Source organism: Actinomadura sp. 21ATH, assembly GCF_041951345.1.
Lineage (GTDB): Bacteria > Actinomycetota > Actinomycetes > Streptosporangiales > Streptosporangiaceae > Spirillospora.
In genome coordinates this window covers 1-57,671 of the sequence record NZ_JBGNUR010000009.1, presented here as the reverse complement: position 1 = coordinate 57,671, position 57,671 = coordinate 1, and the positions used below count along the sequence as shown (strand labels likewise).

Annotated in this window: 47 protein-coding genes, 1 tRNA gene, 1 pseudogene and 1 riboswitch; of the genes and pseudogenes, 23 read left to right on the top strand and 26 right to left on the bottom strand. The window is 74.1% G+C overall.

Annotated features, from left to right (window positions below):
* Positions 1-15: 15 nt before the first annotated feature.
* A pseudogene (locus ACA361_RS25020) lies at positions 16-492 on the bottom strand (SDR family NAD(P)-dependent oxidoreductase); the annotation flags it as partial.
* A gap of 28 nt (positions 493-520) precedes the next feature.
* Complete coding sequence (locus ACA361_RS25015) at positions 521-1,012, bottom strand: ricin-type beta-trefoil lectin domain protein (protein WP_375015601.1); 492 nt, start codon at positions 1,010-1,012, stop codon at positions 521-523.
* A gap of 318 nt (positions 1,013-1,330) precedes the next feature.
* On the opposite strand from ACA361_RS25015, the gene ACA361_RS25010 reads away from it, so the two are divergent.
* From ACA361_RS25010 to ACA361_RS24995, 4 genes are all read left to right on the top strand, one after another.
* Entirely contained in the window at positions 1,331-1,828 is a 498-nt protein-coding gene (locus tag ACA361_RS25010; protein WP_375015599.1) for a peptidoglycan-binding protein, read from the top strand.
* A 6-nt stretch (positions 1,829-1,834) separates the two neighbouring features.
* Positions 1,835-3,721 (top strand): peroxidase family protein, encoded by a 1,887-nt coding sequence (locus tag ACA361_RS25005; RefSeq protein WP_375015597.1) that lies wholly within the window; start codon positions 1,835-1,837, stop codon positions 3,719-3,721.
* Between the two features lie 294 nt (positions 3,722-4,015).
* On the top strand, positions 4,016-6,160 hold the full coding sequence (locus ACA361_RS25000) for an FkbM family methyltransferase (RefSeq protein WP_375015595.1): 2,145 nt from the start codon (positions 4,016-4,018) through the stop codon (positions 6,158-6,160).
* Positions 6,161-6,169: 9 nt separating this feature from the next.
* The gene (locus ACA361_RS24995; protein ID WP_375015593.1) at positions 6,170-10,216 is read left to right on the top strand and encodes a DUF4157 domain-containing protein; all 4,047 of its coding nucleotides are present in this window, start codon (positions 6,170-6,172) and stop codon (positions 10,214-10,216) included.
* A gap of 33 nt (positions 10,217-10,249) precedes the next feature.
* Here the strand turns inward: ACA361_RS24995 and ACA361_RS24990 are convergent, their stop codons facing one another.
* The 16 genes from ACA361_RS24990 to ACA361_RS24915 form a co-directional block, all read right to left on the bottom strand.
* On the bottom strand, positions 10,250-12,382 hold the full coding sequence (locus ACA361_RS24990) for a glycosyltransferase (RefSeq protein ID WP_375015591.1): 2,133 nt from the start codon (positions 12,380-12,382) through the stop codon (positions 10,250-10,252).
* 3 nt (positions 12,383-12,385) lie between these two features.
* Positions 12,386-15,181 (bottom strand): DUF6519 domain-containing protein, encoded by a 2,796-nt coding sequence (locus ACA361_RS24985; protein ID WP_375015589.1) that lies wholly within the window; start codon positions 15,179-15,181, stop codon positions 12,386-12,388.
* Between the two features lie 9 nt (positions 15,182-15,190).
* Entirely contained in the window at positions 15,191-18,604 is a 3,414-nt protein-coding gene (locus ACA361_RS24980) for a phage tail protein (RefSeq protein WP_375015587.1), read from the bottom strand.
* Positions 18,601-21,111, bottom strand: coding sequence for a putative baseplate assembly protein (locus ACA361_RS24975; RefSeq protein WP_375015585.1), 2,511 nt, complete (start codon positions 21,109-21,111; stop codon positions 18,601-18,603). Before ACA361_RS24975 ends, ACA361_RS24980 begins: the two co-directional genes overlap by 4 nt.
* Positions 21,108-23,498 carry a hypothetical protein gene (locus tag ACA361_RS24970; RefSeq protein ID WP_375015583.1) on the bottom strand — a complete coding sequence of 797 codons (2,391 nt, stop codon included), beginning with the start codon at positions 23,496-23,498 and terminating at the stop codon, positions 21,108-21,110. Before ACA361_RS24970 ends, ACA361_RS24975 begins: the two co-directional genes overlap by 4 nt.
* On the bottom strand, positions 23,495-23,860 hold the full coding sequence (locus ACA361_RS24965) for a GPW/gp25 family protein (RefSeq protein WP_375015580.1): 366 nt from the start codon (positions 23,858-23,860) through the stop codon (positions 23,495-23,497). The genes ACA361_RS24970 and ACA361_RS24965 overlap by 4 nt, the downstream gene beginning before the upstream one ends.
* The gene (locus ACA361_RS24960) at positions 23,860-24,336 is read right to left on the bottom strand and encodes a hypothetical protein (RefSeq protein ID WP_375015578.1); all 477 of its coding nucleotides are present in this window, start codon (positions 24,334-24,336) and stop codon (positions 23,860-23,862) included. The genes ACA361_RS24965 and ACA361_RS24960 overlap by 1 nt, the downstream gene beginning before the upstream one ends.
* Before the next feature lie 26 nt (positions 24,337-24,362).
* Complete coding sequence (locus tag ACA361_RS24955) at positions 24,363-25,076, bottom strand: phage baseplate assembly protein V (RefSeq protein ID WP_375015575.1); 714 nt, start codon at positions 25,074-25,076, stop codon at positions 24,363-24,365.
* Positions 25,073-26,218, bottom strand: coding sequence for a hypothetical protein (locus ACA361_RS24950; protein ID WP_375015573.1), 1,146 nt, complete (start codon positions 26,216-26,218; stop codon positions 25,073-25,075). The genes ACA361_RS24955 and ACA361_RS24950 overlap by 4 nt, the downstream gene beginning before the upstream one ends.
* 6 nt (positions 26,219-26,224) lie before the next feature.
* A complete protein-coding gene (locus ACA361_RS24945) occupies positions 26,225-26,536 on the bottom strand; it encodes a hypothetical protein (RefSeq protein ID WP_375015571.1) in 312 nt (103 codons plus the stop codon).
* On the bottom strand, positions 26,533-27,207 hold the full coding sequence (locus ACA361_RS24940; protein ID WP_375015569.1) for a hypothetical protein: 675 nt from the start codon (positions 27,205-27,207) through the stop codon (positions 26,533-26,535). Before ACA361_RS24940 ends, ACA361_RS24945 begins: the two co-directional genes overlap by 4 nt.
* A complete protein-coding gene (locus ACA361_RS24935) occupies positions 27,197-27,511 on the bottom strand; it encodes a hypothetical protein (protein WP_375015567.1) in 315 nt (104 codons plus the stop codon). Before ACA361_RS24935 ends, ACA361_RS24940 begins: the two co-directional genes overlap by 11 nt.
* Positions 27,508-29,646, bottom strand: coding sequence for an ATP-binding protein (locus ACA361_RS24930; protein WP_375015565.1), 2,139 nt, complete (start codon positions 29,644-29,646; stop codon positions 27,508-27,510). The genes ACA361_RS24935 and ACA361_RS24930 overlap by 4 nt, the downstream gene beginning before the upstream one ends.
* Positions 29,643-30,812 carry a Pvc16 family protein gene (locus ACA361_RS24925; RefSeq protein WP_375015563.1) on the bottom strand — a complete coding sequence of 390 codons (1,170 nt, stop codon included), beginning with the start codon at positions 30,810-30,812 and terminating at the stop codon, positions 29,643-29,645. The genes ACA361_RS24930 and ACA361_RS24925 overlap by 4 nt, the downstream gene beginning before the upstream one ends.
* 3 nt (positions 30,813-30,815) lie before the next feature.
* Positions 30,816-31,043, bottom strand: a complete 228-nt coding sequence (locus ACA361_RS24920; RefSeq protein WP_375015561.1) for a hypothetical protein — start codon at positions 31,041-31,043, stop codon at positions 30,816-30,818.
* A 1,153-nt stretch (positions 31,044-32,196) separates the two neighbouring features.
* On the bottom strand, positions 32,197-32,385 hold the full coding sequence (locus ACA361_RS24915) for a hypothetical protein (protein ID WP_375015559.1): 189 nt from the start codon (positions 32,383-32,385) through the stop codon (positions 32,197-32,199).
* A 52-nt stretch (positions 32,386-32,437) separates the two neighbouring features.
* Between ACA361_RS24915 and ACA361_RS24910 the strand changes: the two genes are divergently transcribed.
* Positions 32,438-33,115: a hypothetical protein gene (locus ACA361_RS24910; protein WP_375015558.1), complete on the top strand. Its 678-nt coding sequence runs from the start codon at positions 32,438-32,440 to the stop codon at positions 33,113-33,115.
* 33 nt (positions 33,116-33,148) lie between these two features.
* On the opposite strand, the gene ACA361_RS24905 is transcribed toward ACA361_RS24910, so the two are convergent.
* The gene (locus ACA361_RS24905) at positions 33,149-33,649 is read right to left on the bottom strand and encodes a phage tail protein (protein WP_375015557.1); all 501 of its coding nucleotides are present in this window, start codon (positions 33,647-33,649) and stop codon (positions 33,149-33,151) included.
* A 10-nt stretch (positions 33,650-33,659) separates the two neighbouring features.
* The gene (locus tag ACA361_RS24900) at positions 33,660-35,009 is read right to left on the bottom strand and encodes a phage tail sheath family protein (RefSeq protein ID WP_375015555.1); all 1,350 of its coding nucleotides are present in this window, start codon (positions 35,007-35,009) and stop codon (positions 33,660-33,662) included.
* 293 nt (positions 35,010-35,302) lie between these two features.
* Here ACA361_RS24900 and ACA361_RS24895 point away from each other — a divergent pair, with 293 nt between their 5' ends.
* Positions 35,303-36,097, top strand: coding sequence for a glycosyltransferase family 2 protein (locus tag ACA361_RS24895; RefSeq protein WP_375015553.1), 795 nt, complete (start codon positions 35,303-35,305; stop codon positions 36,095-36,097).
* Here the strand turns inward: ACA361_RS24895 and ACA361_RS24890 are convergent.
* Together ACA361_RS24890 and ACA361_RS24885 are read right to left on the bottom strand one after the other, a co-directional pair.
* Positions 36,094-36,504: a hypothetical protein gene (locus ACA361_RS24890; RefSeq protein WP_375015551.1), complete on the bottom strand. Its 411-nt coding sequence runs from the start codon at positions 36,502-36,504 to the stop codon at positions 36,094-36,096. The two genes, ACA361_RS24895 and ACA361_RS24890, sit on opposite strands and share 4 nt — an antisense overlap.
* 49 nt (positions 36,505-36,553) lie before the next feature.
* Positions 36,554-36,627 (bottom strand) — tRNA-Thr (locus ACA361_RS24885).
* Positions 36,628-36,902: 275 nt separating this feature from the next.
* Here ACA361_RS24885 and ACA361_RS24880 point away from each other — a divergent pair.
* Together ACA361_RS24880 and ACA361_RS24875 are read left to right on the top strand one after the other, a co-directional pair.
* A complete protein-coding gene (locus ACA361_RS24880; RefSeq protein WP_375015549.1) occupies positions 36,903-38,921 on the top strand; it encodes a S8 family serine peptidase in 2,019 nt (672 codons plus the stop codon).
* Positions 38,922-39,031: 110 nt separating this feature from the next.
* Positions 39,032-39,334 carry an SHOCT domain-containing protein gene (locus tag ACA361_RS24875; RefSeq protein ID WP_375015547.1) on the top strand — a complete coding sequence of 101 codons (303 nt, stop codon included), beginning with the start codon at positions 39,032-39,034 and terminating at the stop codon, positions 39,332-39,334.
* 53 nt (positions 39,335-39,387) lie between these two features.
* On the opposite strand, the gene ACA361_RS24870 is transcribed toward ACA361_RS24875, so the two are convergent.
* Positions 39,388-40,011, bottom strand: coding sequence for a MarR family winged helix-turn-helix transcriptional regulator (locus ACA361_RS24870; RefSeq protein WP_375015545.1), 624 nt, complete (start codon positions 40,009-40,011; stop codon positions 39,388-39,390).
* Between the two features lie 326 nt (positions 40,012-40,337).
* Here ACA361_RS24870 and ACA361_RS24865 point away from each other — a divergent pair, with 326 nt between their 5' ends.
* From ACA361_RS24865 to ACA361_RS24855, 3 genes are all read left to right on the top strand, one after another.
* A complete protein-coding gene (locus tag ACA361_RS24865) occupies positions 40,338-40,658 on the top strand; it encodes a DUF3263 domain-containing protein (protein ID WP_375015543.1) in 321 nt (106 codons plus the stop codon).
* Between the two features lie 19 nt (positions 40,659-40,677).
* Positions 40,678-41,502 (top strand): trehalose-phosphatase, encoded by an 825-nt coding sequence (otsB, locus tag ACA361_RS24860; RefSeq protein ID WP_375015541.1) that lies wholly within the window; start codon positions 40,678-40,680, stop codon positions 41,500-41,502.
* 168 nt (positions 41,503-41,670) lie between these two features.
* A complete protein-coding gene (locus tag ACA361_RS24855; RefSeq protein WP_375015539.1) occupies positions 41,671-42,576 on the top strand; it encodes a hypothetical protein in 906 nt (301 codons plus the stop codon).
* Positions 42,577-42,651: 75 nt separating this feature from the next.
* On the opposite strand, the gene ACA361_RS24850 is transcribed toward ACA361_RS24855, so the two are convergent.
* Together ACA361_RS24850 and ACA361_RS24845 are read right to left on the bottom strand one after the other, a co-directional pair.
* Positions 42,652-43,236: a PadR family transcriptional regulator gene (locus ACA361_RS24850; RefSeq protein WP_375015537.1), complete on the bottom strand. Its 585-nt coding sequence runs from the start codon at positions 43,234-43,236 to the stop codon at positions 42,652-42,654.
* Positions 43,237-43,362: 126 nt separating this feature from the next.
* Complete coding sequence (locus tag ACA361_RS24845) at positions 43,363-45,507, bottom strand: serine/threonine-protein kinase (protein WP_375015535.1); 2,145 nt, start codon at positions 45,505-45,507, stop codon at positions 43,363-43,365.
* A gap of 56 nt (positions 45,508-45,563) precedes the next feature.
* Here ACA361_RS24845 and ACA361_RS24840 point away from each other — a divergent pair, with 56 nt between their 5' ends.
* Positions 45,564-46,115 (top strand): RNA polymerase sigma factor, encoded by a 552-nt coding sequence (locus tag ACA361_RS24840; RefSeq protein WP_197015461.1) that lies wholly within the window; start codon positions 45,564-45,566, stop codon positions 46,113-46,115.
* 136 nt (positions 46,116-46,251) lie between these two features.
* Positions 46,252-47,289: a sulfotransferase gene (locus tag ACA361_RS24835; protein ID WP_375015532.1), complete on the top strand. Its 1,038-nt coding sequence runs from the start codon at positions 46,252-46,254 to the stop codon at positions 47,287-47,289.
* Between the two features lie 107 nt (positions 47,290-47,396).
* On the opposite strand, the gene ACA361_RS24830 is transcribed toward ACA361_RS24835, so the two are convergent.
* A complete protein-coding gene (locus ACA361_RS24830; protein WP_375015530.1) occupies positions 47,397-48,905 on the bottom strand; it encodes a trehalose-6-phosphate synthase in 1,509 nt (502 codons plus the stop codon).
* Positions 48,906-49,040: 135 nt separating this feature from the next.
* Here ACA361_RS24830 and ACA361_RS24825 point away from each other — a divergent pair, with 135 nt between their 5' ends.
* From ACA361_RS24825 to ACA361_RS24780, 10 genes are all read left to right on the top strand, one after another.
* Positions 49,041-50,039 carry a cation diffusion facilitator family transporter gene (locus ACA361_RS24825; RefSeq protein ID WP_375015529.1) on the top strand — a complete coding sequence of 333 codons (999 nt, stop codon included), beginning with the start codon at positions 49,041-49,043 and terminating at the stop codon, positions 50,037-50,039.
* Positions 50,040-50,267: 228 nt separating this feature from the next.
* Positions 50,268-50,407: riboswitch (SAM riboswitch) on the top strand.
* Between the two features lie 15 nt (positions 50,408-50,422).
* Positions 50,423-51,691: a threonine synthase gene (gene thrC / locus ACA361_RS24820; RefSeq protein ID WP_375015528.1), complete on the top strand. Its 1,269-nt coding sequence runs from the start codon at positions 50,423-50,425 to the stop codon at positions 51,689-51,691.
* A gap of 47 nt (positions 51,692-51,738) precedes the next feature.
* Complete coding sequence (locus ACA361_RS24815) at positions 51,739-52,017, top strand: MoaD/ThiS family protein (protein WP_366625685.1); 279 nt, start codon at positions 51,739-51,741, stop codon at positions 52,015-52,017.
* 83 nt (positions 52,018-52,100) lie between these two features.
* Positions 52,101-52,724: a nucleotidyltransferase domain-containing protein gene (locus ACA361_RS24810; protein WP_375015526.1), complete on the top strand. Its 624-nt coding sequence runs from the start codon at positions 52,101-52,103 to the stop codon at positions 52,722-52,724.
* Positions 52,725-52,899: 175 nt separating this feature from the next.
* Positions 52,900-53,100 (top strand): cold-shock protein, encoded by a 201-nt coding sequence (locus tag ACA361_RS24805; protein ID WP_375015525.1) that lies wholly within the window; start codon positions 52,900-52,902, stop codon positions 53,098-53,100.
* A gap of 28 nt (positions 53,101-53,128) precedes the next feature.
* Positions 53,129-53,401: a hypothetical protein gene (locus ACA361_RS24800; RefSeq protein WP_375015523.1), complete on the top strand. Its 273-nt coding sequence runs from the start codon at positions 53,129-53,131 to the stop codon at positions 53,399-53,401.
* A 302-nt stretch (positions 53,402-53,703) separates the two neighbouring features.
* Positions 53,704-55,335 carry a chaperonin GroEL gene (gene groL, locus ACA361_RS24795; protein WP_366625671.1) on the top strand — a complete coding sequence of 544 codons (1,632 nt, stop codon included), beginning with the start codon at positions 53,704-53,706 and terminating at the stop codon, positions 55,333-55,335.
* A gap of 92 nt (positions 55,336-55,427) precedes the next feature.
* Positions 55,428-56,015: a phospholipid scramblase-related protein gene (locus ACA361_RS24790; RefSeq protein WP_375015520.1), complete on the top strand. Its 588-nt coding sequence runs from the start codon at positions 55,428-55,430 to the stop codon at positions 56,013-56,015.
* Positions 56,016-56,095: 80 nt separating this feature from the next.
* Positions 56,096-56,689, top strand: a complete 594-nt coding sequence (locus ACA361_RS24785) for a phospholipid scramblase-related protein (protein ID WP_375015518.1) — start codon at positions 56,096-56,098, stop codon at positions 56,687-56,689.
* A gap of 48 nt (positions 56,690-56,737) precedes the next feature.
* Positions 56,738-57,097 (top strand): hypothetical protein, encoded by a 360-nt coding sequence (locus ACA361_RS24780; protein WP_375015517.1) that lies wholly within the window; start codon positions 56,738-56,740, stop codon positions 57,095-57,097.
* Positions 57,098-57,671 lie beyond the last annotated feature (574 nt).

Here is a 57,671-nt window from a genome sequence, read left to right as displayed (position 1 = left end):
GCGGAACGTTCAGCGCTAGTGAGACGAACGCCCCGCCGCTAGCGGAGCGCCCTCGTCACAGCGGCGGCGGCAGCGGCGGCCGCGGAGGAGGCACCGGACACGAACGCGATCGTACCCGCGGCAATGGCCCGGACGCGCCCCGGGACGCGGAGCCGGGCTCGCCGAACGACAGGGCGCCACCACCCCCGCCCTTCGTACGCCGGCTTCACCTGCGTGTGCACGAACGCGATCCGGGTGGGCCTGCGCAGGTCCCCGGCCCGCCGGACCAAGGTCCCGTCCCGCCGCGGACCGCATCGCGGGGTCGGTGATGTGGCCGGCCGGCTCGGTGTCGACGAAGCCGGGCTCGACGACCACGACGCGCACACCCTGCGCGGTGACCTCCTGCCGCAGCGCCTCGGAGAACGCCGTCACGCCGAACTTCGTCGCGGAGTGGACGCCGTTGCCCGCCGACGCGATCCGGCCCGAGGCCGAGGAGACCTGGACGACGGCGCCCGGCGCCGATCGGCGCCGGCGGGGCGCGTCAGTTGTGGGTGCCGGTCCACTCCAGGTAGGTGCCCCAGCCGTGGCAGCCGGTGTAGTAGCAGGTGTAGACGGCGGACGCGGAGCCGGTGGTGGTCCGCAGGGCGAAGTTGGAGCCGTTGCCCTCGTTGTAGAACATGTTCGTGTTGCCGAAGTAGCGCCAGCGCTGGCCCCGGACCGACTTGCAGGTGCCCGTCCAGACCGCGTTCACGTTGGTCTTGTAGTCGGTCACCAGGCAGCGGCCGGTGGCCCGGTTCTTCACCTGCTTGTAGAAGGTGCTGCCGACCCAGTCCCACTGCTGGTAGGTGCTGCCGGAGCAGTTGGCCATGTACGCCTTGGTGCCGGTCCCGGCGGTCAGGCACTTGCCGGTCGCGTGGTTCCTGAACTTCCAGTACGTGGGGGCCGCCTGGGCGCTGGTGGCGGTGGCGCCGGTGACCACGGCGCCCAGCGCCGCGACGACGGCGAGCCGGGTGGGGAGTTCGCGGATTCTCATGGACCGGAAGGGTTCCGGGCGCGCGGTAATGCCCGGGGGCAAGATCATGTCGGGACGCTTACATGATCTTGAACGTCCGTGGCGAGCCCCCGGCCGGGCACGCAGCAGATAGGGAGCACAGCGTCCCCTACTCAACGGACGGCCGCGTAACGATCACGACTGGACATGGAAAGCCTGGTCCAGCGCTGAGGACTTTTTGAAACTGTTGCGTTGGTGGCCGAACGAATCCATGACTTGCCCCGGGTTTGGCTGCCCTCGACCGTTCCCCTGCTTGGCTTGGAAGAGACCGTGAGAGGTGTCAGAGCAGAAGGAGGAGACATGCATGCTCCACCGTTCCAGCCGCCGTTGATGAAACATCCGCCCGGCACCAGTGGCGCGGCCGTCAGGGAATGGCAGCTGAAGATGAGGGAACGCGGGTGGAATATCGTCGCGGACGGCCACTACGGCCCGGCCAGCAAGCGGATCTGCATGAACTTCCAGCGAGAGCACCAGCTGGCGGTCGATGGGATCGTCGGCCCGATCACCTGGAAGGCCGCCTGGGAGGCGGCCGGCACGACCCCGCCGTACGGCCCCGGTGTGATCCTGCACTACGGCTCCGTCGGCGAGCACGTCCTCGCCTGGGAGCGCCAGGTCGACAGCAGGGGCTGGCGGATCCAGGCCATCGACGGCGCCTTCGACGCCGAGACCGAGAGCGCATGCAAGGCGCTGCAGTCCTTCAAGGGCCTGTACCCGACCGGGCAGATCGACCATAAGACATGGAACGCCGCCTGGCAGGAGAAGGTGCCGGTGGCCGCAGAGCCGACGTTCCCGAGGTGAGCTGCCATGACGGGAACGGCCCAGCGCGCGCGGCCCGTACCGGACCTCGGACGGCCGCGTCCGCGAACGCGTCAGGCCGGACGTGCACGTGCCGGACCGGCCCTGGCGCGCCTGTACCAGCGGACCGCGCTGCTGCTGGACCGCACGGTCGGGTGGCACCGCCTGCCTACGCCGCTCGGCCTGCTGGTCCTGGTGGGGCTACGCGACGTCCTGCGCCGGGAGAACCTCTTCGACACCGAGGCACTGCCCGCCACCGGCCGCCCCCCGGTTCGCCCGGCCACGCCCGCGGACCGCACCGCCCGGAGCGCGGACGGCTCGCACAACCACCCCGCCGACCCCCGGATGGGCATGGCCGGCGCGCGGTTCGGGCGCAACCTGCCGCCCGCGGCGACCTTTCCCGATCCGCCGTCCGCGATCATGTCGCCGAGCCCCCGCGAGATCAGCCGCAGGCTGCTGACCCGGACCGAACTGATCCCGGCCACGTCGGTGAACGCGCTGGTCGCCGCCTGGCTGCAGTTCATGATCCGGGACTGGTTCAGCCACGGCACCGGCCCGGCCGAGGACCCCTGGACCATCCCGCTCGCCGTCGGCGACCCGTGGCCGGCCCCGCCGATGACGGTGCCGCGGACCCGTCCGGACCCGACCGGGCGTCCCGGCGACGGCCCGCCGACGTGGGTGAATACCGAGACCCACTGGTGGGACGCCTCGCAGCTCTACGGCTCGGGGATCGAGGCCCAGCGGCGGGTCAGGTCCGGGCAGGACGGCAGGCTCCGCGTCACGCCGGACGGGCTGCCATGGCGGCCCACCGAGCCCGAATCCGACCCGGCCAGGGTCCCCGGCTTCTGGGCGGGGACGCTGCTGATGCAGACGCTGTTCGTCCTGGAGCACAACGCGATCTGCGCCCGGCTCCGCGCCGAACACCCCACCTGGGGCGATGAGGAGCTGTTCCAGCGGGCCCGGCTGATCAACGCGGCGCTGATCGCGAAGATCCACACCACCGAGTGGACGCCCGCGGTCATCAGCCATCCCACGACCCGGCTCGGCATGCGCGCCAACTGGTGGGGCCTGGCGGGAGAACGGGCGCACCGGCTGTTCGGCCGGATCGGGGACGGTGAGCTCATCAGCGGCATCCCGGGCTCGCGGACCCGGCTCGACGGCGTCCCGTTCTCGCTCACCGAGGAGTTCGTCGCGGTCTACCGCATGCACCCGCTGGTCCCCGACGACTTCCCGCTGCGCTCCCTCGACGGCGCGGGCCCGGCGCCCGCGACCCTGACCCTGCGCGACCTGTCCGGCCCGGCCGCCGTGGACGTGGCGCGCGGGCACGGCGTCGCGGACCTGCTGTACTCGTTCGGGACGATCCACCCGGGCCTGGTCACGCTGCACAACTTCCCGCGCTTCCTGCAGGAGTTCGCCCGGCCGGACGGGCTCCTGCAAGACCTGGCCGCCACGGACATCCTGCGCGGCCGGGAGCTGGGCGTACCGCGCTACAACGCGTTCCGGAGACTGCTGCGGCTCCCGCCCGCCCGGAGCTTCCGCCACCTCACCGGCGACGACGCCGCCGCCCGTGAGATCGAGGCGGTCTACGGCGGCGACATCGAAAGCGTCGACCTCATGATCGGTATGTACGCCGAGCGGCGGCCCCGGGGGTTCGCCTTCAGCGACACCGCGTTCCGCGTCTTCCTGCTGATGGCCACCCGCCGCCTCAGCGCCGACCGGTTCTTCACCGAGGCATACCGGCCCGAGGTCTACACCCCCGAGGGGCTGGCCTGGATCGCCGACAACACCATGCTGTCGGTGCTCCTGCGCCACTACCCCGAACTGCGGCCCGCACTGGCCGGCTCGGCCAACGCCTTCACGCCGTGGGCCCGCGGGACGAGGCGGGCGGAGCCATGACGGCGACCGCCGTGTTCCTTCCCGGCCGATCCCGACATGCCGGGCCCGCTGCACCCGTACCTGCCCGCATCACGGGCGACCGGCCGAGCCTTTGCCTCCCGGGCCGCTCACGTGAACCCGCCCGAGCGCCCACATCCCCGCGGCGGTCCGGATACCCGCACCTCAGCGGCCTCCTTAGTACCTTGAGCCGATGGGGTTCGGCTCATTGCGCGTTGTGGTCACGGCCTACGATCGGCCGGAGGGCTGGCGCGCCTCATCGACGATCTCGAGCGCGAGGGCCTGGCCGGACCGCGGGTGCACATCTACGACGACGCCTCGCCGCGGCCGGACCCGGCGCTGGCCCGGCGGCTCGCGGCGCTCGGGTGCCGGCTGCGCCGAGCACCGGCCAACCATGGCAAGCGCCGCTGGTGGCAGTGGTGGAACACGATTCTCGCCGACCTCAGGAGCGACCTTGAGACGGCCCGGGACGACGGCCCAATCCTCGTGCTTCAGGACGACGTCCGGCTCTGCCACGGCTTCGCCGAACGGGCGCTGCGCCTGTTCGCGGGGATCGACGACCCGGCGAAGGCGACGCTGCACCTGCACCTGACGGCCGAGCGGTCCGCCCTCGGCGCCTCCGGCTGGACGGCGGTGCGGGCCGTGGAGTTCGGCGACGTCGTCCGCAGCGGATGGGTCGACATGAGCGCGTTCCTCGCCCACCCGAGGCTCTTCGCGGCGCTGGGCTGGCGGCTCGACCCCGTTCCCGCGGCCCGCTGGGATCGCGACGACCTGCTCAGCAGCGGCGTGGGGGAGCAGATCAGCCGGCGGGCGCACGCCGTGGGCCTGGGCATGTACCAGGTGCGCCGCTCGCTCGCCGTGCACGACGAGAGCCGTTCGCGGATGAACCCGTCCGCCCGGGTCCGCCAGCCGATGCGCACGACGGCGTTCGTCGAGGGCGACGCGGCGGCGGCGCGGCTGGCCGCGTCCCGTCCCGCCGTGCTCGCCTCGCTCGCGTCGATCCCCGCACGCGCCGACGGGCTGCGCCAGGTCGTCGAGCGGCTGCGCCCCCAGGTCGACGAGCTCGTGGTCTACCTCAACGGGTATGACCGCGTCCCAGGCTTCCTCGACGGTGTCACGACCGTGCGCAGCCAGGACCACGGGGACCGGGGCGACGCCGGGAAGTTCTTCCCGGCGGGCCGGCACACCGGGGTCCACGTCGTCTGCGACGACGACATCGCCTATCCGCCGGACTACGTCGACGCCCTTCTGGACGGCATCCGGCGGCACGGACGCCGGGCGGTGGTCGGCTTTCACGCGAGCACGTTCCGGGAACCGTTCACGAGCTACCACCGCTCGCGCTCGATCAGCCACATGTCCCGGGCGGTCCCCGAGGACGTCGCCGTCCACGTCCTCGGGACGGCGACCGCCGCGTACCACACGAGCACGATCATCGTGCGGGACCGGGACTTTCCCGTGCCGAACCTCGCCGACGTCTGGTTCGCGCTGCTCGGCCAGCGCCAGCGGGTCCCCTTCGTGCAGCTGCGCCGGGAGGCGGGATGGCTCACCGAGCTGCCGGGACCGGACGGCGCGCCGTACGAGGGCCTTTACGCCCGTGGCCGCCGCGGTTCCGTGGAGGGTGATCGGACGAGCCCGGAGACCCGCGCCGTCCTCTCTCATCAGCCGTGGACCCTGTCCTCCCGCACGGCGGTCCACCCCGCCGCGGCCGGGCCCCCGGCGATCGGCGAACCGCCCGGGCGACTGGTGCGGGTGCGCGTCCGCGGTCCCGCGCACGACGCCGTCCTCCTGCTGCCCGAGGACGACCACATCACCTTGGCCGTCCAGCGGACCGGCTCGTACTACGAACGCGATCTGCTCGACGCCGTGTCCGCGACCGGCGCGCGCGGGGTCTTCGTCGACGTGGGCGCCCACTACGGCAACCACACGGCGTTCTTCGCGATCGAGTGCGGCGAGCGGGTCATCGCCGTCGAGCCCGCCCGCGACGCCGTGGCCGGGCTGCGGGCGACGCTGGCGGAGAACGGAATCCAGGACCGGGTCGAGGTCCGCCCGGTCGGGGTGCACCCGAGCGCGCGGCGGCTGGCCCCGCTCCCGATCGGCTGGCGCCCGGACGGGCGGCCGGGCACCGCCCGCACGAACACCGGCGCCCGCCGGTTCGGGCCCGACGACGACGGCGACGTCGAGGCGCTTCCGCTCGACGACGTCCTCGCCGGGACCGACGGTGTCGGCCTGATCAAGGTGGACGCGGGCGGGCTCAGCGGCGAGATCCTCGGCTCGGGACGCCGGATGCTGCGCCGGGACCGTCCGGTGGTGGTCGCCGCGGCGGGGACCGACGACGAGCGGACCGCCGTGCGCGGCGTCCTCGAACCGCTGGGCTACGCCTGCGCCGGCCGTTACGGCTGGACCCCGACCTGGCTTTGGTCGCCGCGCCGCACGCCTGGGTAGAGTGGATCTGTGAGCCCGGTCACGGCAGCCGCGCCGACCGTACGCTCCGCCGCGGCCCGCACGGCCGAACCCGCGGCGGCCCGGCCGGCGCGTGCCGCGGCGGCGCCGCCCCGGCGCCATCCGGCCCCCGCGCCGGCCACCCGCGAACGGCTTGCGGCGCGGCTGCTCGACGGACGCGCACCGTCCGGCCGGAACGCCGTGCCGGACCACGACACGCTGCCGGACGACGACGTGCGGGCGACGCCGACCACCAGGGATCGCGTCGCGGCGGCCCTTCGGACGCCGGAGCCGCACGACCGGCGCGGCCGGAAGCCGCCCGCCGGCGCGGCGGACCGGCGAGTCGCTCACGCTCCCGCACCGCGCCGGCCCGCCCATGACACCGTGTCGTCCGGGCGGCGCCTCCTCTCCCAGGGGCCGGCCGAGCCCGATCCAACGACCGCGCCCCTGACCGGGCGGACCGGGCACGAGCCCGCTCAGGCCCGGGCGCCGCCCAGGGTACTGACGAAACTCCACGTCACCGGCTCGGCCGACCCCTGGGAGGTCGAGGCCGAGGCCGTCGCGGCGCTCGTGCTGCGCGGTGCCGCGCTCCACGAGGGCGGCCCCCGCCATGGTGGCCACGGCGGAACCGCCGGCCGGGTCGGACACCTTCCGGCGGCGGCCGGCACGCACTGGCACCAGGCCCTCGACACGCGGACGGCGGACACCGTGACCGCCGCGATCTCGTCCGGGGCCGGCAGCCCCCTGCCCGGCTCGGTCCGCGCCCGGATCGAGGCCGTCCTCGGTGCCGACCTCTCGCCGGTCCGGGTCCGCCAGGACGCCGACTGCGCCGTCGCGGCGCGCGTCCTCGGTGCGCGCGCCTTCACGGCCGGCGACACGATCCACCTCGCCGCCGGGGCGTCCGTCCACGACATCCGGCTCATCGCGCACGAGGCGACGCACGTCGTCCAGCAGGGATCGATGCGGCGGTCGCCGGCCGCACCGCGCCCGCCGCCGCTCGTGCTGCGCGACGTCTCGGACCATCTGCCCGACGTCTCGGTGACCGACGTCGTCCCGGACTGGATCCTCGACGGCGTCCGGTCGGCGGTGCGGGCCATCCCCGGGTACGCCGCCCTGGCGTACGTCCTCGGCCAGGACCCGCTCACCGGCGCACCGGTGAGCGCCGACACCGCCGCGCTGCTCGACGCCGTCCTCACCTACGGCCCGTTCGGCCCGGCGGTCAGCACGGTGCTGAGCGCCCTCTCCATCGGCGCGGAGATCTACCAGGCCGTCATGGGCGGGCTCGCCGCGCACAACCTCACCCTCGCCCGGATCGGCCGCGACATCGCCGCGGCGTGGGACGACGTCTCGGTCCTCAACGGGATCGACGGCAACGTCGCCGTCCTCCGGCGGTACGTCGACGCGTTCCTGCGCGACCTGCGGGCCCTGGCCGAGGAGCTGGTCGACCGGGTCCTCACGCTGGTGCGGGAGGCCGTGGTGGCGGTCGCCGAGCCCTTCCTCGAAAGTCCGGCCATCAGGCCGGTCTGGAACCTCGCCAAGGAGGTCCTGCGCTACGACCCGCTGCGCGGCGTCGAGGTGAGCGTTCCGACGGCGCAGATCATCGCCGACTTCCTGACCCTCATCGGGCAGGAGCAGCGGCTGGAGCAGATGCGCGAGCGCGGCACCCTCCAGGAGACCGCGGACTGGCTCGACCTCCGGCTGCTCGAATTCGCGGGCATCATCGCCGAGCTCTCCGCGCTCTTCACCGAGGCCTGGGCCGCGATCCAGCCGCAGAACCTGCCGAACCTCCTCGACACCCTGCCGGGCCTGGCCGACCGCGCGTTCGGGACGGTGCGGCGGATCGCGGACTTCGCGCTGGTCCTCATCGCGAAGGTCCTCGAGCTGGTCAAGAAGGCGCTGCTGGGGTGGCTCAGCGAGCACGCCCACAAGGTCCCCGGATTCCATCTGCTCACCGTCATCATCGGACAGAACCCGTTCACCGGCGAGGTCGTGCTCCGGACGCCCGGCAACCTCATCCGCGGGTTCATCACCCTGATGCCGGACGGCGAGGCGACCTACCAGGAGCTGGAGAAGTCCGGTGTCGTCACCGACGCGGCGGCCACGATCGAGGGCGCGATGGCCCGCCTCGGTATCTCGCTGGAGATGGTCACCGCGACGTTCGCCGGCGTCTGGAACGCGCTCGGGCTCGACGACCTCCTGCAACCGGTCGCGGCCTTCGAACGGGTGGTGGCGCGGTTCGGTGAGCCGCTGGCCCGGATCATCGAGTTCGCCGGTGTGGTCATCGAGGTCGTCGTCACGCTGATCCTGCGGCTCATGAACTTCCCGACCGAGCTGCTCGGGCGCGTCATCGCCAACGCCATGCAGGCGATCGCCGACATCCGGCGCGACCCGGTCGCCTTCCTGCGCAACATGCTCGCCGCGATCAGGCTCGGCTTCGGCAACTTCTTCGACCATATCGGCGGCTACCTGCTCGACGGCCTGGCGGCGTGGCTGTTCCGCGGTCTGGGGCAACTCGGTATCAAACTGCCCGCGGACCTCTCGCCGGGGTCGATCCTCACGCTCGTGCTCGACGTGCTGGGCCTGTCCGCCGAGCTCCTGTGGACCAAGCTCGGCAAGCACATCGGCGAGGACAAGGTCCGGCTCATCCGGGGCGGCATCGGCGTTCTCGGCGGCGCCTGGCAGTTCCTTCAGGACGTCCAGAACGAAGGGCTGCCCGCGGTCTGGCGGTTCGCCGCCGACCAGCTGTCGAACCTCTGGCAGACGCTGCTCGACACGGCCCTCGACTGGATCAAGAAGGTGGTCGTCGAACGGGCGGTCGTCAAGGTGCTCAGCTTCCTGGACCCCACCGGGATCATGGCGGTCATCAACAGCGCGATCGCCATCTTCAAGGCGGTCCAGTCAGCGATCGAGTACCTGCGCGACCTCCTCGAGGTGCTCGACAGGTATGTCGGCACCCTCGCCGCGGTCGCGGCCGGCAACATCGTCCCGGGCGCGGAGAAGCTCGAACAGGGACTGGCGTCGATCATCCCGATCGCCATCGGGTTCCTGGCGAACCAGATCGGCCTGGGCAATATCCCCGACAAGATCGTCGAGATCATCGGCCGGTTGCGCGCGCTGGTGGACAAGGCGATCGACTGGCTCATCGAGCGGGCGCTGCGCCTCGGCCGCGCCATGCTCGACGCCCTCGGCCTGGGCGAGAAGAGGGCCGCCCCTCAGCAGGCCGGTCCGGAGGGGCAACTGCCCGAGGCGATCGACGAGCCGCTGCAGATCGGCGGGGTGGTGCACCATCTGAAGGACGACGGCCCTGGTGGGGGGCTCGTGCTGCATTCGGGCGCGGTGCTGGTCAACGCCATCGCCGATCCCGCATTGCAGGCGCTTGTCGCCGGGTTCAACGCGGCGAAGACGAAGAAGGACAGGCATGCCGCGGCCATCAGAGTGGCGGAGTGGATCGCGGAGAACATGCCGCCTTCCGGGCCTGGAGGCAGCGCGCCGGGCATCGGCAGGTTCGAGCGGCACGGCTCGCAGCCGCCGCGGCTGGAAAACGCGGGGGTCCCGCTGTGGTCGTTGCGGTCGGAGCACGTCGTGCCGTTCGCCGTCGTCCGCGGCCTGTGGACGGCACTCGGCGTCGAGGCCGAGGCCCAGCGCAAGGAACTCAGCCTCGAAGACGCCTCGCTGACCACGATCATGATCTACAAGGGGGCCGGCGTGGCCAAGGACGCCGACGAGGCGGGCCGCCGCAGCAGCGCGGCCGCCCGGCTCGAAACGATGACCCACGCCTACACGCAGCAGCCCGACGCCGACACGCCCGCGGCCGACGCCGTCTTCCGCCTGCGCGTCATGACCTTCCTGCATGGCGAGAAGGCCTGGTTCACCGACCTCACCGCGCAGAAGGTGCGGGACGAGCATGCCGCGCTGCAGGGCGCGCGAACCCATGGCGTCCTCCGGGCGGAGGTCGACCCGCTGCCCGGGCCCGGCGACATCGGCACGGCCGCCGAACGCGAACTCGCCGACGCCGAGCGGATCCTCGACAAGGCCCTCGCCGAACTGGAGCGGCCCTGAACGTGCACCCGAAGCACGCGAAGCGGTGAGGGTTCAGCCGTGCAGGTCCCGGTAGAAGGCGAGGTCGTCGGCGGGCAGGAACTCCGGTGGCGGCATCTCGGTCCAGCCCGACGGTCCGCGCCGGCCGTCGTAGTAGAGCCGCCACGAGTTCGCCTGATGCCGCACGCAGATGTACATGCCGTCGTTGACGATCGGGGCGACCCGGCCGCCCCGCTCCAGGACGGCGCGCAGCAGCGCGACCTCCTCGCCGATGGAGCGGTCCGGATAGCCGCCGGTGCTGCGCCAGGCGGACCGCGTGAACGCCAGCGTGCCGGCGACGATCGAGGCGTGCAGGTCGCCCTCGTGCAGCGGGGGTCCGCCTTTGAAGAACCGGAAGGTCGGCACGTCCATGAGGTAGCCCTTGAGGATCCCCGCGATGTCGGCCGTCCCGGCGGCGAGCGGGGCCACCTGGCGGCTGAGCCGGGTGGCGCCGTACCAGTCGTCGTCGTCCCACTGCACCAGGACGTCGCCGTCCGCCGCCTCGCAGGCGAGCTGGCGCTTGCGCCCGATCGTGGCCCGCCCGTCGAGCCGCATGTAGCGGATCGAGGAGTCGTCCCGCGGGACGAGGTCCGCCACGGCGTCCTCGCCGTCGTCGAGGATGACGAGCTCGCGGTTCGCGTAGTCCTGCCGGGCGAAGTAGCGGATGGCCCGGGCGACGAACCCGCGGCGGTTGTAGGTGGGCATGAGGCACGACACCGCCGGCAGCCAGCGGGCCGGCGCCGACGCCGTCATCACCGCGGTCGCGTAGGTCCCGAGCTCGCTGCCGAGCAGCGCGGCGACGTCCGCCGGCGCGGCGGGCTCGGCGCCGTCCGCGGAAACCGGTCCCACCCGGACGGCGATGTCGCCGCGTTCACCGCGAAGCGCGGCGGTGCCGAACTGGTCCCACGCGTGCCGGCGGGCGCAGAGGCTGACGTCCTCGAGCGTGGCCAGGTCGCGGAGGGTGCGGACCTGCCGGTTCCGCGGGTCGTACCCCAGCACGGACGGCGCGACGACCCGCTGCGCGCTGGCCGCCAGCAGCTCGGTCACCTGCTGCCTGAGCCGGTCGGGCGCGTACCAGGTGGCGGCGTCCCAGGTGGCCACGATCGGCCCCGCGGCCTCCTGCAGCGCGTACCCGGCCCATTCCGCGGACTCGTGCGGCGGCAGGACGACCGTGCGGACCCGCTCGTCGCCGGCCAGCGCCTCCGCGGCGGCGCCGAACGACGGCGCCAGCACGAGAAGCTCGCGCTGGGGCCAGCACTGCCGGCCGAAGTGCCTGACCGCCAGGGCCAGCAGCTCCGGCTGGTCGGGCGCGCGCAGCACGCAGCTGACCAGCGGGGGATCGTCGACGATCGTGATCCGCGGCTTCGCCTCGACGGCCGGGACGCCGCGCGGGGCGGCGGTATCGGCCCGGGCCTCGAGGCGGGCGAGCACGGGCTCGACGAACGCGCCGACGCGCCGCGGGTCCATGGCCGGGCCATGGCCGGTCTCATGCCAGGTGAGCGCGTCGTCGAGGAGCGCCTCGTCCCGCACGCGGCCGCGGGCCCAACCGGCGCCGGCCGACCGGTCGCACAACCGGCCGGTGTCGAGGTAGTGCAGGGTGCGGCACGCGTTGAGCACCCGGTACCAGCCGGCCGGGCCGGACATCCGCAGGTCGACCCGCATCGCGTCGACGACCCATGACGGGTCGACGTCGGCGAACAGGGTGCCCGGCGGCGGGCCCGTGAGGGCGATCGCGTGCTGTCGGCACATCGCGAACAGCAGGACCAGCCGGGCGTCCCCGGGCCGGTCCGGTCCGCCGACCAGCTCGCTGTCGATCGCCGTCAGCGCCCATCCGACGTACCGCGGGTCGGGCCGGGGCCGGCGGGCCTCGGCCCGCGGGAGTACCCACAGATCCAGCCCCTTGACCGACCGGGGCCGACGCACCGCGGTCGCCTCGGCGAGCAGGTCGCGGCCGCGGTCGGGCCCGACGAAGTCCCGCAGGACCACCGCGAGGTCGACATCGCTGCGGCCGGGCACGAAGCGGCCGGTCGCGCCGGACCCGTAGAGGTAGGTCCCGACGACGTCGTCGGGGGCGGCAGACGCGACCGCGGCCGCCACCGCCCGGGCGTACCGGGCGGCGGCGTCGTCCAGTGCGCCGAGCGGCTCCATCGGCTACTGCACCTCCCTCTCGACGATGAAATGGGACACGAACTCGGACGGCTCGCCGATCCCCGCGCCGTCCAGTGCCCTGCCCTCCGCGTCGAGCACGGGATCGTCGCCGGTGCCTACGAGTTGCAGCGTGAACACCATCGGGCTGCTGTGGGCGCCCGGTTCGGGCTGCAGCAGAGCGGGATCGTCGGGTGCGAAGCTCACTCGAGAGACCAGGTGCGGGTCGGGCTCGAAGGGGTAGGGCCGGATCGTGCCCGGCACCGGCTCGCCGACGCCGTCCTCCTCCTCCCGCCGCATGTAGAGCCCCATGGATAGCGGGGTCAGCGTGTCGAACCGCACCGCCCCGCTGAACGTCACCAGGACGGCGCCCAGCCGGGCGGCCCCGGTGATCCTCTCGGCGTCGGCCGGGAACACCGACTCGACCCGTACCAGGGCGGGCGGACCGTCGATGAAGAACCAGCTGTGGAAGTCCCTGCCGGGGCCGCCGCCGCCGGACGGCAGCCGCAGGTCGACGTAGGTCTCGTAGCCGTCGTCACGGACCGTCCCGGCCGCCGCGCCGTCCAGCGGGCGGGTCCCGCCGCGGTCGAGGATCACGTCGGCGGCGAGCCGGACCCGGCACCGGACACCGCCGCCGAGCGAGGCCACCCACTCGCCGACCTGCTGCGGGCTCACGCCCGTCGGCGTGAACGTCCAGGTGCGGCCGGTGGCGCTCACCGCGCCGTCCACGATGAGCGGGTACGTGACCTGCTCGTTCTCCCAATGCGGGACTTCCAGGGTCACGACGAAGGACGATGTGCTCGCGGTCCCCGGATGCATCTCCTCGGAGAACTCCACCCGCAGGCCCTCGGTGAACTGCGACATCGGCAGCGGGCGGTCGTTGCGCCAGTTCAGCTCGGTCACGGTCGGCCAGGTGAGCGCCGGCGGCAGCCGCTCGTAGAGCTCCTCCAAGGCCTCCTGCACGGTATCGCCGCGACCGCCGACCCGGTCGCCGTCGAAGCCGACGCCGTCGGCGTTGAGGCCGCACAGCCGGTCGAACCGCTCGTCGAGCCAGGCGACGAGCTCCCACGGGCGTTCCGGGCGGGTGCCCGGACCCGGCGGCTCCGGTGCCCGCAGCAGGGCCAGCGGGACGAAGCGGCGGGCCGGTCCGTGCGGGCGGCGCCGCCAGGGTTCCGGCGACGCGGTGCCGGCGCGGGCCTGGTACTGCCAGTAGTCGCCCGGGCGATAGGTGCCGCCGCTGGGCAGGGTGACGGTGACGCCGTCCTCGAGCACGTACGGGCCGCCCGTCGGCGTGCCGCCGCCGGCGAGCTCCCGCGGGTCGAGCACGCCGTGCCAGCGGCGCAGCTTGAGCCGGGCGCGGGCCGGGACGCCGTACCGGCCGTCGAGCGCCACCGGCACGCTGGCGTCCCGGGCCTCGGCGAGCCGGAAGCGCAGGGTGTCGCCGTCCTGGACCGGTACCTCGACGAGCTGGCCGAGCTGGCCGACCGCCCGCCGGGCCGGCACGAACGCGGCGGGCGTCACCTTCGCGTGGACGTCGTCGCCGAGGTCGATGACGCCGCTCAGCACCTCGACGAGGTCCCCGGCGGCGAGCGGGGTCGCGGCGTCGAGCACCAGATCGCCGCCGGACGACAGGGTGGCCGGGAACAGCTCGCCGCCGTTGTCCCGTGACCACTTGAACCTGACCTGCGCCGGCGGCCCGCCGCGGTGCACCTCGATCCGGTAGAGCCGGTTGTCGTCGCCGGAGTAGCCGTCGGCCTCCGGCAGCGCGCACGGGTCCGTGGCCGCCCCGCCCCGCGGCACCGTCACCTCGAGCTCGCCACCGGACGGCTCGACCGCGCCGAACGCCTCCAGGATCGTCCCGGCCTGGCCGGGCACCGGGATCGAGGGGGACACCTCGGCGAGCTTCACCTGGCCGATGAGCTCGGTGCGCACGCAGGTGTCGGTCGGCCCGAGCGCGACCTCGCGGATGCCGGGGTCCTCGACCGGGGTGACGAGCCGCTCCCATACCTCCAGGTAGGCGACCGCGCGCTCGTTCGCCTCCGGTGCCCAGGTGAGTCCCTGCAGCGGCGGCGGCGCCGGGGAGCCGCCCTGCCAGTCGAACCCCTCGGCCGCCGGGAAGGTCACCTCGGGGAAGTCGCCGCCGCGGGTACGCACGACGAGGCCGTCGACCTGGTAGGTGCCGCCGGCGACCGCGAAGCCGCCGTTCGCCCCGAACGGCTGGGACCGCTCCAGCAGGAACAGCCACACCTCGCCGGAGGCCAGGCCCAGCTCGATGGAACCGTGCGCCGTGCCGGCCGCCGTGAACGTGACCGGCACCGGGCCGTCCGCCGCCGGCGAGACAGGCACGGAGACGCCGTTGACGGTGACCGTCACCGGCGCCTCCGCCCGCGCCCACAGCGTGAGGCGGACCTCGCCGGCCCCCTCGGTGAGCGGCTCGACGGCCGGGATCCGCACCCGGACCGGCCCGGACGGCGCCGCCAGGCGCAGCGCGGGATAGCGCTCGGCGAACCGGTGCCTGAAGTCGACCCGCGCGTCCGGGCCGCCCTCCAGCACCCGCATGTCCCGGCGGCCCCGGGCGAACACCGTGACGAGCCGGCCGGGGGTGACCAGATGGCCGAGGTCGGAGCTGCCGGCGCCGCAGCCGAGCGCCTCGGTCGAGGCCCTGATCTCGTGCAGGAGCGCGTCGGCCCCGGCCGCCATGTCGCTGTCGAGCACCGGGCGGCCCTGTTGGAGCAGGACCCGCCGGTAGCCGCGTCCGCGCGCCCGGTCCGGTTCGTGGCCCCGCGAGAAATCCCCGTACACGCCGCCTCCTCAGCCGATCCTTACGATGCCGGTCACCAGGCCGGCCGGGGTGAACTCCGCCAGACGCCGCCGGAAGCCCGCGAGGCGGGCGGTCAGCTTGGCCGACGCGAAGGCGCCCAGCTCACCGCCGTCCTCGGCGCCCGCGCTGATCGCGGGGTCGCAGTCCTCGCCCAGCCGCCACCAAGCCGGGTCGCGGCGGTCGCGCGAGACGATCCGCAGCGGGACGTCGAAGACGACCCGGTGCGTCCGCGGCAGCGTCGAGGCGCTCGTCGCGCGGCTGTACCGGACGCAGCCGTGGAACCGGTCCTGCACGGCGACGTCGCCGTCGAAGATCGTCGTGTCCGCGTCCAGCTCCCGGACCGCGACGGTGCCGCCGACCGACACCCGGGTGAGCCGGGCCCGGCCCGCCGGGACGTCGACCGCGAGTCCCCGCGCGGCGTCCACGACGCTGTCCTCGACGTCGAGCACGCCGGGCCCGGCGAGCCGCAGCCCGGCGGCCCGGCTGAGCCGCACGGTGACGGCGCCGCCGTCGCCGGGAGCCGTGCAGGCGATGGTGTTCTCGGCGTGCAGCACGGTCGTCAGCTCCAGCAGGAACTCGCGGCACGGCGGTACCCTCAGGCCGGTCCAGTCCGCGCCGCCGAGCGCGATCCCGCAGAGCGCGACCCGGTCGTACGCCACGGGCGCCTCCGGGTCGGCCCAGCCGGCGACCGGGTCGACGAGCACGGTCGGGCGCTGCCGCTCCGCCGCCTGCACGGTCAGCCGCAGGGACGAGGTCGCGTGCGCCACCGGGTCGGCCGGACCGCGCGGCCAGCGCGGGGCCTCGCCGCTGTAGGTGGCGTCGTCCTCGAACTGGACGACCTCCTCGTGCACGGCGCCGTGCCGGTCCCCGGTGAGGGCCGCCCAGGTGGCGGAGACGGCCTCCAGCGCCGCGGTGAGCGTGGGGTAGCGGGGGATGCCGTGCCAGTCCGGCGGGGCGTCGCGATGCAGCACGCCGCCGCCGCAGACGAGCCGGGTGGGCCGGGCGAGGCGGCGGTCGAGGACCGGCTCGCGGGCGGCGGGCAGGGCACCGAGATGCATCGTGGCGCCGTCCTCGAAACCGACCGTGATGGGCCCCGGGGCCGGCGGGCCGCCGGCCGGGCCCTGCGGCCACGGCCGCGGCGCCTCGGTGGCGTTCAGCGCGAACAGCCCGCGGGCGACATCGACGTCCAGGTGGCCGGGGGCGACCGGCGCGAGCAGCAGCGGCGGCGACGCCGCGGGGTCCTCGGCGTCCCAGCCGCACAGCACCCGCCGCCGTACCCGGCGCCGGCGCAGCGCGACCGGTCCCGCGATCGGCGCGATGTCGTGGAGGGACATCCGCTTCAGCACGGTCGACCCGCCCGCCCACGTGGATCCGTCCGCGCCGACCCGGACGGGCTCGGCCGCCTGGGTGTAGGCCGGGTCGGTGGGCCAGGGGTCCCCGGCCGCGATGGCTGCGGTGTCGAACTGCGGCAGGTGCACGAGCACGGTGCGGCCGTCGTCGGTCGTCCAGGCCACCTCGGCCGGCCAGGACGAGGCACCCGGCGAGGACGACTCGAACCGCACCGCGAGCGCGCTCCGGCCGGCCTCGTCGCGCGCCAGCCGGGCGATCTCTTCCGCCCGGGCCGCGATCCGGGCGGCGGGCAGGTCCAGGCCCGCGTCGTCCAGTGCCGTCCAGGTGGCGCCGGCCGGGTCGGGCCCGGTCCAGGCCAGGCGCTGGAACGGCCGGAATTCCGCGCCGCCGGGACGCTCCAGCCGCAGCGCGAAGGCCAGCGCGCACCGCGCGGACGCCGCGGCGTCGGTATAGCCGCCGGCCCGGCGGACCGCCCGGAGGCCGTGCAGCACCGCGGGGCCGCGCCCCGGCGCGGGGGCCCGGTTCAGCATGGCCGGCTCCGCGCGCGGGGGCGTCGGCGGCCACGCGGCCCCGGGCCCGGTCGCGGCGACCGCGGACGGCGCGAGACGGTACTCACCGTCCCGGACGGGATGGTCGATCGGCCCGCCGTCATCGGCGATCCGGTACAGGCTGCCGTCGAGGGCGATCGCCGCGTACCACTCGCCGTGCACCTGGACCGGCGGCACCCGCACATGCAGCGCCCCGGTGAGGAACCCCTCCTGGGCCAGGCCGGTGTCGGTGCTGGCGGTGCCCGCCGCGGCGCCGCCCCCCTCGATCGCCACGGTGGCGCCGGGGAAGAAGCGGCCGGCCCCGTCGGGCGTGGACAGCCGCAGCAGCACGACGCGGACACCGCCCGGGTCGGGGTCGGCGGTGCTGGCGGACTGCACGACGCCGGAGGCGTCGAGGTCGAGGAACGCCCGCTGGGCGAACGAGTTCGCCGGCGTCACGCGCCACGCCGCCGGGTCCGCCCGGTCCGCCGATACGGTCGACAGGCCCAGCTCCACCCGGAGCGGCCCGCGCCACCCGCGGGTCGGCCGGTCCAGCAGCGTCAGCGTCGCGGCGCCCTGCGCGAGGGCGCGCGCCGCCGGCCAGGTCGAGGCCGTCCGGTCCGCGCCGGGCACCGGGCCGGGCGGGACGGCCACGGCCGCCGCGACGCCGCACAGGTACACCGTGAACCCGCCGTCGGCACCGAACCAGCGGCCGGGGTCGGCGGCGAAGTGCCGCTCGGGGATCCGGTCGGTGAACGGGCGCCGGTCGCCGGTCGGGCGGCGCGCCCGGATCGCGTGCCGCGCGCCGAGCGGGTCGGCGGCGAACCGCGGCTCGCCGTTCGGCGCGGTCAGCTCCAGCGGGGTGGCCGCGGCGAGCGGGAAGGTCAGCGTCGGGAACAGCCAGTGCGCCACGTGCCGCGGGTGCCGCCGCCCGGTCCGCGCGCCGACCGCCCGGACGTCGGCGGTGTGCGCGAGCGCGTCGAGCGGTCCGGAGCTCCGCTCCGCGACGACCGCCGGGCGCACGTCCACGCTGATGCGCTCCGGCCGGAGCAGGTTGAGGTCCTGGGCGACCTGCACCCGCTTCCAGCCCTCCTGGAGGACCACGGCGTGCCCGGTCAGCTCGCCGGCCATCTCCTCCAGCGCCGCGGGCGTCCCCTTGCGCCGCCGCCAGCCCACCGTGCCGCGCACGTCACGGCGGTTCGAGGCCGCGTCCGGGAAGGCCAGCGCCGTACCGACCATCTGCGCGAGGTAGGGCACCATCGCGTCGTCGGCGGTGTCGACGAAGAGGTCGGCGTGCAGCTCCTGCACGCTCTGCCGCACGGCCGCCAGCGGCGCGGCCAGCACCGCGAGCATGCGCAGCAGCTCGCCGCGCCCCTGCGGCGGCAGGTCCGGCACCTGGTACATCGCCGGGAGCGCGCGGAAGAGCCGGGACGCGAGGTCCGCGGCGACGTCCGGGTCGTACGGGTGGTCGGCCAGCGCCTCGGCGAGCAGGCCGGCGGGGAAGGGCAGGTCGGGACCGTTCGTCACCGTGGCCTCCCGGTGATGGTGACGGCGAGGTTGCGCGGCAGCAGCCGCAGCCAGCCTTCGGGGGCCGGCCGGACCGCGTCGGCCGCCCCCGTGCGGCCGAGCGTCGCGAATCGGCTCACCTGGGCCGCGACGACGCCCGGCAGGGCGTCGAGCAGAGCGTGCACCTCGCTGATGAAGCCGGGCGCGCCGAGCTGCTGCGCGGGGAACGAGAAGCGGCCGGTGAGGGCCGCGCGGACGGCCGCGGTGACCGCCTCGGGAAGCCACTCGGGCGCCGCCTCGACGTGGACGGCGATGGCCAGGTCGTGCGGCCGCGGGCCGCGCAGGGTCAGCCGGACCCCGGTGTCCCGGCGGGCGTCGAGGAACGCCCGCACCGCGGGCATCGGGTTCGGCGGGTCGCCCTGCGCGGTCGCGACGACGAGGACGGCGCCGAGCCGCTGGTCCCATCGGGCGGCGGCGCGCGCGATGCCGGGCATCGTCAGGGCGAGGTCGGCGAGGTCGGCCACCGAGACCGCGCGGTCGAACGTGCGGATCCGGCGGGTGGCCTGCGCGCGCACGTCGTCCGGCGCGGCCGGCTCGGTACCGCCGGTCACCGGCGTCAGGTTGACGACGTGGTCGAGCAGCGGGTGCGCGCGCTTGATCCGGCCGAGCCGGCCGGCGGCCACGTTGCCGGCGACGCCGCGGCCCACGCGGTAGGTCGCCTCGATGCCCGCTCCCGCGGGCGGGACGGCGCCGGTGCGCCCGTCGCCGAACACGACCGTGGTCACCCCCTCCGCGTCGCTGCCGACGCGGTAGTGCCGGTCGTCCGGGCCGCTGCCGGCGAAGTCGGGGACCGCCGTCCAGCGCACCCCGGCGACCCGGACCTCCAGCTGGGGCAGCGCTCCCGCGGCGCCGGGCAGGTGGGTCAGTGGAGACTCCCGCAGCGCCGTCCGCTGGAACGGGGTGACCCCGTCGGAGTCCGCCAGCCGCTCGCGCACCGTGCGCCCGTGCGAGACGGGCGCGACGTTGCCGTGCACCACGAGCCGGTCGAGCGTCCACGGCCGCGAAGGCTCGGGGGTGAGCGGGTCCCACTCGACCCTGGTCGTGCCGCCGGCCTCGTCGAGCTCCACCCGCCGCAGCCGGACGACCTGGGCGTCCCCGGTCAGCGGGTCGCCGAAGACCACCAGGCGGCCGGGGGTGAGCGCGCCGAGCAGCCCGGGAAGCACCAGCGGCCGGGTGAGGGGTTCGGGGTTGGGGACGGCGACCGCGAGCGGTGCCCGCACCTGCCAGCCGGTCAGCCACGTCGTCTCCAGCGGCTGCGCGGCCCGGGCGAGGAGGCGTCCCCCCTGTTCGGCGAGGCGGAGGACGGTGACGGTGTCCGACACGTGCCCGGTCGACGGGACGAACCGCCTGGTCTCCGCGGGACCGACGCTGGTGACGAAGCCGCCGTCCCTGGGCGTGACCGTCACGACCTGGGGTGTGACGTCGACCTGCTCGAACCGGTTGAGGACGACGGTCGCCAGGCCCTCGTCGGCGACCCGGAACACCGTGCGCCCGGCACCGGTGGACCGCAGCACCCAGTCCGCGCCGAGCGGCCGCCGGAGCCGGTCGGCGAGGTAGACGTCATCGTCGCGGTAGGCCGCCTGGTCGGTGCGCGAGACGGTGAACCACCAGCGCGGCTCGGTGGTGCCCTCGACATCGGTGGAGGTGCGGACGGCGTTCGGCGGGTAGAAAACCGGATCGGCACCCGCGCCGAAGGAGCGGGTGCGGACCGACGGCCGGGCGGCGACCAGCGGACCGGTCTTCGCGGCGCCGCCGGTCCCGGTGCCGCCGGGCACGGCGATCGGGGCGGTGATGCCCTGGCGGAACCGGACGACGGTCTGCCCGCCCGCGTCCGGGACCTCCTCGGCCGCGTCGACGACGAGCCCCTGCCACGACGGTCCGATGAGCACGACCTCGTCGCCCGCCTCCAGCCCGAGCCCCACGCCCGACAGCCGGAGGGACGTGTCGCCGGCGGCGACCCGCTGCGGCCGGGTCGCGTGCACCGGCCGCACCGCGTCGAGCGCGGAGTCGACCGGGACGTCCTCGCCGGTCTCGTAGTCCTGCGCCCGCTCCTGGCCGGCCGGCACGCTGGCCAGCGGCTGGCCCGCCGCGACCGTGCCGCTGACCCCGGGCTTGGTGAACAGCACGACGTACCCGGACGCCGCGAGGCCGGGGTCCGGCTCGCCGCCGAGCCGGTGCGCGTGCCGGACCAGGCTGGACGGCGCCTGGGCGGTGCCGATGAACGCCTCACGGGCGAACCGCCGCTGGTACACCGCCAGCACGTGGCCGACCAGCGCGGACAGCTGCATGAACGTGTCCGCGACATCGAGGCCCTGGTCGGTGCCGCGGCCGAGTGCGCGCACGGCGACGCGGCGCTGCAGGTCGAGCAGGTCCGCGTACTCCAGCGGCAGGTAGTCGAGGCGGTCCCCGGCGCCGGTCCGCGATCCTCCGGGGGACCTGGCCGGGTGCGGGCGGGGCGGGCGGCTCATCGGTTCCCTCCCGGCGGCGGCCCGGCGTCCACGACGAGCGGCTCGGCGTCGGCGTCCAGGCCGAGGACGAGCACCTCGAGGGTGCCGTGCTCGGGGAAGTCGGGGTCGGCGTCCAGCCGGGCCACCGCGCCCCGCCCCAGCGTGACGACGTCCCGGACGGCGGGCCCGGAGGCGTCGCCGAGCGGCCGGAAGCGCAGCGCCTTGACGGCCCGTGCCCCGGGGATCCCATGGACGAAGGCGATGAGGTCGCCGAGCCGGACGGCGTCGCCGAAGCTCAGGCGGTCGGGGTGGAACCAGCCGGGCCGGTCGCCCCCGCCGGGCCGCAGCTCCGCCAGCACCCGTCCCCGTACGGCGTCCGGTGGGGTGCCGGGCGCGGCGCACACCTCCAGCGACACCTCCAGCGGCACGTAGTGCGCCGCCCGAACGACGTGCTCGCGGCCGGCCATCCGCATCCGGTCCAGCCGCTCGTCGACCGCCGCGCACAACGTGTCGCCGAGGTCCGCCGATCCCTGCGGATCGACGAGCACGGTCACGGTGTCGAACGGGCCGCCGGCCCTGCGCGCGGTCGCCCGGCCCACCCCGGGCACCTGCGTCGCCACCCGCGCGTAGTCGTCGAGCGCGACCGCCCGCTGCAGGTCACCGTGGTGCAGAGCGGCGGGGACGTCCTGCCGGATGCGGTCCAGTGACGCCGGCGGCCGCGAGCCGAGCCCGGGAGTCACGTTCAGGACGTGGACATCGCCGAGCGCGTGCAGGGTGATCTCCTCGTCGGTCCCGGTCTCCGGCGGCACGATCCGGGTCAGGGTGCCGAGGCCCACGTCGCCGGTCCCCGGAGCGGCGATCCGGTAGGCGACGTCGAGCTGCGCCGCCGGCACGCCCGGCGCGTCGAGCGCGACCTCGTGCCCGTTGACGCCGTCCCCGAAACCGAGCCAGACCGCGCCGTCCTCATCGGTCTGCGCGGTGAAGTGCAGGTCGTACGAGCGCGACGCGTGCAGATGCTCGACCTGGGTCCAGGGCCGTCCCGACACGGTGACCTGGACGGCGGGCGCGGTTCCCCGCCCGTCCGGCAGGTCGTCGTGGGCCACCGGCCACTCCGGGACCCGGAGCGAGCGCAGCTGGAGCGAGCCGGTACCGCTGCGCACGGTCACCGCCGAGCCGTCGTCGAAGGCGAGCGCCACCGGCCCGGCCGGCGGGCCCCCGGCCGCGCTGGTCGCCTTCCGGGGCAGCCCGGCGCGGGCGTCGACGAGGTTGGCGTACAGGCGCAGCGGCGGCGCGGCCCACGGCGCCAGCGGCCGGGCGAGGGGCTCGGCCCAGCTGATCCGGGTCACCGGGGTCGGCGGGTCGGCCGCCGGGTCGAAGCCGTCCGCGGGGTCGGCGACCCAGCCCGGCTCGGCGAAGCGCTCGGCGGGCCGGTCGACGGTGACCAGCTGCCAGAACGCGCCTTGCACGAGGGCGAGCCGGTCGCCGGCCGCCAGGTGCGCGTCGTGGCCGAGCACGAGCACGCTGCGCGCGCCCGCGGGCAGCAGTGCGTCGCCGGCGCCGGGGAAGGCGGCGACGACGAGCCGGCCGGCGGCGTGCTCGGCCGCCACCGCGGTGCGCTCGACCACCGTGAACGCGACCGGTACCTCGTCCGGGCCGGTGGGCATCCGGACCGTGAGCCCGGCCGGGACGAAGCCGGACACCGCCGGGTCCACGGCGAGCACGGTGCTCGCGGCGCGCCCGTCGTCCAGCCGCTGCCCCAGCAGCGCGGCGTGCTGGCGCAGAGAGAAGCGCTGGGTGGACGTGTCGATGAACGCCTCGGCGGCGACCCTGTCCTGGTAGTAGCTCGTCAGGTCGCCGACCCAGGCCAGCGATTCCAGGAGCATGCGCTCGAAGGTGGCGGGGGAGAGGTCGGTGACGTCCGGGTCGTGCACCCGTACCCAGTCCGTGAGCAGGGCGACGAAGCCGTTGTAGTCCTTGGTGAGCAGATCCACCGCAGGCGGCAGCGCGGGCCGCGCGGCGGCCCGCGCGTCGTCCGGCCGGCAGTCGCCGCAGGGGCAGTCGACGGTGAAACGGAACGCCGCCGTGGCGTGGAAGGGGTGCAGCGGTGCGCCGCCGCCGTCGGTGAGGGTGAGGGTGTACGGCGAGTGGTCGCCCCAGCCGTCGAACTCGACCCGCACTTCGCGCGGTGCCACGGCCGGGTCGAGGCGCACGCGGTGGGCGGGCGGCGGCAGCCGCCGGCCACCGCCGACGCGCACCTGGTCGGCCCGCAGCGACCCGACCGCCTGGTTGAGATGGGCCACCAGGACGACGGGCGGGGCGGCGCCCGGCTCGACCGTGATCGACAGGTAGCGGATGCCCTGCCACGGTGTGCCGTCGAGGTGGCCGCCGTCCCACGTCAGGGCGGTCACAGCGCGATCTCCAGGGTGCGCGCCGAGCGGTCGGCCCGGCGGATGTAGCCGATCGTCACGACGAGCTCGCCGTCCTGCGGGCCGGCCTGCACGTCGACCGAGCCCACCTCCGCCTCGGCGCCGAGCTCGCGCCGGATGCCCTCGGCGATGCGGAACTCGACGGCGGCCGCGGTGAGCTCGTCGAGCCGCTCGAAGACCATCCGGTTCAGGCCCACCCCGAACCGGGGGTTGTTCACCCGCTCTCCGGGGGCGGTGAACAGCACGGCGAGCACCTTGTCGCGCAGATGCCGGTCGGCGTCGTCGACGACCGCGATCGCGCCGCGCTCGTCGCGCAGCTTGAACGGCTGATGGACGAACGCCATCACGTCACCGGGACCGGGGGTGAGACCACGGGCGGGAACACCACGACCGCCGTCAGCGCCAGCGCCCACGTGGCCTGGGCGATCCGGTCGGCGCGGCTCGCGGTGCCGGCGCCGAGGTCGGCGAACACGGCCGTGAGCAGGGCCTGGGCGGCGGCCGTCCCGGCCGGCGGCGAGGCGGCACCGGGGCCGAAGACCTGGCCGGACATGTAGGCGGTCAGCGCGGTCGCGAGGAGCGCGCCGGCCGCGGGCGCCTGCCCGGCGCCGAAAGCGGCCGCGGCGGCCGCGGCGAGTTGGGGGCGGCGGGCCGCCGCGGTCGAGCACGGATGGGGCCCGGCGACCGCGGCGGCGAACCAGCCGCTCACCGCGCCGGCGAAGGCGTCCCCGGACTCCCGCGGGCCGCCCGGGTAGGGCCCGCCGGCGCCGGGCAGCCAGCCGTCGCGCAGGCCGCTCGACAAGGCCGAGGGATTCAGGACCATGGTCGTCACCGTCCTTTTCGCTCCTATCACTCCGTCGTGACCTTGGCCGACAGCTGGCCGGACGACATCGGCTGAGCCGGCGGGCCGGACGGGCCGACACCGGTCGGATGGGTGTGGGCGTTGAAGAACCGCGCGAAGGTGTCGCCGAGCACGACCTTCTCCGCCGCCGCCGACCCCAGCCTGATCTTCTCGGCGGTGACCACGACCGTGCCGTCCCGCTCGAAGCGCACCGACGTCTTCTCGTTGGCGTTCCTGAGCAGCACCACCTCGCCGTCGTCGTCGAAGGTCAGCTCGTGACCGCCCGCGGTGCGCACCACCCAGCGGGCCGGCGAGGGGTCGCGGCCATCGGCCCGCGGCGTCTCGGCCCCGCTCCGCGTGCCCAGGTCGTCGGCCCCGCCGGTACTGCTCGGCGCGCCGTAGAAGCACCCGCTCCAGATCGGCTGGGACACGTCCCCGGCGGCGAACTCCACCCACACCGTCGCCCCGGTCCCGGGAAGGAAGAGCAGGCCGCTGTCCTTGGCGCCACCCGCCGGCAGGCACGGCAGCGCCCAGCCGGTGTCGACGTCCTCGCCGAGGACCGCCGGGACCTTCGCCCTGATGCGGCCGATCTTCAGCGGGTCGTCGGTGTCGGTGACGACGCCGTGGTACTTGCCGTAGAACCGGGCGAGCGGCCAGTCACCTTCCTGGGCGCGGCTGGCCGCCGGGTCATGGGCCGCGCCGCCGGGACCGTACGGGCTCACGTGGCGGGCACCTCCTCGGCGGACCGGCCGAAGGGTTCCTGCCCGCTCTGCCCGGTGGCGTTGCGCAGCGCCACGAACGTCTGCAGAAGCCGCCCCTCTTCCATCGTGGTGCGCACCGCCTGCACGTAGTAGACGCCGGAGAAGCGCCGCCCGACACCGCGGACCAGCACCGGCCGGCGCGCGCGCAGCAGCCCGCGGTAGAGCGCGGGGTCGAGCTCGGCCCGCAGCTCGACGAGGAACCGCGCGTCGTCGGTCGCGGCCGTCGCGGCCGCGCCGAGCGCCTCGTCGAGAGGCGGCGGCGCGGCGAGGACGGCGGTCGCCGCGCCCGCACCGGCCGCGGTGAGCCCGGACGACACGGCGCCGGCGGCGTCCTGCCCGCCCATGACCTCGCGGGCCGGGTCCCCGGCGGCGCGGACCACGCGCTTGGCGAGCGGGTCGATGGCGGCACCGGCCACGGTGACCGGCCCGGTGGCCAGGAACTGGACGTCGGCCCAGGTGAGGCAGGCGTCCTCTTGGAGGAGCGTGACGTCCGGCTGGGGCGCGCCACCGACGTCCGGCGCCGTGAAGTGGCCGACGAGGCGGCGGGAGTCCTGGTCGTACTCCAGCCAGAAGCGCATCCCGTTGCGGCGGGCCAGGAACTGCAGGAACCGCCAGTCGGTCGCGCGCTGGGTCAGCCGTTGCCGGTCGTCGTCGTGCTGTACCGGGGTCTCGTCGGCCCGTACGGTGATCCGGTAACCGGACAGGATCTGGCCGACGACATCGCTGTCCCTGGCGTTCGGCCAGGCGGCGACCCGTTCCTGCGCGTCGAGGACGACGGCGGCGTCCATCGCCAGGATCTCCAGGTACGCGTTCTCCGCGGCGCTCTCGAAGTGCGGGCGCAGATGGGTACAGAACCCGTCGAAGACGCGCCGCAGCAGCCCGCCCGGCGGCTCGATCTCCAAGGCGATCGCGGCGCCGGGCTCGAAGAGCGCGTCGTCGAGCGGGCCGAACTCGCCGTCCGCCCGCTGCACGAGCGAGAACCGCAGCGCCAGGACGCTCGGGTCGCAGTCGCTCTCGCGCACCTCGGCGCGCGTGAGCCGCGCCAGGACCGTCGGCGGCAGGGCGGTCCCGGCGACGAGGACGTTGATCCGCGGCGATGGCATGGCCGGCTACTTGTCCGGAGGGACGCGGACCGGGCGGCCCGGCACGAGCACGTCGAAGGGGTCGAGGTCGGTGGCGGCGTCGCAGATCCGCCAGAACCTCGTCGGGTCGCGGTAGTAGCGGAACGCGAGCAGGTCCAGGCGGTCGGCGTCGGTGACGACGACGCTGAGCACGCTCGCCGTGCCCGCGGCCGCGCGCAGGTCGAGGACCTGCTCGGTGCCGCCCCGCCCGTCGTCCGCGGTGAGCACCGCGGTGCCGGTGTACCGGCTGCGCCGGTCGATCACGCGGTTCTCCTTTCCTTCGTTTCGGTCGTCGGTCACAGCGGCAGGATGTTCGAGCCCTGCGCCGCCGTGTTGTCGTAGTACATGCGGGCCAGTTCACGGCGCCGCGCGCCGAGGTCGTCCAGCGCCGAGCGCACCGCGAGGTCGGCCTGCGCCTCGGCCTCGCCGAGCACCTCCAGCGAGGCCTCCAGCTCGGCGCGCACCGGATGCAGCTCGGTATTGAAGACCGACTCCTCGATCTTCAGGGCGGTGATCCGCACGGGCAGCACCCGCTTGCGGCCCCAGACGAGCAGCACGGTGGGCCGGGGGCTGGCGGCGCGCACCGCCTCGGTGCCGTCGGAACTGGCGTCCGCGTCGGTCTGGGCGGGGTACATGAGGTCCTCGACGGCCGCGATGTCCGGTGCTATGCCGTACTGCTCATCGAGGTTCGTCAGCGCCGGGTCGCGGTCGGCGAAGTCGAGCCGGATCTGCACGGTGAAGCTGTGCTTGACCGCCGCCGCGGCGGCGTCCGCGGGCGCCTCTCCGGAGGCCGGCGGCGTCGCGCCGCGGCCGCTCTCGACCCCGGCCGGGCGCTGCCCGCCCTCGGCGGCGACCGTGCGGGACAGGCTCTCCGGGTTGACGCGGAAGGGGATCACCCGGCGCCGGTCGGGGTACCCGCCCGGCTCGTAGGCGATGAACGCCGCCCGCACGTAGTTCAGTTCAACGGCCATGCGGGCCTCCCCGAAGTCCGTCCAGCAGCCCGCGGTAGAGCGCGTCGGCGAGCCGGTCGGCGGCACCGGGACCGGCCGGCCAGCCGGGATCGACCGGCCCGAGGTCCAGCAGGTCCAGGACCAGGGACGGTGCGCGGTCCGCGAGCCCGAGCGGAGCCTGGCCGAGGCGCCCGGCGAGCAGGGCCAGCGCCGTGCGGACCGTCTCCTCGACCTGTTCGGCGCGCTGGTCGCGGCCGATCTCGACGGCGATCCGGTCGATGCGCAGCGCGACGTCAGGCGGCCGGGCGCCGGGAAGGGCGTTCATCCGGGGCCTCCCTTCCGGGGGCCGGCCGGTGCGGACTCCTCGGTGTGCGTGCCGACGAGCCGGCCGAACGCGGCGTCGTCGGCGGGACGTCCGACCTTGAGCAGCTCGCGCTGGGTCGCCCGGGCCAGGTGCGCCAGGGTGATCCGGCCGGACGGCGTCGCGGCCGCCAGGTGCGCCGCCGCGAGGCCGATGTTGTGGATCGCGCCGCCGCTCAGCTGGAACCGGTCGGCGAGCACGTCGAGCCGCAGATCGCCCTCGCGCCACCGCCGCCCGGGCAGCGACCGCTCCCAGAGCCGGCGCCGCAGGTCCCGGTCGGGCGCGGGGAAGTGCAGGATGAACCGCAGCCGGCGGACGAACGCGGCGTCCATGTTCCCCTGCAGGTTCGTCGTGAGGATCGCGATGCCGTCGTAGGCCTCCAGCCGCTGCAGCAGGTAGCCGACCTCGATGTTGGCGTACCGGTCGTGGGCGTCCTTGACCTCGGACCGGCGCCCGAACAGGGCGTCCGCCTCGTCGAAGAGAAGCAGCCCGTGCCCGGCCTCGACCTCGTCGAAGATCTGCGCGAGCGCCTTCTCGGTCTCGCCGATGTACTTGGACACGACCTGGCTGAGATCGATCCGGTACAGGTTCAGCCCGAGTTCGCCGGCGAGGCAGCGCGCCGCGAACGTCTTGCCCGTACCGGACTTGCCGGAGAACAGGCAGGTGAGCCCGGTACCGACGGGGTCGCCGGCGCCGAGCGCCATGTCCCAGCGGACCCGCCGGCCGCCGCGCTGCCAGCCGATGATCTCCCGGATCTGGACGGCCAGCGGCTCGGAGACGACGAGGTCGGCGAGCCGGGCGTCGCTCGTCACGACGCTCACATAGCGCCCCATCCGCCGGGCGCCCTGGGCCCGGACCCGTTGCGCGAGCAGGCCGAGGCGGCCGTCGGCCGGCGGGCCCTCGCGGGGCGCCCCGTCGTCCGCCGGCGATGGGGGCGGCGCGGGAGAGGCGCCGTCCAGCAGGTCGGCGACCTCCCGGACGGCCGCCAGCGCCTCGTCGATCCCGACCCGGAACCGCGCCGCCATGGCCTCCGCCTGCGGCTCGGGCAGCACGGCCGACCAGATCCGCCGGGCCGCGGGATGATCCACGGCCGGTGCGTCCACGACGGGGAGATCGGCGACGTCCGCGCTCTCGTCCACGAGGACGACCAGGCCGGGCGTCGCTCGCGCGCACCGGCGCAGCGTGTCCAGGACACCGGGATGCACGACGTCCGGCGGGTGCAGGTCGATCGCGACGAGGGCGCCTCCCGAGCGGGCCGCGGCGCGGGCCAGCCGGGCGGCGCCGGGGAGCTGGACCGGCTGTTCGGGCCGCCGGGCGACCGTCACCAGCGCGGCGGCGCGGGCGCGATCGCCGGCCAGATCGCATGCCAGCTGGCGGCGGCCGCGCCGCGAGCCGCCGCGCAGGACGAGCAGCCCGCGCCGCTCGAGCAGCCGCTGCGCCGGCCGCACGACCTCCGCGCCGAAGCCGGTGACCGGCTGTGCCGGAACGACGACGGCCTCGAAGCCCTCCAGGCCGAGGCCCTCGGGCCCGAGCCGGCCGGGGCCGGCCCGGCCGGCCTCCCGCGGGTCCGCGCCGGCGGCCGCGCCCGGGTCGTCCTCGCCGGTGAGCGCCTCGAGTTCGGCGGCGGTGAGCCGCAGCGGCTGCTGGCTGTGCGGTACCCCGGCCGGCGTCTCCTGCGCCTCGACGAGCTCCAGCCCGCGGGCGCGGCCGCCGCCGAGTGCCGCCGCGAGCGCCTGCCGGTACGGTGTCCCGCGGATCCCGCGCAGCAACCTCGCGAGGACCGTCGGAGTGGGCAGCTGCTGGCGGGCGTCCTCGGTGAGCAGGCTGACCGCCGCGGCCGCCTCCGGGTACAGCTCGGCCGCGGCGCAGAGCATGACGAGCCAGTACGCGGGCGCGGGCAGGCCCAGGTCCTCCATGAGCCGCCGCCGGATCGGGTCGGGCGCCCGCTCGTGCGCCTCCAGCCGGCGGCCGAGTTCCGCCCGCGCCTGGGGCTGGGCGCTCCAGCCGGCGTCCGCGGCCGGCACCTGGCCGGCCGGTTCGGCGAGGTGGCAGGCGGCGGCGAGCAGGGCCGCCTCGCGCATGAGGTCGATGCCGCTCATCGCCTCAGCTCCAGCACGATGTACGGCGTGTAGGTCCGGTCGGCGAGGCGGCCCGCGAGCCGCCATGTCGAGATCGGGCCGTGGAGCAGGTCGAGGCCACCGGCCACGCGCACGGTGAGGTTCGCGTCGTCTCCGGGGTCGAAGGCCAGGGTGCGCAGTTCGCTGGGGGCGGCGACGCCGCGGTCCGGCCACGCCAGCACCTCCTGGATCCAGCCGAGCCCGCCGCCGGTCAGGGGCAGGGCCGTGGCCGGGTCGTGCACCGGCTCGGCCGGAGCATCGAGGCCGGCGGTGCCGTCGGCGAGCAGCAGCGAGCCGGTCCGGCCGGCCAGCCCGGCCGCGGCGACGGTCAGCCGGTGCGTTCCCGGCCCGAGGTCGGCCGGCCCGCCGACGCCGAGGTCGAGTACCGCGGCGGCGGTCGCGGCCCCCGCCGGCCCGAGCGTGAGCGCGGGATCGCCCGCGACGATGTGCGTTCCGCCGACCCAGACCTCGCCGAGCCGGCTCGCGGACGCGACGTCCAGCCGGACCCGGCCCCGCGGGCGGCCGGGCCGCGGCGTCACCTGGACCAGCACGGGCCGCTGCCCGGCCCGTGCGCCCAGCACGATCCCGCCGGGGCGCACGGGCGGTCGAGGGACGGTGTCCGCGGCGCGCGAGACGAGCTGCACCGGGGCGACCTCGAAGAGCGCCCATGGCTGGAGCCGGCCGCTCATCGGCGTCCAGACCTTGTCGACCTGGTCGAGCGTGATCTGCGTCTGGCACACCGACAGCTCGCCCTCGCCGAGGTCGGTGAACACCCCGGGCGGCGACCCCGGGCCCTCCGACAGCGGCAGCCGCAGGACGGGCACGTCGTGGTAGAGCGTCATGATCTGGCCGAGGGCGTGGTACGCCGCGACCGGGTCTTCGGCGTCGGCCCCCGAGGTGGTCACGAGGTAGAAGCACGACAGGGACAGCGGCGGCGGGCGCAGGCCGCCGCCGGCCGGTTCGGCGGGATCATTGCGGTGCCCGGGCTGCGGCGTGGTGTAGAGCAGCGTGATCCGCGCGGCCGGCTCGGTGGTCGCGGTCACGTCGCGGGGCGCACCGGGCTGGACGTCCTGGACGCCGGTCTTCTCGCGGATGTGCTCCGCGAGCACCTGTGCCACATCGTGCAGGTTGTCGAACAGGGCGCCCACCGCTCACCGCCTCCCTTCGCGCAGCGGCAGGCCGGGGTCGATGGCGTGCGGCCGAGGCGGCGTGGAGCGGGGTGCGGGCGGCGGCGCGGCGGGCGCCGGCGTGGGCATCGAGATCCGCACCGTGCCGATCTCGATGCTCACGCGGGCCGGCGCCGGGGCCGCGGCGGCCGGTATGGGCGGCATGGCGGCGGCGAGCGGCGGCGCGGCCTGCTCGCGCGGCGCGGTCGGCATGGGGCGCGGAGCGTCCCGCCGGGCGGCCGGTTCCGGAGCCACCGGCGGTCGCGGCCGCCCCGGGCCCGCGTACGTCACGGTGGCCTGTGCCCGGTCCGCCGCGTGCCCGGCCGGCGCCACCCGGCGAGGATGCGCCCCATCGTGAGCGGCCGCGTCCCGGCCGCCCTGCCCTGGACGGTCCGTCCCGTCGGCGGACGGCGGCCTGATGGCCGGCGCTGCCCCGGGGACGGCGGGCCGTGCCGGGCCGCGCGGCTCCTGCCCCTCCGATGCTGTGGAGCGGACCGTGGAACGTGCGGCGACCATGGGTGCGATGCCGGCGGCCACCGGTGGTCCAACCCCGCGGTCCTTGGTGCCGAGCCCGGCCGTCCCCCGTGCGCCCGGTGGCGGTTCGGCCGCCAGGTCCAGTGGCCCGGCCGGCCTGGGGGCCGGCGTACCGGTCGCGTGCCCGTCCGGGCGCGGCACCGCCGCTGGGGCGACGGCCCCCGCCGGTCCGGCCGCGGCCGCCGCGAGGGGCGGACCGCTCAGACGCCCGGACGGACGAGCGCTCGGCTCTGTTCGCCTTGGCGGGACGCGCGTGCCGGTGGCCGGAGGCGCCGCGGCGGCATCCTCCGAGGTGACCCCCCGGGGGCCGGACGGCGCGCCCCCGGTGTCGGCGGATGCCTTGACGGGCGGTGTGGGCGGCCGTCCCACCGGCACGGCCGGGCCGCCCGGGGAACTCGCCGGAGGACTGGATCGCGGCGCGGGCACGAGCGGACCCGGGCCGCCGGAGCGGCTCCCAGTACCCGTACCGGGACGCCGGGCGGGCCAGGCCGCCGCCCCAGGACCTCGCCCGGCGAGCGCGATTCCCGGCCCTCCCCGCTCACCGGCGGGCCCTGCGGGAACGGGACGCAGCGGAGCGCGGCCGGCGGCCGCCGGCCGCCCGCCGGCGCGCACGCCGTCCGACCCCCCCTCGTGCCCGCGCGCGGATCGGCTGGGCCGCAGGGGAGGCGCTGTGAGACGGGCGAGTCCGGCCATCAGGTGCCGTGCCGTCGGGTCGCTGGCGTGTCATACGGCCTGGTGCGTCCGGACCGTGCGGGCCTGGGCGGACGGACCGCCGCGGGCGCGGGCGGGCGCGCGGGCCTCGCCCGGCGCGCCGAGCGGTCCCGATCGCGCCTCATGGCGGATCCTCGAATCCGGTCCCGGTCAGGCCGGCGAGCAGCGCGGCGTCCGCGTCGGCCTCCAGCCGCAGCAGGTACGCCAGGCGCCGGCGCACCGGCAGATCCCAGATCCGCGGCTCGGGCCAGTGGTAGGCGAGGGCGATCCGATGCACGTCCTCCAGCAGCCGCGCCGCTCGCCCGATCATGTCGAAAAAAAAAGACCGCCACGTCGAACGGGGCCGTGAACGCGGTCCGGCAGTGCGTGCACGTCAACGCCATCTCCAGGTCGAGCACGGGGACGCGCGTCTCGATCGCCCGCTCGAGGGCGGCCCGCCGCCGGACCGGCAGCGCGCGGGCGGCGTCCGGCCCGAGCGGCTCGCCGCCGGGCGCGCGCACGCACCGTGCGAGCAGCCAGGTGCGCCGCTCGGCGGGGTCGGCGATGCCGGCGTCGAGCAGCTCCTCCTGGTCCGCGACCGTGGGAAGCCGCAGCTCCAAGGCGTCCCCGCCGGCCACCTCGACCCGCTCCCGCCGCGGCGGCACCGCGAAGCCGAGATCGAGCGCGTCGAGAGAGAAGGACGCCTGGTCGGCTCCACCGCAGAACGGGCACTCGACCCGCGCCTCGACGTCCGGCCCGAGCGACATCCGCCGCAGCCGCACCAGTTCGCGATCCCGTTCGGCGACGAGGAGTCCGCGCAGCCGGTCCCGGATCTCGTCGCCGGGATCATGACCCGGCGGGACGCAGCACCGGGCGAGCACCTCGTTGCAGACCCGGGCGGTGTTCGGCTCGTGCTGGTGGCGTTCGAGGTACTCCTCCTCCCAGCCCGTCAGCTCACGCAGCGGCAGCGCGACCGGCTCGGCGGGAGCGGGACGCGCGCCCTGGGGCGCGGCCGGCATGGCCGGCGGCGGCGTGCGAGCGGGCCCGCCGGTCGTCCGTAGCGGGCTGTCGACACGTTCGCGGGCGGCCATGGATCAGGTCTCGGCCGGCTCGGCCGGGCGGGCGGCGAGGGTGAAGCCCTCGTACTCGATCTTCAGCGTCGAGATCGCCACCGCGTTGGCGTTGGCGTCCATCTCGGGCAGCGCCTGGAACTCGCTCACCCAGGCGCGATGCAGGATGAACCCCATGACGGGCGTCGCCTGCATGTTGAGCACCTCGACGGTGACTTCCTTGCGGTAGTTCTTGAGCGACATCGCCGCATCGCCCCGCGGGTTGTTGACGAGGTCGGCCCATGCCATGAGCTGCGGGTCGTGGGTCACCCCCGCTTCGAAGGTCACCGGCTCGAACTTCGTGCGGCCGGGCATCTTGCGGATCACCGACGGTCCGCCGGCCTCGCGCCACTCGATCGTCTCGGTCGTCCGCTTGATCGCCGACATCTTCGACAACCCGGCGACGTACTCGTTGTCCCACCTCACGCGGAACTTGAAGTTCTTGTAAGGGTCGAGCCGGTGGGTGTTGACCGCGAACTGCGCCATGACGCCCCCTTCACCCTGTCGGTTGGGTCTTCTGGCTGAGTTGCACCACGACGAACTCCGCCGGCCGCAGCGGCGCGAACGCGACGAGGATGTTGACGATGCCCGCGGCCTGGTCGGTCGCCGTCGTGGTCTCGGAATCGACCTTCACCAGGTAGGCCTCCTCGCTGGTGCGCCCGGCGAACGCCCCGCGCCGGAACTGCGTCTCCATGAAGGCGCCGATCGACGCGCGCAGGCTCGACCACAGCGGCTCGTCGTTGGGCTCGAAGACCGCCCACTGGATGCCGTTGTAGATGCTCGTCCGCAGGAAGATCGCGGTGCGCCGCACCGGTACGTACCGCCATTCGCCGCCGGGCACCATCGTCCGGCTGCCCCACACGACCCGGCCGGCGCCGGGGACGGTGCGCAGGGCGTTGATCCCCACCGGGTTCAGCTCGTCGCTGTGCAGGTCGTTGAGCTCGTGCTCCAGCCCGACCGTCAGAGCGAGCGCGGCCTCCGTCCCGGCCGGTGCCTTCCACACGCCGCGCCGTCCGTCGGTCCGTGCGAACAACCCGGCGACGAACGGTGCCGGCGGCAGCGTGATCGTCGGGTCGGCGCCGACGCCGGCCACGTCTCCGGTGACGACGTGCGGCCAGTAGAGGGCCGCGAAGTCGCTCGCGCCGAGGCGGTTGAAGGCGGTGACGGTTCCCGTGGTCGCGAGCGCCGCCGTCGCCGCGCCGGTCTGCCGGGGGAGGTCGCCGACGAAGAACAGGTCGCGGCGCGCCCTGCCCTCGGCGTACGCGACGAACGCGTCGACATGGCTCGTGTAGCCGGTCGCCGACCCGCTCAGCAGGGCATCGCACGTCGCGACGAGGAGCGCGGCGTCGTCCACGCCCTCGAGCTGCTCGGCGAGCAGGGCGGAGTACCCGGCGGAGCCCATGACGTCCCCGCCGCCCGCGCCGCCGGTGAGGGGGATCGCGCCGTCGACGATGTCGCTCTCGCCCGGGTCGGCGGAGGGCGGTGAGCCGAGGAGGTCCGGCTCCGGTGCGGTGACGGGGCCGGCGGCGTCCCACCTGATGTACGCGCTGCGCCGCAGGACGTCGACCACGTAGTTCTCGTTCGAGGGGTCCGTCGAGAGCCTGTCCCACATCTCGACCAGGCGGCGTTCCCCGCCAGGTTTCGGGGAGTCGTACACGACGGCGATGCGGAACCGGGCGGTGTCCGTGCCGCTCGGCGCGAGGAAGGCGACGCTGAGAGAGTCGCCCCAGACGCCGGGCGAGCTCGCCTGGACGCTTCCCCGGGACGCCGCGGTGGCGGTCGCCGCGCCGTCCATGGCCCGGAGGATGTACGCGGTCGATCCGCCGTTCGCGTAGAAAGCGTCCATCGCATAAGCGGTGAGGACCCTGCTGTCCGGTACCGATGGACTGGCCCGGCGGGCACGGAAATAACCCCCGAAAAGCCGCTCATAGTCGGAACGGCTCGTGATTTTCGTGGGACCGAGCGGACCGCGTTCGGTCTCCCCGACGAAAATCGTGGTGCTGGTGGGTGCGCCTTCGATCGATCTGAGGCCGGCCGGGACCTCTCTGACGTACACACCGGGATGCAGCAGCGTCATAGCCGATTAAGCTAATCAAAGAATGGTGGCCTCGCAAGCTTCGACGGACGGTTTCCTTTGCAATGGCACCGCCCCATAATTGGGATAAAAACGGGATGAAGGGGAGTTGTATGAGTGCTCTGCCCTGGCGATTCGAATGCCGGAGCGCTCCGACGGAGCATGGGGTTCCCGCTCTTGTGAGTTGCTTGTGCGTTACGGAGGGGCGGGCGGTTTTCCGGCCCTGGCTTTGGTGGAATTTTGCCAAGCAGACGCACGGCAGATCCGAACTCGTCGTCGTGGACGGCTCCGCCCGGCCCGCGGCGCCTGAGGACCCTCGGGTCAGAGTCCTGCGCGTCCCGCCCGGGACCGGCATCGCCGCCAAGCGGAACATCGCCCTGGCCGCGGCGCGCGGCTCGATCATCGCCTGGTTCGACGACGACGACTGGCAGCACCCCCGGCGCCTGTCGCTCCTGGCCGCGGCCCTCGGCGAAGGCAAGCGGCTGGCCGGATCGAGCGCGGGCTGGTTCGTGGACCCGGTAAGCCGCCGGGCGCGTCCGTACCGCAGCGGCCGCGACGTCATCTTCAACGGACTGGGTGCGTGGCTCGCCGATACGGCCGACGTCCGGTTCGACGAGAATAAAACGAAGGCCAGCGACACGACGTGGGTACGTGAGATGTCCCGGCGAGCCCGACCGGACGTGGCGGTCGTGCCGGACGTACTGACCTGGTGGCTATGCCATCGCGGCAACGTGAGCAATCCGGTCGGTAAATACACTTACCCCCAGGCCCTTTCGGCCGTCCGCGCACAGATCGGCGAAACCGACTGGGGTGACACGGACGACCACATGGCCGCACTGGTCGCGCGTTTGCAATCCTAACGGCCATTCTCTCCACAGCGGTGATCTTGATGGTAATCGACCAGCCGGACCGTCGGCGCGGCCAGACCGAACGCGCAGGAAATCGCGGCCGCCGGCCGAATGCGGAGCACCGGAGAATTCCGGCTCGTCCTCCCGGCCGGGCAAGAGCAGAGGCCGAGCTTGGCGACCCAGTCGCGGGCGACGAAGGCGATCTCGGAGACCTCGGAGATGAAGTCCTGCACGTCCCCGGGCTCGATGTCGTACCACTCGGCCACGTCGGCGGGCAGCCACTGGCCGAACTTGCGGGCGGCCCCGGTGTAGACCTTGATCGTCTTGGGGCTCTTGTCCTCGGCGGCCAGGTGCCTGCGGAAGGCCCTCAGCATCGGCTCGGGGTCGAAGGCGGTTGCTCGTCCGGCGGTCCCTGCCATGGGGTGCTCCTCTTGGATGAGGAGTTTCCCCAGGTCATCCGGTGGAAGGAGCCCCCGGCCGGGTTCGAACCGGCGACCTGCCGCTTACAAGGCGGCTGCTCTGGCCAGCTGAGCTACAGGGGCCTGCCGGCGTGCGCCGACGGGGTCACAATACCGTTCGAGGGGCGGAGTGCGCGGCCCGTTATCCGGGTGGCGGGACTGGTCGAGTTACCGGCCGGTACGGCATGCTGGGAGCGTTCCGCCGCGCGCGCCCGGGCGTACCGTCCCGAGCGTGCCCGAATGTGCCGAGTGACCGGGCCGGGGAAGGGGCCCATGGCACAATGTTGCCTCCCGTGTGTAGGGGCTGAGCCGGGGTGGATCCGCGTCGTGGTCGGGCGTCCGGGAGGAGGTGCGGTGGCGTGTCGCATGACGGTCGCCGCCGCTTTCCGCCCACCAGGTTCGCCGCCGCGGCGACCGCGCTGACCCTCGTCGCCGCCCTGGCCGTCCCGGCCGCGCTGCTGCCGGACGGGACCGCCGCGGCCGGCCGGCAGGCGGCGGGCACGCCGGTGGCCGAGCCGGCGGCGCCGTTCGACCAGATCCGCGCCCGCGAGTGGCACCTGAACGCGATGCGCGTCCCCCGGGCGTGGAAGTGGTCCAAGGGGCAGGGCGTCACCGTCGCCGTCCTCGACACCGGCGTCGACCAGCGCCATCCCGACCTGGCCGGGCGGGTCACCGAGGGCCCCGACCTCACCGGCGGCACGCGCGAGCCCGGCAGCCGGTACTGGGGCCTGCACGGCACGTCGATGGCCAGCATCATCGCCGGGCACGGCAACGGGCCCGGCGGGCAGCGCGGCGTGATCGGCGTGGCGCCGGAGAGCCGCATCCTGTCGATCCGCGTGACGTGGGAGAACGACGACCCGCAGCGGCAGAGCACGAACGGCGTGACGCGCAACCGGGACGCGGTCGCGCAGGGCATCCGGTACGCGGTCGACCACGGCGCCCAGATCATCAACATGTCGCTGGGCGGCGGCCGGCTGTTCTACGACGGCAGCTCCAGCGAGGAGAGCGCGATCCGGTACGCCCTGAGCAAGGGCGTGGTGCTGATCGCCTCGGCCGGCAACGACGGGGCCGGGCCCAACCGCAACAACTACCCCGCCGCGTACCGGGGCGTGATCGCGGTCGGCGCGCTGGACCGGCGGCTGAAGCTCTGGAAGGACAGCAACCGGCGGCAGTACGTCGCCGTGTGCGCCCCCGGCGTGGAGATCGTCAGCGCCGACTCCAGCAACGGGTACGTCGTCGGCACCGGCACCAGCCCGTCCTCGGCCATCGTCGCCGGTGTGGCCGCGCTGATCCGGGCGCGGTACCCCAGGCTGCGGCCGGAGGAGGTGCGGCAGGCGCTGGTGCAGGGCGCGGCGCCGCGCCGCCCGACCGGGTCGGCGACCTGCACGGGCCCGCTGGACGCGGTACGGGCGCTGGCCGCGGCGAGCAGGATCAACCGGGCGGCCGCCGCGCCCGCCGCGCAGGCCACCCGGACGACCGAGCCGCCGGCCCCGTACGCCGAGGTCGAGGAGGACGGCGGCGGGATGCTGCTGACGGCCGTGCTCGGCGGCGGCGGGTTCCTGGTCGTGGTCGGCGTCCTGCTGGGCTGGCGGCAGCGCCGCAGGCCGGAGGACGACTACGAGGAAGACGGCGAGTACGGCGAGTACGGAGCCTACGGCGAGCGAGGGGAGCGGCAGGGGGAGTACGGGGCCGTCGCCGACTACGGCCTCGGCACGCCGCGCACGCCCGCCGCCACGGCGACCCGTACCGCGCCGCCCGCGCCGCCCGTCCCGCCGGTGGCCCCGGTGAACGCGCCGCTGTGGCAGAGCAACGACGTCTACTCCGGCCCGCCGCCGCAGGCACCGCCCCAGCCGCAGCCGCAGCCGCAGCCGCAGACGTCGCCGTGGCCGCCCCCCGCCCCCGAATCCCCGCCCCCCGCGCCCCCTGAGCCCGCCGCGCCGCCCGCACCCGCCGCGCCACCCGTACCCGCCGCGCCCTCCGCGCCCGCGCCGTCCGCGCCTGCGCCGCCCGCGCCGTCTGCGCCGTCCGCGCCCGCCGCGCCTGCGCCGGGCGTGCCGTCCGTGCCTGCGCCGGGCGTGGCGGGTGTGCCCGAGCGTCACTCGCCGCAGGGGTCCTCCGGTGCCGGGCACTCGTTCGGCGATCTCAACGGCGGCCCGCCGCCCCCGCCGCCGCAGGTGAACGGCGGGCGGTACGCCGCCGGCGACCCCAACTACACCGTCATCGACGACGAGGAGTGGGAGCGGTTCCGCCGCAGTGCCCTGGAGGGCTCGCTGGACGACGACTACTCCGCCCCTCGGGAGCGGTCGCCCGAGCCCGAGCGGCCCGAGCCCCGGCAGCGGGTGGAGGAGCCGGACGACTACCGTCCCCCGTGGTGGTGAACGGCCCGCGCCCGCTACTCCGGCGGGCGTAGCGCGGGAGTCTCCGGCCGTACGACGACGCGGCCCGGACCCGTCGCCGAGCATCGACTCATCCGCGAAAGAGGAGGTCGATGACCATGTTGGCGACGATGACGGCGGCGCTGGCGCACCCGGGGCCGTGGAACGAGGGCGGCCCCGTGGACGGCCCCGCGTGGTGGCCGGTGTTCCCGATCTCGTTCGGGCTGTTCTGGGTGGCCGTGGCGGTGGGCGCGTTCTACCTGCTGCGCCGCCGGACGGCGCAGACGGCGGCGGCGGCCGCCGCGTCCGACCCGGCGGGGCGGGCCCGGACGATCCTGGCCGAGCGCTTCGCCCAGGGCGAGATCGACGAGGACGAGTACCAGGCCCGCCTGGCGGCGCTCCGCTACGACGGCTGAGCGGCCGTGGGCGGGAGCCGAGGCCCGTCCGGGGGCGGCCCCGGACGGGCCCGTCAGGGCGCGTCCTCGCTCCGCGGGCGCTCCGCCGCGGGGGCGCCCGCCTCCTCGAAGATCTTGTCGATGCCGCCGTCCGGGTCCACGGGGGCGCGGGCGGCGGCCTCGGCGAAGCGGGTGAGGAGGCGGGCGAAGTCGGCGCGCTCGGCGGCGGTCCAGCCCGTCATGAGCTCGTCCAGGTAGTCGCGGCGGAAGCGGTCGGCGACCTGCTTGACCCGGACGCCGGCGTCGGTCAGCCCGAGGTTGGCGCGGCGGGCGTCGACCGGGGACGGGCGGCGCGAGACCAGGTCGGCCTCGATGGCGTGGCCGACCAGCCGGCTGGCGGTGGACGGGTCGATCTCCAGCCGCTCGGCGACCGCGCCGACGGTGACCTCGGTGTCGGCCGCGGCGCTCAGGCCGGCGACGGCGTGCACGACCATGAGGTTCGAGATCTGCAGCGGGCGGCCGCCGGGGCCGGCGGAGGTCTGCGCGCGGATCCGCTTCATCAGGTCGGGCTTGGCCCACAGCCGGCGCAGGTGGAACAGCGCGAGCGAGACGTCGGCCAGCACCGGGTCCTGCGGCCCGCCGGACGGGTCCGGGAAGTCCGCGGCCCGCGCGCCCGCCGGGTCGTTCTCGCTGGTCATTCCGATGGTCTCCCGTCCGAGGCCGGTGGTGTCGGTAGCGTACAAACGGATGAACGCATGCACGCTACATGTTTCAACGCGGAACGTCGCCTCAGGGTTCCAGCGGCGTGGCGGGGGACGGTCGGGGCGCCCGTGCGAGAGCGTGGGGCGGCACCGCGGCCGTCCAGAGCCCCCTGGGTGCCGTTCCTCGGGAACCGCCGGACGATGTCCGCGGGGACGCGTAGCATGGCGACGCCGAACCCGGACGAGCCGGGACTAGTAACCACAGAGGGGACCTCATGCCCGAGGCACACGCCCCCGGTGACGGCCCTCGACAGGACGGAGGCATGAACGATGGCTCAGCCCTGCGACCGGTGAACGACGACGGCCTGGAAGACGACGGCGCCTTCCCGGCCGACCTCCTGTCCGAGCGCGACCGCCAGATCCTCGCCTTCGAGCGGCAGTGGTGGAAGTACGCCGGAGCCAAGGAGCAGGCGATCCGCGAGATGTTCGACATGTCGGCGACGCGGTACTACCAGCTCCTCAACATCCTGCTCGACCGGCCCGAGGCGCTGGAGCACGACCCGATGCTGGTCAAGCGGCTGCGCCGGATGCGGACGCAGCGACAGCGGCAGCGTGCCGCGCGCCGCCTCGGCATCCGGCCGTGAGGTGACCACCATTGGTCAGGTGAACCCTCTCCCTTCCCTGACCCCCGGCGGCGCCGCCGGCCTCGACGCGATCCGCGCCGAACCCTCCCGGGCCGTGCTCGGCTTCGACTTCGACGGCACGCTCGCCCCCATCGTCGACGACCCCGCGGCGGCCCGGGCCCATCCCGGCGCCGCGCCGGCACTGGCCCGGCTGGCGCCCCAGGTGGGCGCGCTGGTGATCGTCACCGGCCGGCCCGCCGCCGTGGCGGTCGAGTACGGCGGCTTCGCGGGCATCGACGGGCTCGTCGTCCTCGGCCAGTACGGGCGCGAGCGCTGGGACTCCGGCGAGCTGACCGTTCCGGAGCCGCCGCCGGGCGTGGCCGAGGCGCGCGCGAAGCTGCCGGAGATCCTCCGCGTCTCCGGCGCGCCCGCCGAGGCGTACGTCGAGGACAAGGGCCTGGCGCTCGCCGTGCACACGCGGCGCTGCGCCGAGCCGCAGGTCGCGCTCGACCGGCTGCGCAGCATCCTCGGCGCGCTCGCGGAACGCACCGGCCTGGTCGTGGAGCCGGGACGGTTCGTCCTCGAACTGCGCCCGCCCGGCATGGACAAGGGCATGGCGCTGCGGACGTTCGTCGCGGAACGCGACGGCGGCCGCCCCTCGGCGCTGCTGTTCGCGGGGGACGACCTCGGCGACCTGGCGGCGTTCGACGCCGTGGACGAGCTGCGCGCCGCCGGCGTGCCGGGCGTCAAGCTGTGCAGCGGCTCCGCCGAGGTGACCGAGCTCGCCGCCCGCGCCGACCTCGTCGTCGACGGCCCCGCCGGGGTGGTGGCGTTCCTGGAGGAGCTGCTCCCCCCGCCCTCCTGACCGGACCGCCACCGGCCGTGAACGCCGTGTAGGCATTTGTCGTATCCGGACAAGAGCGTCCCGGCCAATTGGCGAATCGTGCGTTACCGCCGGGGTCCGTGCGGGTGAAGAGTTCTCTTGCGCGAGACTGTGCACGATCCGGCGGGTGACGTGAAGGGGGAGCGCGACATGGACACGGATCCGGGAAGCGGGCGCGGCGGGCCGGGCGGGCGGGCCGGGCGGCGGGACGGCCGTCCGATCGTCCCGCCTGCGCAGCACGCCCGCCCGTCCGGGCCGCTGGGCGCCCGCGAGACCAGCGGGGTGCAGGTCCGCCTGGGCACGCGCGGCGGCCGTGCCCGGGGTCCGGGCGGCCGCGAGCCGGTTCCGGGCGGTCGCGTTCCGGGCGGCCGGCCCGGGGAGTACCGGCCGTACGGCGGCCGCCCGCCGCGGCGCCGCCGCCGGACGGGCATCGCGGTGCTGGGAACGGCGGCCGTGCTCGCGGCGGCCGGTGGGGGCGCCGCGCTGCTGTGGCCCGGCGGGAACGAGCCGGGGGTGCCCGCGAGCCCGCAGACGAAGGGGACGTCCGCGGAGGTCGACGGGCGGCTCCCGCGTACCGGCACGCCGGTCGAGGTCGGTACGGCCGACGGCTCGCGCTACCGGATCGCGGCCGTGACCTGGGGCCTCACCGGCGGCGGGCAGGCGCGGGCGACCGGGGGCAGGGCCGCCTACATCGACTACGTGCTGACCAACCCGTCCGGCGGGCGGGTGCTGCTCGACTTCCCCGGCGACGTGTTCCTCAAGCGGACGCTGGTCGCTCAGCAGGCGCGCGGCCGGTGCATGTGGCAGGCGGGCGTGCCCGAGGACATGTGCACGCCGCCGATCCGGAGCGCGGTCGTCCGGCGGCTGGCGGGCGAGCCGCCGGCCGCGGGCGAGGGCGGCGACACGTACCTGCCGCCCGGCGCGTCCGTACTCGTCCGGGCCACGGTCGAGGTGCCGGTCAGCGACCGGATCCGGCGGGACGACCTGCGGCTCTACATCTGGAAGCAGCTCTACATGGCCGACCAGCTGGCCAAGCGGGCGCCGTTCCCGGGCTGAGAACGGCGGAACGCCCCGGGGTCGCGGGACTCCGGGGCGTTCGCTCTGCGCCGGCGCGGACGCCGGTGGTGCCGGTCACTCGGCTTCGGGGTCGTCGGCCAGGATGTTGTAGAGGCGGCGCCGGGCGTCGTTGATGACCTCCAGCCCGCGCTCCTTCTGCCGCTCGCTCCCCACGGTCGCGATCTGGTGGACCGCGCCCATGAGCTGCGCGATGGCCTCGCGCCCGCGCAGCGCGTTCTCGTCCGCGCCGGCGGTGACCTCGTCCCAGGGGGCGACCGCCTGCTGGGCGACCTCCGCGCGGCCGGCGTCGGTCAGCTCGAACAGCCGCTTGCCGGCGTCCTCACGGCTCGTGACGTTGCCCTCGTCCTCCAGCATCTGCAGGGTCGGGTAGACCGAGCCGGGGCTCGGGCGCCAGACGCCGCCGGTGCGCTCGTCGAGTTCCTGGATCATCTCGTAGCCGTGCATCGGGCGCTCGTTCAGCAGCGCCAGCAGGGCGGCGCGGACGTTGCCGCGCCGGGTGCGCCGGCCGGGACCGCCGCGGCCGCGCGGGCCGCCGCGGTGCCCGGGGCCCCACGGGCCGGGTCCGCCGCCCCAGGGGCCGCCGAACGGGCCGCCGCGCCGCGGGCGCTCCTCGGTGGGAGTGTTCCATCCGTACCTCATCGCGTTCTCCTTCTAAGATCGGTTGCGATACATCAACGATATATCGGGAACAGTCGCGATGCAACAAAAAATTCCCCCGGTGCGACGCACCGGGGGATCGGAGGGCGAGGGGCGCCTGCCGCCAGGTCAGGGAGCGGCGAGCTTGAGGCTGTCCAGGATGTCCTTGGTGGCGTCGCGGCCGTTGTTCTCCTTGATACGGATCCACGCGCCGAACTTGCCGCCCTTGTCGCGCAGCCCGACCTCGACGACCGTCGGCGTACCCACCGTGCACCCGGTGTACCGCGTGATGGTGCCGGTCAGCGCCTTGTCGGGACTGGTGTAGTTCTCCGGGTTCCCCTTCGTGCACTGGGGGTGCTGCGCGGCACCGGCGGGCGGCAGCTTGTTCCCGGCCGCGTCGGTGGTCAGCCCGATGAAGACGCCGGGGGTCTGGCCGTTGCCGAGGAAGCCGTTCACGCTCGGCGTGGCCCGCAGCACCGGCCGCGGCTGCGCGTCGGCCAGCCCGACCGTCGACGGGGTCCAGGTGGGCTCCTGTCCCTTCGGCCACACCTTCGGCACCGCCGCCCGGATCTTGCCGCTGGCGTCGGCCAGCTGCACGAAGTCCTTCGGCACGGCCGGCCGCTCCGGCCGCTCCTTCTCGTCGCCGCCCGACAGCAGCGTGCCGAGCGCCAGGCCGCCGATCAGCGCGACCGACAGCACCGCCGCGGCGATGATCAGCGGCGTCATGCTCTTCTTGCCGCCGCCCTGACCTCCCTGGCCGCCCTGGGAGGGAGCGCCGGAACGGCCGGGCAGCTTGACGTTCTTGAGCCGGTCCTTGAACCCGCCGCCCTTGCCCTGCGGGGGCTGCAGACCGGTCGGCGGAGGAGGCCCCTGGCCCGGACCCTGCGCGGGCAGGACCGTCGTCTTCCCTTCGTCGCCCGGAGGCGGCGGAGGGCCGGGCGGGCCCACCCCCTGGAGCGGCGGGGTGGCGATCGTACGGTCGTCGGCCCCCGCCGGGGGAGGCGGGGGAGAGGCCGCGTACCCGGCCGCCGGATGGTCCACGATCGTCCGGTCGGCGTCGAGCGGCGCCTGCGGCCGCCCGCCCGGCGGCACGCGCATCTCCGGCGCGCGCCGCACGCCCTCCGGCCCCGGCCGGTCCTCCATCGTCGCCGGCTCGGGCTCGGCCTGGCGGGGCGGCGGCCCCGGCCGCCCGGGCCCGCCGCCCGCCCCCGGCGGTACGGGACTCGGCGGCGGCGGCCCGGCCTGCGAGCGGGCGGGCGCGGACTGCGGATAGAAGTGGTCCTGGATCGTCTGGTCGGGCTCCACCGCCTGCGGCTCCCGCGAAGCCCGCTGCCCGGGCCGGTACGAGTGCGGATCCGGCGGCGTCGGCGCCGGACCGCCCTGCGAAGCCACCGCCCCCTGCGAGGCGGAGGGCCCCTGCGGGGCGGGCGGCCCCTGGGGAACGGGCGGGTCCTTGGGGGACGGCTCCGCGGCGGGGGCGATGGTGGGGCGCAGGGTGGCGAGGGCCTCGGCGAACGCCTCGGCGGTCGGCCAGCGCTTCTCCCGCTCCGTCTCCAGGGCGCGCAGCACGACCTGGTCGAACGCCGGCGTCAGATCGTCCCGCAGCGCGCTCGGCGGCTCCTTGACCGGCGGCGGGCCCGGCGGGCGGCCGGTCAGCATGTGGTAGGTGAGCGCGCCCAGCCCGTACACGTCCGCCCGGACGTCCAGGCCGCCGCCGAAGCGGGCCTGCTCGGGCGACATGTACCCGGGCGTGCCGACCGGGAGGGTGAACGCCCCGGACGCGTGCGCGAGCGCCTTCGCCAGCCCGAGGTCGGCGATCAGCAGCCGCTCGCCGCCGTCCGGCGCCGACTGGAACAGCACGTTGGACGGCTTGAGGTCGCGGTGGATGACGCCGAGCGTGTTGATGACCTCGACGCCATACGCGATCTCCTCGGCGAGCGCAATGGCCTCTGCGGCCGGAAGTGGCCGTTCGCGCATCCGGTCGGCCAGGGTGCCGCGGTCGGCGTACGACATGACGAAGTAGGGCCGCCCGTCGGGCAGCTCCCCGATGTCGTGCACCCGGACCAGCCGGGCCGAATCGGCCCGCCGCAGGATCCGCGCCTCCTCCAGGAAGCGATTGCGCACGTCGAGGTCGTCGAGGAGGCTGCCGGACAGGACCTTGATGGCTACCTGCGAGTCGAGCGCCTCGTCATGGCCCAGCAGGACGGACGCGAACGCCCCCGACCCGAGGACCCGATCGATTCGGTAACGGCCGACGCTTGGAGGGAAGGACACTCCCGTATCATGCCCAACAAACGGGGAGTGTGCGCGAGCGAGCATGGGGCACGGCGATGGCATTCGATGAGAGAACCGAGGAGCTGGCCGTCAAGGCCGCCCAGGGCGACCAGGCCGCCCTGAACGAGCTGCTCGGCAAGATCCAGCCCGACGTGCTGCGGCACAGCTCCCGCTTCCTGCCCTGCCGGCAGGACGCCGAGGAGGCGTGCCAGGACGCGTTGCTGCAGGTCGCGCGGAACATCCACCGGTTCGAGGGCCGGTCCAGGTTCAGCACGTGGCTGCACGTCGTGGTGGCCAACTCGGCCCGCTCGACGTACCGGTCGCTCAAGCGCCGCTCGGTGGAGCAGGCCGGCGAGCTGCCCCAGCAGCGTCCCGACCCGCGCCGGACGAGCGTGATCGCGGGCTCCCGGGTGGACATCCTGGACGCGATGGAGGACCTGGAGGCCCGCAAGCCGGACCTCATCCAGGCGCTGGTGCTGCGCGACGTGTCCCAGCTGGAGTACGCCGAGATCGCCGAGCAGCTCAAGCTGCCGCTCGGCACGGTCAAGTCGCGCATCCACGAGGCCCGCAAGCAGGTCCGCCAGACGCTGGGCGAGTCCTACACCTGAGCCGCCCCGCCGCGCGGCGCGGCGGTACAGGGAGCGGAATGCCGCAGGTCGGCGGCGTTCAAGCATCGGCAATGCGTTGGCAAGCGTGCGCCCAGCCGGGGGGCGGGCCGTCGGCGTGTCGGCCAGCATGCCGTGCATGGCACCAGCTAGTGAAGCGGAGCCGGGCGGCGCGCCCGGCCGGCCGCTGTTCGTGATCGGATGCCCGCGCTCGGGGACGACGCTGCTGCAGCTGATGCTGCACTCGCACCGCCGGATCGCGATCCCCGCCGAGACCCGCTTCGTGGTTCCGGCCTATCTGGCGAGGTGCGAGTTCGGTGACCTGACGGACAGGGACAACAGGCGCGCGCTGGCGGAGTGGATCACCGGCCGCAAGGCGACGAAGTTCCACGACCTCGGCCTGGACGCGGCGGAGGTGGCCGAGGAGATCGAGGCCGGGCCGCCGACGGTGGGCTCGGCGGTCGGCCTGGTGTTCCGCGCGTACGCCCGCCGCTTCGGCCGGGCCCGCTGGGGCGACAAGAGGCCCAGCTACTCCAAGCACGTGGGGACGCTGCTGCGGATGTTCCCGGACGCGCAGTTCGTCCATCTCATCCGGGACGGCCGCGACTGCGTCGCCTCCCTGCTGGAGATGCCCTGGTACAAGCAGGACATCTACCACGCCGTCAGCGCCTGGCGGGAGTCCATCGACATCGGCCACCGGCTGGCGACCCGGCTCGGCCCCGACACGTACTACGAGCTCCAGTACGAGCGGCTGGTGGCCGACCCCGCCGACGAGCTGATCCGGCTGTGCGCGTTCCTCGGCGAGGACTTCGACCCGGCGATGCTGGAGCCCCAGGACATCGCGGAACGGACCGTGCCGAAGCAGAAGAAGTGGCATGACCGGACCCGGTCGGCCGTCAGCCGGAGCCGCATCGGGTCCTGGGCGCAGCGCCTGGAGCCGTGGGAGATCGGGCTGGCGGAGGCCGCGTTCGGCGACCGCCTCGGCGAGTACGGCTACGAGCCCAGCGACATCGCCGCCCGCCCCGGGGCCGCGCGGCTCGCCCACCTCGCCAAGGTCGCCGCCCACCGCAAGGCAGCCCACCGCAAGGCCGAACTGAAGGACCGCTGGCAGCGCCGCTACGAGCCCAACCCGGTCCGCAGCCTCCTGGAGCCCGACCGCTACCCGGCCTCCTCCTGACAGTCCGACCACTGCGTCGACTCGTGGCATGTCGCGCGCTTACGCGCGGCCTCGGAGGCGGACACGCCACGAGTCGACGCAGCGGGGCGTGCCGGACGCAGCGGGCGTCAGTCGAGGGCGGCGAGCTGCTCGGCGAACCAACGCTGGGGCGGCATCGCGGTCGCCGCCGCCGACAGCCGCTCGCACCGCTCGGCGCGCTTCTCGCGCGGCATCAGCAGCGCCTGGTGCAGCGCCTCCGCCGTCTGCGACACGTCGTACGGGTTGATCAGCAGCGCGTCCTCGCCGAGCTCCGCGGCCGCGCCGGCCTCCCGCGACAGCACGAGCGCGCAGCCGTGCCCCGACAGGACCGGGCCCTCCTTGGCGACCAGGTTCATCCCGTCGCGGATCGGGTTGACCAGCAGGACGTCCGCCATCCCGTACGCGGCCAGGGAGCGCGGGTAGTCATCGGCCACATGCAGGATCAGCGGGTCCCAGTCCGGCGTCCCGAACTCCTCGGTGATCCGCGCCGCCGCCTCCCGCACCGCCTCGGTGTAGGCGCGGTACTCCGGCAGGTCGTGCCGGGACGGGTACGCGAACGCCACCTGCACCACCCGGCCGCGCCATTCGGGATGGTTGACCAGCATCTCCCGATACGCGGCCAGGCCACGCACGATGTTCTTGGACAGCTCCGTCCGGTCGATCCGGACGATCAGCTGCCGGTCGCCGACCTGCTCGCGCAGCGCCCGCGCCCGGTCGGCCACGTCCGGCTCCGCGGCCCGGCGGCGCAGCGCGTCCCCGTCGACGCCGAGCCCGTACACGCCGATCGTGGTGACGTGCCCGCCGCGGGCGACGGTACGGGCCGCGCGGTCCACCTTCGCGCCGGGCAGCAGCGCGCCGCAGCAGTCCAGGAACGCCTCGGCCCACCGCTCGGTGAGGAACGCGGCGTGGTCGGCGCCCAGGATGCCGTCCAGGATCTGCTCGCCGATGTCGTCGGGCAGCAGCCGGAAGTACTCGGGCGGCGCCCACGGCGTGTGCGAGAAGTGGACGATCTTCAGGTCCGGGCGGCGGTCGCGCAGCATCCGCGGCGCCAGCGACAGGTGGTAGTCCTGGACCGCGGCCTTGGCGCCGCTCGCCGCGTCCCGTGCCAGTGCGTCCGCGAACGCCGCGTTGTACGCCTCGTACGACTGCCAGTCCCGCCGCGCCCGCGCGTCGAAGTGCGGCGCCCGCGGCGTGTCGTACAGCAGGTGGTGGACGAACCACAGCGTCGAGTTGGCGACCGCGTTGTACGCGCGGTGGAACGTCGCCGCGGGGATGTCGAGCATCCGCACCGCCGAGCCGCCGATGTCGTGCCCGGCCAGGTCGAGCCGCCCGTCGGGGGCCCGCCGCACCGCCTCCCGGTCGGCGTCGCCGAGCGCCGCGCACACCCACAGCACGTCGGGCGCCCGGTCCCGGTCCCCGTCCCCGGCCGGTACGGTCCCGGCCGCGACGCCCCGGCCGCCCGGATCGCCGCCGGCGCCGGTGACCCCGGCCAGGCCGGACACCAGCCCGCCGGCCCCGCGCCGCATGGTCAGCGCGCCGTCATCGGCCCGCGCGAACGACACCGGACCCCGGTTGGACGCCAGCAGCACTTGGCTCATACCGGCAGGGTCTCAGTTGGGATCGGGGCGCATCAAAGTGACCCGGGTGAATTCCGGTGGATCCCCGCGGCGCGCGGGGATCCGTGTGCGGCCATGGCCCCGGTTAGCCGGGAGGTCCGCGGGTACCGAGCGCGGATGAGCAGAGCCGAGACCACCAAGACGGTCCTCGTCGCGGGGACCGCCAACCTGATCCTGGCGATCACCAAGCTGGTGGCGGGCGTGCTCTCCGGGTCGAGCGCGATGCTGGCCGAGGGCGCGCACTCGGTCGCCGACACCCTCAACCAGGGCTTCCTGCTCGCCTCGCTGCGGCGCAGCGCCCGGCCGCCGGACCGCCGGCACCCGTTCGGGTACGGCAACGAGCGCTACTTCTGGTCGCTGCTCGCCGCGTTCGGGATCTTCGTCGCGGGCGGCGGCTACTCGATCTTCGAGGGGATCCTGACGATCACCGGTAAGGAGGTCGGCGGCGGCGAGCAGGTCTGGCTGGCGTTCACCGTCCTCGGGATCGCCGCGGTGCTGGAGGGCACCTCGTGGGTGCGCGCCTACACGCAGGCCCGCCGCGAGACGCGGGAGAACGGCCAGGGGCTGGTCGAGCACGTCCGCGAGACCCCGGACGTCACGTTCAAGGCCGCCCTGTTCGAGGACAGCGCCGCGATGATCGGCCTGGTCTTCGCCGCCACCGGGCTGGCGCTGCGCGAGATCACCGGCTCGGCGTTCTGGGACGGCCTCGCCTCCGTCATGATCGGCCTGCTCCTGGTCGTGGTCGCGTTCGCCCTCGGCCGCGACAGCCGCAGCCTGCTGATCGGCCAGTCGGTGGCGCCGGACGTGCAGCGCGAGATCCGCAGGGAGATCTCCGTCACCGCCGGCGTCACCGGCGTCGGGGAGCTGTTCACCATGCACTTCGGCCCCGACGACGTCCTGGTCGCCGCCAAGGTCCACTTCTCCGACGACATCAGCGCCGACCAGGCCGAGGACATCGCGGGTGACATCGACCGCCGCCTCCAGGAGCGCGTCCCCCTGGTCCGCCACGTCTTCCTGGACCCGACCCAGAGCGAGACGGAGCCGCCGCCCCCGCGCCGCGGCACGTTCCGCCGGGCCCGCCCCGGTGCCGTACGGTCGCCTGACCTGCGGCGATAGGAACCCGCCTGGACCGGGACAAGCCCGCAAGAATGATCAAGTAGTGGGGTGGGTAACGTCTCAAACGGCGAGACCCGGCTGTCCGGCAACCGGTCAGATCATGTAAAGTCACGCATACGGCGCGATACTTCGTGACGTACATAACTTAATAACGCTCATCCAGAGGGGTGCAGGGAGCACAGCGGCCTAGGGCCGGTCTTCCAGCCCAGCCTCTGAACAACTTCATAACGCTCATCCAGAGGGGTGGAGGGACCGGCCCGACGAAGCCCCGGCAACCACCTGGCTCACGCGCTCGCGATCCTGCGAGGCCGGCCAGGAGATGGTGCCAACTCCGGCCTGTGACCAAGGTGGCACAGGAAAGATGGGGAGAAAGGCCTCGCTCCATGGCAATCACGCCTGCCGACGACACCCACCGCACCGACGCCCCCGACCTCGGGCCCGCGACCGCACTGGTCTGCCGCGAGTGCGGCCACAGCCGCCCGCTCGGCCCGTTCTACGCCTGCGAAGAGTGTTTCGGCCCCCTGGAGATCGCGTACGACTTCGCGGGGGTCACCCGGTCCGCCATCGAGGCGGGGCCGCGCAACATCTGGCGCTACCGCGGGCTCCTGCCGGTGCCCGCGTCGGTCGCCGGCACGCCCAACACCGAGCCGGGGCTGACCCGCCTGGTGCGGGCCGACCACCTCGCCGAGTCGCTCGGGCTTGAGCGGCTCTGGGTGAAGGACGACAGCGGCAACCCGACGCACTCGTTCAAGGACCGCGTGGTCGCGGTGGCGCTGGCGGCGGCGCGCGAGCTGGGCTTCAAGGTGCTGGCCTGCCCGTCCACCGGCAACCTGGCCAACGCGGTCGCCGCGGCGGCGGCGCGCGCGGGGATCCGCAGCGCGGTGTTCGTGCCGTCCGACCTGGAGCAGCAGAAGATCATCACGACCGCGGTGTACGGCGGCACGTTCGTCACCGTGGACGGCAACTACGACGACGTCAACCGGCTGGCCTCGGAGATCGCGGGCGAGCAGGAGGACTGGGCGTTCGTGAACGTCAACGTCCGGCCGTACTACGCCGAGGGCTCCAAGACCCTCGGGTACGAGATCGCCGAGCAGCTCGGCTGGCGGCTGCCCGACCAGATCGTGATCCCGGTCGCGTCCGGCTCCCAGCTGACGAAGATCGACAAGGCGTTCCAGGAGTTCATCAAGCTCGGGCTGGTCGAGGACAAGCCGTACAAGGTGTTCGGCGCGCAGGCCGCGGGCTGCGACCCGGTGTCGGCGGCGTTCAAGGCCGGGCACGACGTCGTCCGGCCGGTCAAGCCGTCGACGATCGCCAAGTCCCTGGCCATCGGGAACCCGGCGGACGGCCCGTACGTGCTGGACGTCGTCCGGCGCACCGGCGGCGCGGTGGAGGACGTCACCGACGCGGAAGTGGTCGAGGGCATCCGCCTGCTGGCGGGCACGGAGGGCATCTTCGGCGAGACGGCCGGCGGCGTCACCGTCGCGACCCTGCGCAAGCTGGTGAGGAGCGGCGCGCTCGACCCGTCCGCCGAGACCGTGATCATCAACTCCGGCGACGGGCTCAAGACCCTGGACGCGATCGCCTCGCAGGTGGCGCCGGGCGCGAACATCGCGCCCTCGCTGGAGGCGTTCCGGGCCGCCGGACTCGCCTGACGAACCGCCCGTACGACAGACCGACCCAGCATCTTGGAGCGAGAAGCATGAGCACCGTTTCCGTGCGGATCCCGACGATCCTGCGGCCGCTGACCGGCGGCGCGGCGGAGGTGAAGGCCGAGGGCGCGACGCTGCGCGCGGTGGTGGCGGACCTGGAGGCCAACCACCCCGGGATCGCGGCGCGCGTCCTGGACGACAACGGCAAGATCCGCCGTTTCGTGAACGTGTACGTCGGCGACGAGGACGTCCGGTTCGCCGACGGGCTCGACACCGCGACGCCCGAGGGCGCCCAGGTGTCGATCATTCCGGCGGTCGCCGGCGGCTGATCCGGCGCGCTTCCAGCCCCCTTTTCCCGTATAGGCCGGGAAAAGGGGGCTTTGCCCTGCTAGGCCCGGGTAAGAGGTTTTGCATGGGGACAGCGGAGGATATCGCGGAGGCGGTTGAGGCGCACCCGGGCGTGAACCGGGTCGAACTCATCGGGTCACGCGCGCGCGGCACCGCCACCGAACTGTCCGACTGGGACTTTCACGTCACCGCCGAGGACTTCGGAGAAGTGGCCGCCGACCTGCCGGGACTGGTCGCGCCGTACGAACCCCTCGCCGCGCAATGGGACCCGCTCGGCGACGCCGAAAGCTATCTGCTCGTCCTTCCCGGCCCGGTCAAGGTCGACCTCATCTTCCCGGACGTACCGCGCAGCTGGAATCCGCCCTGGCGCGTCGGCCCCGACACCCTTCCGGCGATGAACGCGCACTTCTGGGACTGGACACTGTGGCTCGTCAGTAAGCGTCACCACGGCATGACCGACCGTGTGCGCGGCGAACTCCTGAAGATGAGCCACCACCTTCTGCAACCCCTCGGAATCGAAGCGCTACCGCTCTCCCTCGAAGAGGCGGCGGAACGGTTCGTACGCGCCAGGAACCGACTGGAGAAGCGCTACGGGTCACACATATCCCGGCGACTGGAGGAAGAAGTGCTTCCCCTGGTGCACGCCTCCGATCGTGACCATTACCGGCCGTCCGGTCTTCGGTCATAAGGGCTGTCGTCCCTCACAGGCCGCCTATATGGTCGACCCCGATCACGCCGCGCCCGGCACGGTCCCCGCTGACCGCGCGCGTACGCGGCCCCTGGTCGCCGGACCTCGCGATAGAAGGGGCGGGGCCCGCACCAACCGTGGCCGGGGCCACGGGACGAGCGGCAGGTTCAGGTAAATGGCGCAGGGCACAGTCAAGTGGTTCAACGCGGACAAGGGCTACGGCTTCATCGCGGTGGACGGCGGCCGGGACGTTTTCGTCCACTACTCGGCCATTCAGATGGACGGATACCGCAGCCTCGAACAGGGCCAGCGGGTCGAGTTCGAGATCACCCAGAGCGACCGCGGCCCGCAGGCCGACGCCGTACGCACGCTCTGAACCGCGAGCCGGCCGGCAGGATTCCGGGGTGGACGAATCCCCAACCCTGGTCGGGCAGCTCCTCAAGTCCGTCATCGCGTACACGTGGTTCTTCGACACGTGCGAGGACTCCGTGCTCGAAGACCGGACGGCGCTGAAACAGACGGAGTACGCCGCGTACCTCCTCAACCGGCTGGGAGAGGCCGACAGGCAGCGGCTCTTCGCCGAGTTGTCCGTTCAGGCGGCGGAGGAGACCGATCCCGCGTACCGGGCGTTCATCGAGTCGTTCGCCTTCTCGATGGGCCTTGTCGATGAACCCTGAGCCCATGACGGCGCGGACGAGCGGCGCGGCCCGGGTGTCTCCCGGCGTTCACCTCCTGGTCAGGTGTGTCCGGTGAGGTCGGCGACCCTGACCTGGAGCGGGATGTTCGGCGCTTGCACTCGACCGGGTAGAGTGCTAAACCAATGGTTGGCACTCTGCTGTGGAGAGTGACAATCCCACAGTCTGGATCGGGGCGATGAGGCCTCAGTCCGGCGGCGGAATGGCAGCCGTCGGGGAGGTCGTCCGTCGCGGGCGTCGGCTCGATCCTTCATGGCCACCTTGTTCCGGGAGGACTGGAGCCTATGGCTGCAAAGATGATCGCGTTCGACGAGGAGGCCCGCCGCGGCCTCGAGCGCGGTATGAACCAGCTCGCCGACGCCGTGAAGGTCACCCTTGGTCCCAAGGGTCGCAACGTGGTGTTGGAGAAGAAGTGGGGCGCCCCCACGATCACCAACGACGGTGTGTCGATCGCCAAGGAGATCGAGCTCGAGGACGCGTGGGAGAAGATCGGCGCGGAGCTCGTCAAGGAGGTCGCCAAGAAGACGGACGACGTCGCCGGTGACGGCACGACGACCGCGACCGTCCTCGCCCAGGCCCTGGTACGCGAGGGCCTGCGCAACGTCGCCGCCGGCGCCAACCCGATGTCCCTGAAGAAGGGCATCGAGGCGGCCGTCGAGCGGGTCAGCGAGGAGCTCTCCAAGCTGGCCAAGGACGTGGAGACCAAGGAGCAGATCGCCTCCACGGCCTCCATCTCCGCCGGCGACCCGCAGATCGGCGAGATGATCGCCGAGGCGATGGACAAGGTCGGCAAGGAAGGCGTCATCACCGTCGAGGAGAGCAACACCTTCGGGCTCGAGCTGGAGCTCACCGAGGGCATGCGCTTCGACAAGGGCTACATCTCGCCGTACTTCGTCACCGACCCCGAGCGGATGGAAGCGGTCCTGGAGGACCCGTACATCCTGATCGTTCAGGGCAAGGCGTCGGCCAACAAGGACCTGCTGCCCGTCCTCGAGGGCGTCATGCAGTCCGGCAAGCCGCTGCTGATCATCGCCGAGGACGTCGAGGGCGAGGCCCTGGCCACCCTGGTCGTCAACAAGATCCGCGGGATCTTCAAGTCGGTCGCCGTCAAGGCGCCCGGCTTCGGCGACCGCCGCAAGGCCATGCTCGGTGACATCGCCACCCTGACCGGTGGCCAGGTCATCTCCGAGGACGTGGGCCTCAAGCTGGAGAACACCACCCTCGACATGCTGGGCCGCGCCCGCAAGGTCGTGGTGGCCAAGGACGAGACCACGATCGTCGACGGCGCCGGTGACGCCAACGAGATCGCGGGCCGGGTCAACCAGATCCGTACCGAGATCGACGCCACCGACTCCGACTACGACCGCGAGAAGCTGCAGGAGCGGCTGGCCAAGCTGGCCGGCGGTGTCGCGGTGATCAAGGCCGGTGCCGCCACCGAGGTGGAGCTCAAGGAGCGCAAGCACCGCATCGAGGACGCCGTCCGCAACGCCAAGGCCGCGGTCGAGGAGGGCATCGTCCCCGGTGGTGGCGTCGCGCTGCTGCAGGCCGGCATCCCCGCCTTCGACAAGCTGGAGCTCGCCGGCGACGAGGCCACCGGTGCCGCGATCGTCAAGCGCGCTCTGGAGGAGCCGCTGAAGCAGATCGCCGTCAACGCCGGCCTCGAGGGCGGCGTCGTGGTGGAGAAGGTCCGCAACCTGACCCCGGGTGAGGGCCTGAACGCCGCCTCCGGCGAGTACGTCAACATGTTCGAGGCCGGGATTCTCGACCCGGCCAAGGTGACCCGGTCCGCGCTGCAGAACGCCTCGTCGATCGCCGCGCTGTTCCTGACCACCGAGGCCGTCATCGCCGAGAAGCCGGAGAAGGCCGCTGCCGCCGCCGGTGGCGGTGCGCCCGACATGGGCGGCATGGACTTCTGATCCATCGCTCCCGTGAGCCTCAAGGGGCGGTCCCTCGGGACCGTCCCTTTCGGCTTTCCGGGGTGTCGGAGGCGGCTGGCATGATGCCGTCCATGACCGATCTGTTCAGCTCGCCGGTGCTGCGCGTCGAGCAGCCGCGCGTCGCGCCCGGCGCGCGGGCCAGGTACACGGTGTACGACGGCCGCGGCACGCTGCTCGCGAAGGTCGCCGAGCACGACGTGTCCACGATCCGCCAGGCGTTCAGGTCGGTCCTCGGCGACGGCGGCGGGCGCCGCACCGTCTACGTCGAGGACGCGCAAGGCGCGCCGCTGCTGGCCCTGGAGCGGGACGGCATCCGCGGCACGCGGGTGAGCACCCCGCACGGCGGCCTGATCGGGTCGCTGCGGATGGACCGCTTCCAGCATCGGTACGTCCTGCTGGACGCGGCGGAACGCCCTGCGGGCAGGCTGGAGGGCAACCGTCTCGCCCGGCGGTTCCGCGTCCTGGACTTCCACGGCGACCACGTCGCGCAGCTCGACAAGAAGTGGAAGGGCCTCGCCACCGAGATGCTGACCACGGCCGACCGGTACGCGGTCGAGATCTTCCGGCCGCTGCACGACCCGCTCCGCGTCCTGGTGGCCGCCGCCCCGATCGCGATCGACCTGATGCTGTACGAGAGCAAGGACTGGCCCATCGGTTGATCCCGATTCGCCGGGACCTTCCGCGTACGGCGGGGCCCCGGCATGATGGTGCCCCTCACACGACGACGCCGGGAGACTGCATGAGCGAGCCGTTCAGCTCTTCCACGCTCAGGGTCGAACAGCCGCGGCGCGGCCCGTTCGCCAGATCGCAGTACCGCGTCATGGACGGGGACGGCACGCTCCTGGCGCTGGCCGACCAGATCGGCGAACGCGCGCGCAGCGAGCGGCTGCGCACCTACTTCCCCGGCAAGTCGGAGCTGCACGCCCGCGCCGTCCTCCTGGTGACGCCCGAGGACGAGACGCCGCTCCTGGTCGTGGACAAGGAGGAGGGGCGGATGCGCACCACCGTCACCCGCCCCGACGGGGAGGTCGTGGGCACCTTCCGGACCGAACGCGTCGGCCGCCAGTACACGCTGCTCAACGGGGACGGCAAGAAGATCGGGGACATCTCCGTCGACCTGGCCCGCAACAACTTCACCGTCAAGGACACCGAGGGGCGCCGGGCCGGGCACGTCCGCAAGAAGTGGGCCGGCATCGCCACCCATCTGCTGACGACGGCCGACAAGTACACGGTGGAGATCGACGACCCCGTGCCCGAGCCGCTCCGCACCCTGGTCGTCACCACGGCGATCGCCATGGACATGACCCTGCACGAGTCGAAGGACATCACCTGAGGGCGAGGGGCCTTCACGCCGCGCGCCCCGGCGAGGTACGTTCCGTTCGTGCAGGTCACACCCGAGCGCATGAACGGCTGGTGGATCTCACCGGCCCTTCCGACGGCCGCGAACTGCCTGCTGGCCGCCCTGTGGACGTTCTCGACCGCCGGCGGCTGGGGCGAGGCGGCCTTCTGCGCCGGCGCCGCGGGCGAGCCGCGGGATGAATGCGCCGACGCCGTCCGGATGGCCGTCCTGCTCTCCGTTCCGCCCGCCGCGCTGGCCACGGTGATCGTCCTGGCCTCCTGGGCACTGCCGCGCGTACGGCGCCACCCCGTCCGGCTCGACGCCCTGCTCACCTGCGCGGCAGCTCTATGGATCCTCGCGGGAGGCATCCTGTTTACCGGCGGATACATCGCCAAGCCGTGACCGCCGGGAATAACGGGCGCCGGAGCGCGTTGAGCAAGTTGTGACCTGAGCGCCCCGCACCCGAGAAACCCGAGGTCGCAGGGGTCGCCGCCCGACGAGTCGTGAACATCTTCCGCCGGGAACGCGCCGGCCGGTTTGACGTCACCCCCCGTTGGGCATACTGTTCACTTCGCCCCGCAGGGGACCAGGACGCCGTGACGGCGGCCGGCCCGCGGGACACCACCCAACGATCAAGCCGGTGCGGCTCTGCCATGCCCTCGATCCGCGGATGGCATCGGAAAAGGCTTCGTTTTGACAAACGAGCGGGATCTGATGAAATAGAGACATCGCCCGGAAGGAACCGCGGAAGCGGAACCGGAACGGCAATCAGAAAAGCCCGAAATTGACAGACCGGGCCGATCTGATAAAGTAAGAAAAGTCGCCCCGGGGCGGGAAACGCGAAAGCGGATCCGGTACGGTGGGTGTCCGTTTCTTGAGAACTCAACAGCGTGTTAAAAGCCAGTGCCTTTATCGGTTCGGTTCATTGGTGACCGGACCGCCCCGTGGCCATCGAGTGTTTCTTGGTGGTCGGGGA

Coding starts and splice junctions, on each gene's coding strand:
- ACA361_RS25015 (WP_375015601.1), bottom strand. CDS start 1,012: ATGAGAATCCGCGAACTCCCCACCCGGCTCGCCGTCGTCGCGGCGCTG.
- ACA361_RS25010 (WP_375015599.1), top strand. CDS start 1,331: ATGCATGCTCCACCGTTCCAGCCGCCGTTGATGAAACATCCGCCCGGC.
- ACA361_RS25005 (WP_375015597.1), top strand. CDS start 1,835: ATGACGGGAACGGCCCAGCGCGCGCGGCCCGTACCGGACCTCGGACGG.
- ACA361_RS24990 (WP_375015591.1), bottom strand. CDS start 12,382: ATGGAGCCGCTCGGCGCACTGGACGACGCCGCCGCCCGGTACGCCCGG.
- ACA361_RS24975 (WP_375015585.1), bottom strand. CDS start 21,111: ATGAGCCGCCCGCCCCGCCCGCACCCGGCCAGGTCCCCCGGAGGATCG.
- ACA361_RS24965 (WP_375015580.1), bottom strand. CDS start 23,860: ATGGCGTTCGTCCATCAGCCGTTCAAGCTGCGCGACGAGCGCGGCGCG.
- ACA361_RS24960 (WP_375015578.1), bottom strand. CDS start 24,336: ATGGTCCTGAATCCCTCGGCCTTGTCGAGCGGCCTGCGCGACGGCTGG.
- ACA361_RS24950 (WP_375015573.1), bottom strand. CDS start 26,218: ATGCCATCGCCGCGGATCAACGTCCTCGTCGCCGGGACCGCCCTGCCG.
- ACA361_RS24940 (WP_375015569.1), bottom strand. CDS start 27,207: ATGGCCGTTGAACTGAACTACGTGCGGGCGGCGTTCATCGCCTACGAG.
- ACA361_RS24935 (WP_375015567.1), bottom strand. CDS start 27,511: ATGAACGCCCTTCCCGGCGCCCGGCCGCCTGACGTCGCGCTGCGCATC.
- ACA361_RS24930 (WP_375015565.1), bottom strand. CDS start 29,646: ATGAGCGGCATCGACCTCATGCGCGAGGCGGCCCTGCTCGCCGCCGCC.
- ACA361_RS24920 (WP_375015561.1), bottom strand. CDS start 31,043: ATGCCGACCGCGCCGCGCGAGCAGGCCGCGCCGCCGCTCGCCGCCGCC.
- ACA361_RS24915 (WP_375015559.1), bottom strand. CDS start 32,385: ATGATCGGGCGAGCGGCGCGGCTGCTGGAGGACGTGCATCGGATCGCC.
- ACA361_RS24905 (WP_375015557.1), bottom strand. CDS start 33,649: ATGGCGCAGTTCGCGGTCAACACCCACCGGCTCGACCCTTACAAGAAC.
- ACA361_RS24900 (WP_375015555.1), bottom strand. CDS start 35,009: ATGGACGCTTTCTACGCGAACGGCGGATCGACCGCGTACATCCTCCGG.
- ACA361_RS24895 (WP_375015553.1), top strand. CDS start 35,303: ATGGCACCGCCCCATAATTGGGATAAAAACGGGATGAAGGGGAGTTGT.
- ACA361_RS24890 (WP_375015551.1), bottom strand. CDS start 36,504: ATGGCAGGGACCGCCGGACGAGCAACCGCCTTCGACCCCGAGCCGATG.
- ACA361_RS24875 (WP_375015547.1), top strand. CDS start 39,032: ATGACCATGTTGGCGACGATGACGGCGGCGCTGGCGCACCCGGGGCCG.
- ACA361_RS24870 (WP_375015545.1), bottom strand. CDS start 40,011: ATGACCAGCGAGAACGACCCGGCGGGCGCGCGGGCCGCGGACTTCCCG.
- ACA361_RS24865 (WP_375015543.1), top strand. CDS start 40,338: ATGAACGATGGCTCAGCCCTGCGACCGGTGAACGACGACGGCCTGGAA.
- ACA361_RS24855 (WP_375015539.1), top strand. CDS start 41,671: ATGGACACGGATCCGGGAAGCGGGCGCGGCGGGCCGGGCGGGCGGGCC.
- ACA361_RS24850 (WP_375015537.1), bottom strand. CDS start 43,236: ATGAGGTACGGATGGAACACTCCCACCGAGGAGCGCCCGCGGCGCGGC.
- ACA361_RS24840 (WP_197015461.1), top strand. CDS start 45,564: ATGGCATTCGATGAGAGAACCGAGGAGCTGGCCGTCAAGGCCGCCCAG.
- ACA361_RS24835 (WP_375015532.1), top strand. CDS start 46,252: ATGGCACCAGCTAGTGAAGCGGAGCCGGGCGGCGCGCCCGGCCGGCCG.
- ACA361_RS24830 (WP_375015530.1), bottom strand. CDS start 48,905: ATGAGCCAAGTGCTGCTGGCGTCCAACCGGGGTCCGGTGTCGTTCGCG.
- ACA361_RS24825 (WP_375015529.1), top strand. CDS start 49,041: ATGAGCAGAGCCGAGACCACCAAGACGGTCCTCGTCGCGGGGACCGCC.
- thrC (WP_375015528.1), top strand. CDS start 50,423: ATGGCAATCACGCCTGCCGACGACACCCACCGCACCGACGCCCCCGAC.
- ACA361_RS24815 (WP_366625685.1), top strand. CDS start 51,739: ATGAGCACCGTTTCCGTGCGGATCCCGACGATCCTGCGGCCGCTGACC.
- ACA361_RS24810 (WP_375015526.1), top strand. CDS start 52,101: ATGGGGACAGCGGAGGATATCGCGGAGGCGGTTGAGGCGCACCCGGGC.
- ACA361_RS24805 (WP_375015525.1), top strand. CDS start 52,900: ATGGCGCAGGGCACAGTCAAGTGGTTCAACGCGGACAAGGGCTACGGC.
- groL (WP_366625671.1), top strand. CDS start 53,704: ATGGCTGCAAAGATGATCGCGTTCGACGAGGAGGCCCGCCGCGGCCTC.
- ACA361_RS24790 (WP_375015520.1), top strand. CDS start 55,428: ATGACCGATCTGTTCAGCTCGCCGGTGCTGCGCGTCGAGCAGCCGCGC.
- ACA361_RS24785 (WP_375015518.1), top strand. CDS start 56,096: ATGAGCGAGCCGTTCAGCTCTTCCACGCTCAGGGTCGAACAGCCGCGG.